The sequence below is a fragment of the Pseudoalteromonas sp. NSLLW218 genome, assembly GCF_015864775.1.
Taxonomy (GTDB): domain Bacteria; phylum Pseudomonadota; class Gammaproteobacteria; order Enterobacterales; family Alteromonadaceae; genus Pseudoalteromonas.
Window position 1 is genome coordinate 1 of the sequence record NZ_JADYWO010000012.1, and the last position, 57,671, is coordinate 57,671.

A 57,671-nucleotide genomic window follows, 5' to 3' on the forward strand; every position below is an offset into this window, starting at 1 on the left:
AAGTGGTGTGAGCCATTAAGCTAACTTGTACTAATTACCCGTGAGGCTTAACCATACAACGCCAAACGCGTTTTATGTGATAGTGAAACAAGCGAAGAAGTTAATATAACTAAAGTAGATATTACTTAAGAAAGACTTAAAAAATATTATCAGATATTTTCCAAATTCAGTTAGTACGTAGAAATACGTATTAACGCCCAAATTTGCTTGGTGACAATAGCGTTTTGGACCCACCTGATTCCATGCCGAACTCAGTAGTGAAACGAAACAGCGCCGATGATAGTGTAGCATTTGCTATGTGAAAGTAGGACATTACCAGGCTTCAAATTAAAGAAACCCGTTACAGAAATGTGACGGGTTTTTTGCTGTCTGGGATTTAGTAAATAGCCAAGAGCCCATGCCGAACTCAGTAGTGAAACCAAAGCTTCTACCGATGATAGTGTAGCATTTCACTGTGGCTCTCCACCGCTGTGGGCACTACGACATTCTACTGCGTAGCGCACCGACTTCAAATTGTAGAAAGCCCGATTCGAAAGAGTCGGGCTTTTTTACGTCTGAAGAAAAGTAAAATACGCACAATTAATAGACACTGACATCAACACTCATCACGTGGGTCGGGCGAGCTTAGCGACTCCCGACGCGAAAATCACATCGAGAATATCTACAGTGTTCTTATTTCACGAGCTGGATTACCCGCTACTACGGTATTAGGCATTACGTTTTTAGTTACAACAGCACCCGCACCCACAATACTATTTTCACCAATACTCACACCCGCTAAAATAATTACACCTGCGCCAACCCATACGTTGTTGCCTATTGTAATAGGAGCAGCAAAGTTTTCTTTATTGAGTCGCTCTAAAGGGTTAACAGCATGGGATACAGTCAATAGCTGAACATTAGGGCCAATTAAGCAGTCATCACCAACTGTTATTGAAGCTTCACTAATTGGGGAATCTAAAATAGTACAGTTAATATTGATGAAGGTACGATCGCCAATAGTTATTTGATTTCCATAGTCGCAATGAAAACCCGACTCTATAATTACCTCTTCACCGCATTGTGCGAACAGCTCTTTTATGCGCTTTAAATTACCTTTGCTTGGGCTTTTATTGAATAATCGGCATATCTCGCCTGTTTGTTTTCTTTGCATTAAATAGGGCTTAGTCACGCTATTAAATAATTTCATTGAGTTTGTTATTCGTTTATGTGCATACATTATTAAGTATTATCTCATGCTTATATATTTTACTGAAAAGTTGTTATTACCTTTTTGTATGAGCTAAAAAAGTTTTAAACAAATTTAGACTTTTATTATATTCCTTTTTAAAAAAACTTTAATAATGTAAAATCTATGTTACAAGGAGTGAGTAATGAAATTAAATAAACTAACTAAACTAACTAAATTATTATGTTTAACAATCATTTTAGCCGGTTGTGGGGGAGGGGGTGATGAAGCCAGTCAATCAGTTAATAATGAATCTGGTTCTTTTGGAAAAACTGAATTTGTTAAGCCTGACTATCAAAATACGCCAACCTATGACGGTGAATTATCTTTATTCGAAATAACAGCAAGTAATGTAACTCAACTAACTACTCAGTACTCATATTTACTAGATAGTCTAAATTCCATAGTATTTGGTGAGGATTATCAAAATCTATTTCTCCACGACCCAGTGCTAAATAACCAATCTGATAATTTCGGTTGTGTTACAGGCTCTGCTGACATGAAAGAGGAAGAGGCTAATCAGCACTATATAATTACTTATAACAATTGCTCTGCTGCTGGGTGGGTTTTTAATGGGCAGTCTGATATTTATATCGAAAACTCTAACGCTGAATTTGTTTTTGAGTATGGGGTGGTACCTAGTTTAAAAATTAGTAACGAAGTGCTTGGGGTTACCTATTTTACAGAAGGTTTTGCTATTGCTAATAGTCAGGGAGTAAATAGTGATAGTAGCGCTACTGTGAATATTCAATTTAAAGGTGCTGATGAAAATTCGCTTGATATCCTATTCTCTAATGTAAGGCTTGATGCTGTTTTAGATGCAACTAATGTTGGGTATGGTATTGGTTTTAATGGGGAAATTTATTTTAGTGATTTAGGAAAACTAACAATAAAAACTGATGAGTTTTATCCAACCAATGATATATCTCTGCCCTCAATAATAGGAGCAAAGTACACCCTATTATCACAAAATACTGCTAGTGTAGATCTTAAAGCTAATGGTATTTCGACCATACATCTATCTAATGAATTTTTACCACTACAGTTTTATTTAACTGACTTAGATAAAGTTTATAACAATACTGCCAACTCTGCTCCTATAGCAAGTATTTCAGGCTCAAACAAAGCTCTACGACACTCTACCCTTACTCTTGATGCAACTCAGTCCAAGGACCCTGATTTTGAACCATTAGGTTACGAATGGAAATTAATAACTTTTCCGCAGAATGCTAATTGGCAACTTGGCACCGGTAGCAAAATTGACTTTATTGGAGACCTACCAGGCCTTTATCGCATTTCGTTAACAGTTGTAGACCCAAGTGGTGCAGAAAATACTGTGGAGCATGAGTTTAAATTAGAAAAACTGCCAGCAATTGTTTCTGATATTACTGCTTATGATGAAATAGAATTAGGTGAGCACTATACAGCCATTTTTAATTTATCTAATGATGAGTTCGATGGTCCTTTTGAGTACAAAATAGCATATGGGCCTAGTAATATCTCGATTTCAGAACAAGGAGAGATTAATTGGTTAAGCAACGCGCCTGACTTTGGTAGTAATTTAAACGTAAATTTTGCTGTTGATATCTCAAACTCTGACTCTCAAACAAGGATTAAGCATCAAATAAACCTTAAATCACTCGGTGGCGTTGGTAATCTCTCAGTTGGTCATGTGCACAACTCAACATCGGGTGTAGCTTCAATTAAGCTTTCGAACAATAAAAGGGGTGTGTTACGCGGTAATGATGATTATATCTTAAGTCTCAGTGAGACAGGGTTGCTAGAATACAATAACTGGATACCTCCCTTACCTTTAAATGTTGAGCATGTAGGTGCATTACTTAATCAGTCAGAGACGCAACTAAGTTGGCTCAGTATTACTTACAACCAAGAGGCAGCTAAACATCAAATATTTTTAAGTAATGAGGGCTCAAGTAGTTTGCTGATAGATGATGTTTCGGCTGAGAATTATAACTCTATGGTATTTGATTACAACGGCGATGGTATTGAAGATATTCTCCTTTCGGCGGGTCATTCGTATGATAGTTATCTTATTAATGGAAATGATCTTTCTATCACTAAGCTTATTGTTGCGCCGGATCTTTCACTTAATCATTCAAATAGCTTGATTCAAGTTTGTGATTTGAATAATGACGGCTTTAAAGAGTTAATTGATAGGGGAAGTATATTTGATGTCAAACAGAACAAATACCTGATAGAGCCCTACTCTGAATATAAATTTAAGGCATTTACCAGTGGTGATAATTGTCGTGTAACTAGGTATAAAGCCTCCGATCACTATAGTGAACTAATATGGTGGGAAGATGGTGAACTGCAGGTTAGTAGTGAAAAGTTTGAGACTAATTTCCATGATGGAATTTCGATTGGCCTTGATGTAGATAGTCCTTATAGTCATGTTTACTTTTCTAATTCAAAAGAGCTTCATTACTTTGATCAGCAGTGGCAATTGTTCTCTGTATCTATTGCTGAAAACCCCTTTGGGAGAGTAATAGGAGCTGTTGATTTTGATAATGATGGAATACAGTCATTATTAGTAAGCAAAACAGATAGTTTAGAAGGAAGTTATTTATACGAAGAATATACGATGCAAAGCTTTAGCTATGAGAATGGGCGATGGCAGCTTGAGTATTCATCAGTGCCTCAAGGCCAACTTCCTAATCTTCATATTGTTGGTGCTGTAGATGATACGGTTAGCATTTCAGATTTTGGCCGTTCGGCTAAGGTAACGCACAATAATGCACCTGTTACTTTCACTGGAGAGATGCTGTTAACGCAAGATAATGAAAATCAAATTGAGTATTCATTAACTCAAATTAACAACGAGACATTTATTGTTAAACGCAATATAGGTTCAACCAGTGTAATTTGGCAAACTAGCGTTTCAGAAGTGACTTTTTCTAATTCGTATGATTTTGCTTTTACAGAGTCCGAAACACGCTTGAGCTTTAAAAGTGGTACTAGATATTACACAATTGCTAAACAAACAGGTGAAGTCGTATCAAGAGCCTACTTTCCTTACTTGCCGTCTGAAGAGTTATCGAAAATAATAATAGGTTATTACGATTTAGGTATAGCTTTTTACGAAAATCCAAGCTTATCGCCCATTTCAATTGACAGTAACAATTGGCCTGTACCTTTAGATTTTTTGCAAGAAACAACAAGCCATGTAGCGCATGTACACGCTATTCAGCTAGATTCAGATCCTCAGCTAGAGCTAATAATTGATTATCGTACTTTTGGTAGTTTCGACGAAGAAGGTGGTTTAATAGTATTAGATACGAAAACGAAAGCATTAGAAATTTTGGACGAACAACTAACTAAGGGCTTTACTATTTACCACAAAGAGAAAATCCTCGATGAAACTATAGGTGGCGTTTATGGCCGAAACTATCTGGCGCATTACTCTATAGAAAAAACAATTAGCCTAGTGGATAAGTTATCAAATCAAGTTATTTGGGAGAGTCCACAAATCTTGAATAATTACCACGATGTATTAATTCAAAAAGATGAGCGTGATTCTTGGAGTTTATATATTTTAGGTAGTGAGTTTTTAACATATCCTTATTTGAACTAAAAAATAATAGCGTGCTCAGTAATCTAGTTTTAGCTCACTGAGCACGCTAGAATGTTTCACCACATCAACATGGTGTTAAATTAAAAAGCGCACATTGCGCTTTTTTTACTCATTCACTTGCCATTTAGGTTGTTTCGTTTAAAATCGCATAACTTTCGAAACGAAACTTAATTCACGAGCTTTATGACTAAACGAAACACACAACAGCGTCGTCACAATATACTGGTTCAGGTTAATGAACTAGGTGAAGTAGTTGTTGAAAAGCTAGCTGAGCAGTTTCAAACATCAGAAGTAACCATTCGAAAAGATTTAACCTCGCTTGAAAAAAGTGGCTTATTACTTCGCCGCTACGGTGGTGCTATTGCACTACCTAAAGAAATTGTTAGCGATGAAGTAGATTCAAAGCGCAAAGTAGCAATAGCAAAAGCGGCAGCCTCACTTATAAACGATCATAATCGCATTATTATTGATAGCGGACGCACTACAGCAGCGATGATCCCTGAACTTGCCAATAAACGTGGGCTCGTTGTTATGACCAATGCGATTAAAGTCGCTAGTCGTTTATTAGCACTCGAGAACGAGCCAACACTTTTGATGACCGGTGGAACCTGGGATCCGCATTCTGAGTCGTTTCAGGGGCAAGTTGCCGAAAATGTATTATGCTCTTACGACTTCGATCAGCTCTTTATTGGTGCTGATGGTATAGATGTAAAACGTGGCACAACAACCTTTAATGAGTTAGTTGGTTTGAGCCAAGTAATGGCAGAAGCGGCTCGTGAAGTAATTGTAATGGTTGAATCAGATAAGATTGGCCGAAAAATACCAAATTTAGAATTACCGTGGAAAATAGTAACCACATTAATAACCGACAATGGCTTAGCAGACGATAAACGCAAAGCAATTGAGGCGTGTGGTGTAAAACTAATTTGCGCAGAGATTATACAGTAGCTACTGAGTAGCAAGTATTTAAAAAATTAATGGAGACACTATGTGTGGAATAGTTGGGGCAGTTGCAGAACGTCCAGTAAACAAAATTTTAGTTGAAGGCCTTAAGCGTCTTGAATACCGTGGTTACGACTCAGCAGGCGTAGCATTGCTTGATGGCAACACACTTAATACTGTTAAAGCAGTAGGTAAAGTGGTTAACGTAGAAGCTGCGCTAGAAAAAGCCGGCGTTAGTGGTCATACAGGCATTGCACACACACGCTGGGCAACACACGGTAGCGTTACAGAAGCAAATGCTCACCCACATGTATCAAACAACCAGTTAGCACTTGTGCACAACGGTATTATTGAAAACCACGCAAGCTTACGCGCATCGCTTAAAGAAGAGGGCTACGAGTTCCTATCTGAAACGGATACCGAAGTAATGGTGCACTTAATTCATAAGCTTCGTAAGCAACACGCAACGTTACTTGCAGCAGTACAAGCAGCTGTTAAGCAGTTTGAAGGTGCGTTTGGTACTGTTGTATTTGATAAAGACAACGACAACGAAATCATTGTAGCGCGCTCAGGTAGCCCTCTTGTTATTGGTTTAGGCCTTGGCGAAAACTTTATTGCGTCTGATCAGTTAGCACTACTACCTGTTACTCGTAGCTTCATCTTTTTAGAAGAAGGCGACGTAGCGCGTATTACACGTGACACAGTAGAAATTTTTGATGCAGACGGCAACGCAGTTGAGCGTGAAGTGATTGAATCAAACATTACGCAAGATGCATCAGGTAAAGGCGATTACCGTCACTACATGCTAAAAGAAATTTACGAGCAACCACTTGCAGTACGTAATACGCTTGAAGGGCGTTTAAACGACGACCGCGTAGCAATTGATGCCTTTGGCGACAGCGCTCAGCAAATATTTAAAGATGTAAAACACGTGCAAATTATTGCCTGTGGTACGTCTTACCATTCAGGTATGGTTGCACGTTACTGGCTTGAGCAATTTGCGGGTGTTAGCTGTAATGTAGAAATAGCTTCTGAATTTAGATACCGTCAGTCGTTTGTACATGAAAATAGCCTACTTGTTACTATTTCTCAATCGGGTGAAACTGCCGATACGCTAGCTGCGTTACGCCTAGCTAAAGAGCAAGGTTACATGGCTTCAATGACTATTTGTAACGTACCTGGTTCATCGCTTGTACGCGAATCAGACCTTGCCTTTATGACTAAAGCGGGCGCTGAAATTGGCGTAGCATCTACTAAAGCATTTACTACGCAGCTAGTTGGTTTGTTAATGCTTACTGCATCTATCGCACAAGAAAAAGGCCTTGATCAAAGTGCCATTGTAAATGCAATTAAAGTACTTCCAGCTAAGTTAGAAGAAACATTGCTACTAGCTGATGGTATTGCAGATCTTGCAGAAGAGTTTGCCGACAAGCATCACTCACTGTTTTTAGGTCGTGGTTCGCAATACCCAATTGCAATGGAAGGTGCGCTTAAACTTAAAGAGATTTCGTACATCCACGCAGAGGCTTACGCAGCGGGCGAGCTTAAGCATGGCCCACTAGCGCTTATTGATGCTGACATGCCAATTATTGTTGTCGCACCTAATAACGAATTGCTAGAAAAGCTTAAATCAAACGTAGAAGAAGTACGCGCACGTGGCGGCATTATTTACGTATTCGCAGATAAAGATTCACACTTTGAGTCAGACGACACAATGCGTGTTATTAACGTAAACCACACTGACGACATTATTGCGCCAATTGTTTACACACTGCCATTGCAGCTACTGTCATACTACGTAGCGGTAATTAAAGGCACTGACGTTGACCAACCACGTAACCTAGCTAAATCGGTTACTGTTGAGTAACAAAGAGTTAGTGCTATAAAGTACTCTGGAAGCCGGCATTATTGTCGGCTTCTGGGTTTACAGTATGCCTTGCGATAACAGAAAGAGCGGTTAATATTATTTGAGCTAAAAATTTATTGATATATGGAGTAAATATGACCAAGGAAGTTATCAATGTTGATGGAGTTGAGCGTGAGCTCAGTGATAAGGAGAAAGGACTTCTAAAAATTAAAGGGATAAATAAGGCTGATGTTTTCTTTTATAAAAATACTCTGGGATCAGTCGAAATCACAGCCACTATTGATGAACTTGTAATATGTGAAAGTGAAATTGATGGTGTAGGAATAGAGGGTGCAGATATTAAGTGCCTTCGTATTGAACAAAATTCGAAGATTAAGAGGTTGATTCTGAATAAATCGAGAATAGAAAACCTTGAGATCGCGGACTCTTCAATCGAGTTAATTGAAATTCACAATAATGATTTTTGCCCAATAAAGCTCCTTAAAATCACTAACAGTAACTGTGGAAACTTCAAATCTATATGTACATCAATAAATAGTCACTTTTCAAAGTTTTGGCATAAAAGTGGAGCCATAAGCTGCGACTTGGAAATAGAGCAGGGCCTAATTGTTGATTCAGGTTTTAAATTTGAGAGTCGCAATAGTAAAAATATCTCATTAAAAGATAGTATTGATGGTCGGCTCGATATTAGCTTTGACTCTGCGAACAACTTAGAGTTAAGCAGCCTTTTCTTAACCAATGAAATATCACTAACGGCAAGGCAAGGTTTAAAGCAATTGTCTGTCAGTAGCTTCAGCTGTGGTAGTGGTAAACTTTCTTTTCATGGTTTCAGCGCCTTAGGTGGCAGTCAAACATCTGTGCTTTTCCAATCTATTTCTTTTGGGAATTCCGACTTCAAAGATTGCGACTTTCGTTCATTTAGATGTTTTGAAATCGATAAAGTACAATTTCAAAATACTAGCTCGATAGGTACCAAGTGGCCTTTGAATCCAGTTTATAAATCAGGCAATAGTCTATTAGAAAGCTATTATTACAAAGTTTACAAAATGTTGGTCGATGATGGTGATTTAGAGCATGGACTGCAGTTTAGAAGAAGATATCTTAACACTAAGGTATCTTTGCTTGAGAGCGAAGAGAATGAATCTAAATTAGTTGCTTGGGCTGATCGAAAATCGTTGCAACTAGGTGAGTTTACATCGGAGCATGGTACAAATTGGCTAAGAGCCTTGGTCATTTTGTTATGCTTAAATCTTATACTAACACCTATATTTATAAATTTCTTCAACATGTTTGAGATCTCACTTTTTAACTGTTCATTCACTAATGGGTTTGATTGTTCTTTTTCTACTGAAAGGTTTTCTTGGTTCGGACTCGAAATAATAGAGAATAATCGAATGGTATTTTCCCTACGCGATGCACTTCTATCTATGAATCCTGCTCACAGGCTTAGCTCACTTAGCTTTGATGGAAACACTTGGTTTGTGCTCTATAATTCAATAAACCGAGTAATAAATGGGTACTTGTATTTTCAGATTTTAAAGTCATTTAGAAAGTACATAACATGATCTTGTCGTGAATAAATACTGAAGCATCTTTCAATAAGCCTCTATAATTCTTCACTTTGTTATTCAATACTATTATTTCGTTGATGAAAAAGTACCTTCTATGTTGCGCCGTACTATGTCAGTTAAACGAAACCCAAATTCAAATCTTAAAGATGATGATACGTTGGTTCGCCATATTTATGATGATCATTGTATTAGTGTTGGGCATAAGATTTATATGGACGTATTATGGGCAATGTTTGATTCTATTTTGGAAGAAGATAGGCTCCGATTTGGCAATCAACATCAAGAATTTGTTGACGACGCTCGAAATGAGTCAAAGTTGGGATTAATTGAGCTAGAAAGTAATGAGAGGTTTCGTGAGCGTTTTAACGCCTTTGTTACACCACTGGTATACAGCTAAAACCCCCATGACTTTGATACTTGTAGTGCCTCATTTAAAGTGATTTCAGAGCTATTTATTAGATAGTTTATGCTTTCATTATTTAAGTACTTTAAATAAATGGGTTATTCTAAACACGGCAATAAAAACGCGGGATAAACCCGCGCCTACAGATAACACAAACTCGCTCGTAACTTGTAGCTTGTGTTACCTAAACTACATTTAAATCACTAATCTCTACTTAATAAGCGCTAAATACGCTAAAATTACAGGCTACTTTTTTAGCAATGAGCCCACAATTTTTATGACCTCAGCAACAAGCCCTAGCACGTTTACCGAACTTGGCCTTATTCCAGAGCTATTAGCTCGTTTAACCGATTTGGAATATACCCAGCCTACGCCAATTCAAGCTAAGGCTATACCTTGTGTGCTTGCGGGCAGTGATTTAATTGCGGGGGCAAATACTGGCTCAGGTAAAACAGCTACATTTGCTTTGCCTATGCTACAAAAGCTATTTTTAGAGCTGGGCTCTAAAAAAACAGCGAGCAAAGGTAACTTTGTAACGGGGCTTATTTTGGTACCTACCCGTGAGCTTGCTACGCAAGTGGCCGATAGTGTTAAATCGTACTCTGCAAACTTTAATGGCGCGATTAAAACAGTAGCTGTGTTTGGTGGTGTATCGGTTAATACACAAATGCAGGCTCTTCGTGGCGGTGCTGATATTATAGTGGCAACGCCTGGACGTTTACTTGATTTAATCTCAAGCAATGCTATTAAGCTCGATAAACTAAATACACTTGTGCTTGATGAAGCCGACCGCATGCTAAGCCTTGGTTTTACTGAAGAGCTTGCTGAGCTTTTAGCGTTAATGCCTGCTAAAAAACAAACCATGTTGTTTTCAGCAACTTTCCCTGAGCAAGTTAAGCTATTAACGCAAGAGCTTTTAAACGACCCAGTTGAAATACAAGTACAAAACAAAGATGAAAGCACCTTAGTACAGCGTGTTTTTACCGTAAACAAAGGTGAAAAAACCACAGTTTTAGCACATTTAATTAAAACGCATAAATGGCGCCAAGCGCTGATTTTTGTGAACGCGAAAAAAGACTGTGAGCATTTAGCTAGTAAACTTGAAAAGCGCGGCGTTAATGCACAAGTTTTCCATGGCGATAAAGGCCAAAGTGAGCGTACTCGCGTAATAGAAAAATTTAAAGCGGGCGAAATCGAAGTACTTATCGCAACCGATATTGCTGCACGTGGTTTAGATATTGAGAAGCTGCCAGTGGTAATAAACTTTAACCTACCACGCAGCCCTTCTGATTATATGCACCGTATTGGCCGAAGCGGCCGTGCTGGTGAAGTTGGTTTAGCGTTATCGTTAATTGATTATGAAGATTTACATCACTTTAAAATTATCGAGAAGAAAAACAAACTACGCTTAGAGCGTGAAGAGGTTACAGGCTTTGCTGTAAACCAAGCTAACCTTGATGCTGCACAGGCCCTTAAAAATGAAAAGCCAATGGCAAAACCAGAAGGTACAGGCAAGAAAAAGAAAAAAAATAAAGCCGATGATATAGATGATGTATGGAGTGGCTGGCGCCGTAAGTAACAATAGAGCTAAATAAATAACTGTAAAAAAACCCGTAATTAGTAAACCTAATTACGGGTTTTTTGCTTTGTGGGTTTAACTTAAAGTGCTAGTTTTAAATTAATGGTCGTGATCGTCTTCCTCTTGCGCAATACCAAGCCAAGTAATTGCACTAGGAGCAAAAGTAAGCTCAACCTCACTTTCAATTTCTAAGTCTTCAAGGTGTACTTGCACAACGTGCTGAGCAATAGGGTCGGCTACATAAGCAAACTGACCATTTTGCGCCACTGTCATGCTAAAGCTCATGCCCTCTGGCATAGTTGATACATCTTGCTCGGTAATATCAACTTGGCCTTCAAGCTCCCAGTGCATTTCGTCATCATGGTCGTGTGCGCTAAATACATTTAAAAAGCCTAAGCTGTCTAATATTAAAAAGTGCTCGCCATGGGCAGAAAAAGAGTACGACACAGCACTTGCGCCATCGGCTAGTTGCCATTCTAGTTCTTCCATTTGCGCTGTTGCCGGGTTAATAGTTACAATTACGGCTTCGCCGCCACCATGGCCAGACGCTACGCCAATAAAGGTCTCGCTATCTTCGTGGCCATAAATACTACCAATACGTAAATCGCCAACAGCTGCAATATTCGCTATTTTTTCAGCTTCATATTCATCATCTTGCTGGTGGGCTAATAACACACCATCGCTACAGCCAAATACTACATAATCGTGGTTTTGTGCTGCACCGTGTAAATCAGGGCACGTAACTTCTAAGGTTTGTTCAAGCTCGTATTCACCATCATGAAAATGATAAACACCTACTTGGTCTGGCAGTACTTTAGCAACCGATGTGCTTTCGCTGTCATCACGGCGAAGTGTTGATAATAAATGCTCTCCTCGTGGCTCTGCTACACCGTGCATATTAATATCGTAGCTAATACTCGGTAGCGTTGCTGTTGCGCTTGTTATGTCGTTATCTGTTAATACTTCAACAGAGGCAACCGTGCCTGAGTCTGCATCACCATCATAAAAAACAGCTAATTGGCCGTCATGTTTTACAAGGTGAGTAGGGCGGCTGCCACTTGTTAGCTCATAACTGCTAGCTGCTGGGCTTTGCCCATAGTCGTGTAAATGCTCGCCATGGTCTTCACGCCATAAACCACCATCAATAAAGCCTAGGTAATCTTGTGCGCGGCTTGCAATAACGGCATAACGAAAATCAGGTGATGACGACAGCGTGTTTGAATCATTCGTCAGGGTAAATGTTTCAAGTAAAGCGTTGTCATCTAGGTCATAAAAGCTGGCTTCGTTGCTATCGCCTGCAAGCACAGCTAATCTGCCTAATGAATCAATTGTGTAGCCATCATCATGGTCGTGATCATCATCGTCATGATCGTGCTCGTCTTCTACAACAATAGGATCTTTTTCTACAATATTGGTCTCTGCATCGCCACAGGCTGTAATAAATGTAGTGCTAATAGCCAGTGCAATAAGCTTTAATTTGTATAGTTTTTTCATGTTTATTTCCTTTAATTATAATTTTTTAATGCTTAAAAATAACCGCGAATGCCTAGCGCAAAGCTACGCCCTGGACGTGGTGCTATATCTTTTACAAATGAGCTGTGCACGCGTGCTTCTGTATCTGTTAAGTTGGTTCCTCGTAGGTACACAGACATATCTTGGTTTAATACTGAAAGGTCGTAAGAGATGCTTGCATCAACCAATGTGTAACCGTCTGTTGCTGTTTCTTGTGGGGCTGTGCGGTCTTGCTTTTGATAGCGAGTAACGTGAATATGCGCACTTAGTTTATCTGTTTGGTAGCTTAGTTCGCTGCCAAAACGAAGCGGTGGAGTACGGGGTAAATCGCCGCCGTCTTTTAGGCGTGTACGAACGTAATCTGAGAATAAATCTACTTTAAATTCATCTGTTAACTGCCACGCAATTTGCGCTTCAAAACCATGTAAAATTACATCGTCTGTTTTAAATAAATAAACAGGTAGCTCTGATGAATGATCGTGTTCGTCAGCGCCTTCTTCTTCATCGCCATGGTTGTGGCCACTTTCTGCGTATAAACCGGTATCTATTTGGTAATAATAATTATCTACTTGGTTGTAAAAGGCATTTAAAATAAAGCCAACATCGCCTTGAGTTTTACGCAGGGTTAAATCGATATTATTGGCTGTTTCTAGGTCTATTGCTTGATCAGATAAACCTAAATGGCCGTCTTCATCTAAATCAAATAGTGCGCCTACTTCGTAAGTGCCGGTACCAATGTGCGGCCCAAACGATAACAACTCAGAAGCAGAAGGCGCGCGTTCAGAGCGCGATACCGACAGCCCTAAATTATAGTTAGGTGTAAAATCCCACACTACGCCTGCAGATAAACTGATTGGTGTAAATTCATGCTCTACGTCAAATACACGAGTGGTTTCTGCGCTTTCTTCGTGGTCGTGATCATGCTCGTCGGCTTCTTCTGTTTCATCGTGTGCGTGAGCGTCAATATTTGGCAGTAATACGTCACCTGCTTCAATTGTTACACGCTCTATACGCCCACCTAACTGCACTAAAAAATCACCAAAGTGCCTTTCTTCCATTAGCGCTACAGCAAAGCTTTCGGTTTCTGATGGAGGAGTAAAGGCCTCTTCACCTTGTGCTTCAACATTGCTTTGTTTGTAATGAAAGCTAATGCCGCCATTCCACTCGCTAAATTGGTTATGTAGTAGGTCTACGCGTAATTCGTTTGTTTCGTTTTTAAATGTGGTGCCTACAGCGCCACCTTCAATTTCAGCGTGTTCGTAGTCAGTATGGCCAACGCGTAGGTTTACTTTGTTTAGCCATTTATTATCTAGGTTGTACTCACCTAATAATTGCACTTTTGTTTGCTCTAAATCAGCAAATACGCTTTCTTCTTCGTCGCTATGTTCTTCCTCTTCTTCATCGCTGTGCGTATGCCCCGGAATACCGTATTGACGATTAAATTGCTCTACTGCTAAGCCAATAAAGCCGTTATCCATTAAATAGCTAGCGCCAACAGTAAAACCGTCAGACTCTTCATTACTGTTTTCAACTTTGTAATCGCCACGATGCTCTTCGCCGTCGCTATCTATATCAGCAGCTACAGGTACCTCGTAGTCGTCGGCTTCACGCCAAAACGCATCGGCATAAAAAGCCACCGAGTCTGTACCTGTGGTGGCATTAAAAGAGGCCACTTTTTGGTTATCAACCGAGTTATGTTCTACGTTCCACTCGCCGCGTGTTGTGCTGTCGGTTGGTACGCGGTTATCTACTACATTTACTACGCCACCAATGGCGCCACTGCCATAAAACAGTGTTGCAGGGCCGCGTAATACTTCAATTTGTTGTGCGGTAGACGCCTCTGATGCAACAGAGTGATCGGGGCCAACGCGAGACACATCACTTACATCAAGGCCATTTTGAGTAATAAGTACACGAGGGCCGCTTAAACCACGAATAATAGGTGTGCTGGCTACCTTCCCGTGAAAGTTAGTATTAACGCCTGGGAGTTTTTCAAGGCTGTCGCCAAGGGTTGCAGCTTGTTGTCGTCTTAGTTGTTCGCCAGATAAAACACTAACAGGCGACGCAGATTCCATTGCCGACATATGAATAGGGGTTGCTTCAATATCAATAACTTCAATAGGCGAGCGCTTTAAATTAAAAGTAACCGATTGGTTATCATCATTCGTTATTGTTATATCGCGATGAAGGTGAGCATAACCAGGGGCTACAACATGTAGCTCTTTTAAGCCATTGTTTAGCTCTGCTATTACAAATTTACCGTTTTCATCGGTGGTTACTTTAAGGTCTGAGCCTTCAACTTCTACTGTTGCATTGGTAACTACTTTACCTTTGTTGTTTAAAACAACGCCCTCTATTGTGGATGCAAGCACACTTGCAGGTAATAAAGCTGCTATGAGAACAGCTAATTGTGATCTACGTTTCATTTGACTACCTTGGTGGATGTTATATTATATCAATTATGCGAGAAATGTTATAATGTATCAACAGTAATTAACTATTGTTACTTAAATGCCTTTTAAAACGTAAAGCCGTTGTTTAAAAAATTGATGAGTAGAGGAAGTAATGAAGTCGAGTCAAAGTGTTATGGATCGTATGGCGATTGGGTTATCGTTAATGTGTACAGTACATTGTTTTGCAACCCCGGTTATTTTAGCGCTATTGCCAAGCTTTGCTGTACTGCAAATAGATAGTGAGCAATTTCATTTATGGATTCTTGCGGCGGTACTGCCAACAAGTTTATTGGCATTAAGCTTAGGCTGTAAAAAGCATAAGCGTTTACGTTATATGGCCTGCGGCGTTATTGGGTTAGCCTTTATGATATGTGCGGTATTGCTAGGACATGAGGTCGCCGAAAAAGCGTTTACTTTAATTGGGTCGGCCTTTATTGCTGTAGCTCATTGGTTTAATTACCAACAATGCCTTAAACAAAATGACGATAACTGCCCGTGTTCAAGCGCTGAAACTGATCAGGCAGCTTAGCGTTATCAGTGCTACAAACAGCTAACATGTAGCACTGCCTTTCAATATTTAACTTTTTTTTTAATAGCCTAAAGCTAAAAGTGAGTTAAAGTAGTCATTCAATATCGATTATTACGCTTGGCTTAGGTTAATTAATATAAATGAATACTGCTTTAAAATACTTGCTGTTACTCTGCGCTTTAATGTGTTTTAAATTAAGCGCAAATACCCCGTACCAAATCCCTAGAAGTAGTGTTATTGAGTTAACTGAGCCTGCTACTAAACGGGTATATCCTGTTTTTATTCAGCTCCCTAAGTCATATAAAAAGCATCCTGAAAAAATATATCCGGTTATTTATTTAACCGATGCACCGTATACGTTTCCTATTGTGGCGGGTGCTACACGGTTTCCTATGAATAGCGGCAATATGCAGGAGGCTATTATTGTGGCCATTAGCTACGAAAAAGGATCTAGAGGGTCTAATAGTCGAATTAGAGACTACACCCCAAATAAGGCTCAAAGCTGGAAAAAGCAAACCGGTAACGCTCAAAATCATGCGCTGTTTTTAAAAAATACTGTGCTGCCATTTATACAAAGTAACTACCGAGCAAGTAGCACACAAAAAACCTATATAGGTAATTCTTTAGGCGGGTTATTTGGTGCCACTATTTTATTTACGATGCCCGATTTATTTAACAATTATATTATTGGCAGCCCATCGGTTTGGTTTAACAGCAATGCAGTATTAGCGCTACAAGCACATAAGCCTAAAGTGCCTACAAAGGTTTATATATCGGTAGGGGCAAAGGAAACGCCAAGCTTTGGTGAAGGGCAAAATATGGTGGAAGGGGCAAAGCAATTAACGCAAAAAATTAATGCACTTAGCAGTGACAATATTGAACTAAAAAGCGTTGTTATTGAAGGGGCGAGCCATGCAACCGCTTTTCCTACTACAGCTATACAAGGGCTTGATTGGGTGTTGGGAATGACACCAATCGACTTAAATATTTAATCATTCTAGCGTGCTAAATAGAGCGCTAACAGCGTTATAAATTTCTCATGTAGAACAGCTACATGTCGATATTTATGCCTTGTTATCACGCTATTTATCTGTCCTATAAATGCCTAATAACTTAACACGATTGGTGTAGCCAATAAGCCCTAAAAGGCATTAAAAGCTTAGGCGCTTTCAAGTTCCTTTTTCCAGTTTACCAGCACTTCAATAAACTCAGGGCCTATACCACAGCAGCCACCAATAATGCTTGCGCCCTGGCTGTGCCATTTTTTAGCAAAGTCTAGATATTCTGAAGGTGAAATATCGCGATACGCTTGTGAGCCTTCGTTGGCTTTGTAATCGCGTGCTATAGGTGTAAAGCCATTAGCAAACGCCCCTAAAACAACACTTTTATTTTGCTTGGCTAATACTGCGTTGGTATCGCTAAAGGCTTGCTCTATAGCTTCAGGTATTGAACAGTTAAAGAAAATACCAGCAACATTTTGTTGAAGCAAAGCCGTTACTGCGTCACTTACCAGCTCACCAGAGCGAAGTGTCGCTTGCTCGCTTATCGCATCAGTTAAAGTAAATGCGTAATAACATGGCTTGTTTGAGCCTTTAAGGACGCTTGCCATAACGTGCGCTTCTTCAATACTCGATATAGTTTCGCCAATCCATAAATCTACGTGTTCGTCTTGCGCCTTGTATAGCGTATCTAAAATAGTAAATGCGCGTTCGCTTTCAAATAGTTCAGGGCGGTAAGAGCCAAATGCTGGTGGTAATGAACCTGCTACTAATACATTTTGTTTAGCATTTTGAGCTACTTCTTTTGCAATAACGGCAGCTTGCTGTGCAAGGGCTGCGCCTTGAGCTTGATATAGCTCTTCACCTAAATGAAAGGGCACACAGGCGTAGCTGTTAGCTGTAATTATTTCAGCACCGGCATCTATAAAACCTTGGTGTGCTTGGGTTACAAAATGCGGGGCTTCTATTAGTGCTTGTGCGCTCCAAAGTGGCTGTGAGAACGGTGCGCCAATGCGCTTAAGTTCACGTCCCATGCCGCCATCTAAAATAGTTACTTTATTCATTGTGGGTTTCTGTATATCTAAACTATATGGCGCTATTCAAACATACTTTTTAAATAATTATAATGAAACTTCATCAGGTTGAGCATGAATAAAGCTAAACCTATTAAATGAGTTATAAAAATGCACAAAAAAAGCGACTACCTAATAAGGTGTCGCTTTTTAGTAAGTATGATTAGCTTACTTATAAAAGGCTTCAACAGTGCCTTTTCTTGTAAGTAAAAGAGGTTGTCCGCGACGATCAAGCCCTTTTGGAGATGCAAACTTTATCCAACCTTCACTGATGCAGTATTCTTCAACATCAAAACGCTCTTTGCCGTTGAACGTGATACCAATATCGTGTTCAAAAACTTCTTCCACATGATGTGGGCTACGTGGGTTGATAGAAAGGCGATCTGGTAAAGCAGGTTTTGCGGTAGTGTCGTTCATGGTCATATTCTATATTGAATGAAGTATGCGCTATTGTAGGCAATACAACGCTTTCGCTCAAGAGAGATAGTAGTAAATGTGTTTAAAAATGTACTAATTAATGAGTTGTGTATACAAATGAGATTGCGCTTGGAAAATACTTACAGAGGAGGTTTTGAAGATATTCGACTAAATAATTATGAAGGTAAATATATTAATGGGTTATCTCTAACCCATTCAATTGTTTAGCAATTAGATGCTAACAATGTTCTCGGCTTGTGGGCCTTTTTGACCTTGAGTAACAGTAAACTGTACACGTTGGCCTTCAGCTAAAGTTTTGAAACCGTCGCCAGAGATTGCGCTGAAATGTGCAAAAACATCTGCGCCAGATTCTTGCTCGATAAAACCAAAACCTTTTGCTTCGTTAAACCATTTTACTGAACCAGTAGTTGTATTAGACATAATATGTATCCTAAAAAATTAATATAAGTGTGCCTGAAAAGAGGCGATTGAGCCGGAAAAAATAGTTAACTTGAGGATATCGCGTGGGATTATTACTAAAACAACTCGGTACTAACAAATAAAACAAAACTTCTTTCAAACTAGTATTCAAAATGGGTTATTGCTAACCCATTTTAACGAAAGCAATTAGATGCTAACGATGTTTTCAGCTTGTGGACCTTTTTGACCTTGTGTAACAGTAAACTGTACACGTTGGCCTTCAGCTAGAGTTTTAAAACCGTCGCCAGAGATTGCGCTGAAATGTGCAAAAACATCTGCGCCAGATTCTTGCTCGATAAAACCAAAACCTTTTGCTTCGTTAAACCATTTTACTGAACCAGTAGTTGTATTAGACATAATATGTATCCTAAAAAATTAATATAAGTGTGCCTGAAAAGAGGCGATTGAGCCGGAAAAAATAGTTAACTTGAGGATATCGCGTGGGATTATTACTAAAACAACGGGGTACTAACAAATAAAACAAAACTTCTTTCAAACTAGTATTCAAAATGGGTTATTGCTAACCCATTTTAACGAAAGCAATTAGATGCTAACGATGTTTTCAGCTTGTGGACCTTTTTGACCTTGTGTAACAGTAAACTGTACACGTTGGCCTTCAGCTAGAGTTTTGAAACCGTCGCCAGAGATTGCGCTGAAATGTGCGAAAACATCAGGACCAGATTCTTGCTCGATGAAACCAAAACCTTTTGCTTCGTTGAAAAATTTAACTGTACCAGTTGTAGTTGTAGACATAATAGTATCCTAAGGATTAATAAAAGTGCGCCTTAAATTAGGCAATTTAACAGGAAGAAAACATACATTTAACTGAGGATAACGCGAAGGATTATTACTAAAACAACGTGGTACTTACAAATAAATAGGGTTTTCTGTCAACCCGATGGCAAGCAGGATAACAGTAAATTAAGTTATATACCAAGCCCTATTGTAAATTTATTTTAGAGTAAGTGCTTTATTTGTTTGTTTGTTTTTTAACTAATTAGTTATGATTGAGATGATCTTTTTTACTTCTTAATTAAAGGTAAATCTATTTTAATCAACGCTTTATGCTTGTTTTTGTACGCGGTTTTAGAGTAAGTAAAATACAGGTTTTAATTGCTTAAAACATGACCTAATTACCTACTAAATATTTTAATATATATCTGAAATAATCTGATTCATTAGCTCCAAATTACAAATCCAAGTATTAATAATGCAATCCAAAGTGTTTCAGCAACAATTAAAACAATAGGTTTCATGCCTACTTCGGTAAGTTTTCCTAAATTAGTTTTCATACCTATGGCTGAAATAGCCGAAATTAAAAAGAACTGTGAAAGTTCGTTAGCGGTTTCAAGCACTATTGTAGGAAGAGAAAAGCAGCTATTTATTATCATGAGTATGACAAAGCCAATTAAAAAACCAGGTACTTTAGGTAACTCTCCGTGTTTTTCTTTATTTGAGCGGTTAATAACAACCATCATAATAAGCACAACGGGTAGTAGCATAGCAACACGCACAAGCTTAGTTAGGGTTGCTATATCGCCTGTCTCAGGCGATACCGAATAACCAGCACCCACTACCTGCGCTACATCGTGTATTGTGCCGCCTAAAAATACGCCTGCATTATGCGCGTCAAATTCAAGGTAATTAACCACAATAGGGTAGAGGATCATAGCTAGAGTCGACATGGCTGTTACGCCAATAACGGTTAATAAGGTGTCGCGTTCTTTATGTTCGCTGTTTGGCATAATAGACGAGATAGCCAGCGCAGCAGACGCTCCACAAATAGCAACCGAACCACCTGTAAGTGCACCAAAGCGCTTTTGCAAGCCAAATGCGCGTGCTAGTACTACGCCTAAAATAATAGTAGTAAATATAGCGCCCGCTAGCATAAGTGCGGTTTGCCAACCCAGTGTTACTAAATCTCCCAGTGCTATGCGTGTGCCTAGCAGTACTATACCGACGCGCAAAACCGTGGTGCCAGTAAAGTCGATACCTTTGGCGCAAGGGCTATCGCTTTGATACAAAAATGAGACTGCCATACCCAGTAACAAAGCAAACAGCATGGCTGGCGCGCCGTAATGCTCACTCAAAAATAAAGCGGCAAGGCCAGTCATTGCAGCAATGCTGGCGCCTTGCCATAAAGGTGATATTTTACTGCTTAATTTACCACTTAAGCGCTGCATTACGCTTTTGCTGCGGTAAGTGCTACTAACACTTGGCGTTTACGTTCACCTGTAAAAGGTCTACGACCATGCATAGCCATTTCGTTATCAACTAAAGCAACGTCACCGTCTTGCCATGCAAGATCAAAGGTAAATACTTTAGAAAGCTCAACAATTTTATCAAGCCCTGCTTTAGGAATGGCACTACCATCACCAAAGGTAATGGCAATTGATGGGTTATCGCGTACACCTTTCCAGCCCATGTAAGCGGCAATCAGTTGGTTATAAAAAACCTGTACATTGTTTTCAAGAGTTACTACAGCAGGTAGTACCGGTGTAACGGCTTTTAGTGAGCCGTCTTCAAGCCATTCCCACTCGTAACCAAGTTCGGTTAATTTATTATGTGCTTCGTCTTTGGTTTCTACACTTAGCGTACTTTTCCAGCTGCGACCTTGGCCTGATGTTGCATCGTCAGCGGCTGGCATATAGGTGGTATATTTTAGGCCTTTGTGTTCAAAATCATGGGCAAGTTTACTGTCGTATTCTTTTAATGCGCTAAATAACTTATCTGATCGGCAAAGAGGTGTTGCACCACCTTCTTCTGCGGCCGATTTACAAAAGAAGAATAACTTACTTGGCGAAATAGGCGTTTGCGCCATTTCGTGATGTAAGTATATTTCTACATCTTTTGGCGCTTCGTTGGCTGTAAATACACGCTCGGTAAAATTAATACGTACCGCGTTAGACAGTGACTCTTTATAAGTAAAATTGTCGTAATCAAACCCTGCTGAAAAAGTATCAAAGGTTTCGGCGCTATTTACAGGGAAGCCACGAAACAGTACAGCACCTGAGCTGCGAAGCTTTGTAGCCAATTCACTTTTATTCGCGCGAATGAAAGCTACCGCTTCTTCAACGGTGCTGGCGTTATTGTTATTAACCACAATGCACGGAAAAACCGAATCATCGAATGTTAATTGAGTTGGCACTGAGGCGTAGTTAATTTCGGTAGCTGACATTGTATGTTCCTAATCGTAAATTGGGTGAAAACGGTTAAAGGCAGCTTCACAAAAGTGCCCAGGGTCGTTAAATCGGCGATTACTGTTAAGCGCAGAAATTTGCGCCATTTCTTGCTCTGTTAATTCAAAATCAAACAGTGCGAGGTTTTCTTTCATGCGTTCAAGTTTTGAAGTTTTTGGAATAATGGCTGTGCCGCGTTGCACGCCCCAGCGAAGAACTACTTGTGCTGGCGTTTTGCCATGATTGTGTGCAGCCGCTTTAACAACGCTTTGCTCAAGAACTGATTCAGTTTTATCAGCCATTTCTAGCTCAAGGTATGAAAGCGCACCCAGTGGTGAAAACGCAGTAACCGGAATATCGTACTGCTTAGCTAATCTTACTAATCGCTCTTGCGTTAAATAAGGGTGCGACTCAATTTGCAACATAGCGGGTTTGATATTTGCGTAGGTCATTAAATCGTGAAGCAGCGCGCTTGAGTAATTACATACTCCAATGCGTTTAGCTTTGTTGTTATGTACTTGCTCTTCCATTGCTTGCCACGTTAAATATAGCGGCACTTTTGCCAGCTCCATTTGTGGATTTTGCGCGTCTGGGTCAACAAACCACTCTGGTGGATAGCGGGTTTCTATTGGCACAAATGTTTGCGCAATCGGAAAATGAATTAGGTATAAGTCTAGGTAATCTAGCTTTAAATCACTCAGTGTTTTATCAATCGCGAGGCCAACATGCTCTGGTGCATGAAAGGTATTCCACAGTTTTGATGTTACCCATAATTCTTCGCGAGTACATAAACCATCGTTTATTGCTTGGGCTATGCCATCGCCTACTTGTTCTTCGTTACCGTAGTCTGATGCGCAATCAAGATGGCGGTAACCTGCCTTAATGGCTTGGTATACCGTTTGCGCACAATCTTCTTGTGCTACTTTCCATAAACCGAACCCTACTGGAGGGATATTATTTAATGAACTCATTGGGAATTCCTGTTAAAAATGCATAATGACTTAGGTCTTGTATAAGACATAAGTTATTATACGAATCAAACAGTGTCAATACTGTGTTAACAGCAAAGTAGTAAATGGGTGGGTTAAAAAACCTACAGGCAGCAAAAAGGCAGCGTTTGCTGCCTTTAAAAAATATTTAATTATTATGCGCTAAAGTGAGTTTTAGCACTAAACACGCTTTTAATTAATCAAGTTCAATTTGATAGTGGTAATGATCGCTACGGCATTTGCTTTGGCGGTATTCAATTAGCTTACCTTCGATTGATTCGGTAATTCGTGATACCAACAGCAGTGGGTCGCCAGCTTTAATAGCAAGCATTTTGGCATCATCAGCTGTAGCAAGTACAGCTTTAATACTGTCTTGGGTTTTGTGTACAGTTTGGTTAAATTTGGTTTGATAGTAATGGTACAATGTATGCGGAATATCACTACTTTGATGTATATCAGGAAAGTAGCTTTGCGGTAGGTATATAGTTTCGCTCATGCAAAATTCGTTATCAAGAATACGTCTACGAACAAGCTTGGTAACTTTGTCTTTTTTATTGAGTTGTAACGCTTCTGTTACTTCAATTGGCGCTGCACAAAGCTCAACCGATAGCAGTTCAGCCTTTGGCAAATCAGCGCCTTTACCGTCGGCTTGTAACGGAAAAAACCTAAATAAGGCATCTTGCGCGGTATGCTCTGATACAAACGTACCAACGCCTTGGCGACGAGTCACTATTTTATTGTCGGTTAATAAATTAAGTGCTTTACGAACCGTACCTTGGCTTACGTTAAATTCTTCAGCAAGGCGAAATTCGCTTGGTAGTGCTTCGCCAGGTACCCAGCGTCTTTCAACAATGAGCTGTTTAATATAATCAGCCACTTGTAAGTAAAGCGGTTGAAAAGCCAAGCTTGGGCCACTTAATTTGTGATCAAACATAGAATTACTCATTATTATTTACCATTAAATTTAATCCACCTGTAGTTATATCATAGGTGAAACCTTTTACGCATATTTGCGCTAGCTCAATTAAACGTGAACTACTGCTGTAATGTTTTATAGGCGCAAAATATACATTATGCCTAAAAACAAATCGTTACACTACAATAGCTCACCCTTAGGAAATTAAAAGTGCTCAGTATTTCTTTTGAACTCATTTTGCTTATGGCGTTGTGCCTAAGCCTTGCCACTGTAATGCAAACTCTTAGCGGGTTTGGCTTTGGGTTGCTGGTGGTTGCAAGCTTTACGTTGCTTGATGTATTGCCACTTACGGCAACTACATTTTTAGTGAGTTTGCTAGGGTTAGTTAATTCAACAACCGTGGTCGTTAAAAACCGCAGTTCGGTAAAAGTACCCGAGCTAAAACTTATGTTGTATACCGGTATACCGTTAATGCTGATAGGTTTTGTGCTGCTTGAGTTTATGTCGTCGCATTTAACGCACTATTTAAACTTTATTTTAGGTGTAAGTATTCTGCTGTGCTGCGCTTTAATGCTGATTGGCCGCGATCGTGCTAATAAACAAAGCCGCCCTCGTTCGTTTTTAATAGCTGGAGGGGTGAGTGGATTACTTGGTGGGTTGTTTTCAACCTCAGGGCCGCCGCTTGTGTTTCAGTGTTATAAGCAAAATTGGTCTATTGAAGCTATTCGCAGTACGTTATTAGCGGTATTTACTATTGGCGGGCTAGTACGTGTAGGTATCGCCTTATTTGGTACTTTGCCGGGGCTCGACATTATGTTTTTAATTGCAGCGGCTATTCCCTTAGTGTTGTTAGTTACGCATTTTGCTCGTAAATTAACGCCTTACGTTGACGCTAAATGGATACGCATTATAGCTATTACGTTACTAGGACTGAGCGGCGTATCGCTGGTGGCTACATCGGCACCTGGCATTTTTTAAAAATTGCGATGTAAATAATTCATCTTGAGTTTATTTACGTTGACATGGGGATTACAATTATTTAACTTGTGTCTTATACAAGACTAATAATTGGTTAAGGAACTCCCATGAATGCATTTGAATTACGTGAGCCAGACTGGAACGCAATAGAACCAGCACGCTTAACCGCACAGCCAAAGTTACAAGGTAATGTGTTGGTTTTGCCCACTCAGTTTGGTGATATTAGCGTAACGATAAGCCAGTTTGGTTTACGTTTAAATGCAGGCACCACGCATGACGAGCAGTTTAAAATATTAACCACAACCCCATCAGAATACCCCCTCACACTTAGCAAAAACAATAATGATTACAGTGTAAGTGGTGGCGAATACCGGCTAGAATTTTACTGCGACCCTTTTCATTTCAAACTTTATAAAAACGATGAGCTAGTACAGCAATCAGCAACCGATGGCCACTTTGTACGCCAGCATCGTTTACCGCCACTGGCTAAAACTGATAACGGCTGGATATTAAGCTTAGAGCTTAACTACGATGAGGCCGTGTATGGTCTTGGCGAAAAATGGGGAAAGCTTGATAAACGCGGCCAACTTATTCGTTCATACAACCACGATGCGCTAGGCGTTAACGCCGAAAAGTCTTATAAAAACACACCGTATGCATGGAGCCCAGAAGGCTGGAACTTATTTGTACATACACCTGCACCGGTAACTCATGGCGTAGGTTACGCACTGTGGTCGCAACGCGCATATGTATGTTTAGTTGAAGATGACGCGCTAGATGTATTTTTATATCAAGAACAAACACCTGCTCAAAGCATTAACCGTTACTGTGAGCTAACAGGTTTTGCACCGGTGCCACCGCAGTGGAGCTTTGGTGTTATTTTATCAAAAGCGTATTACAAAGATGCTGACGAATTACTCAGTGTTGCCCGCGAAGTGCGTGCTAAAAATATGCCGTGCGACGTAATTACTCTTGATGGCCGCGCATGGCAAGACACCGACACCCGCTTTGCATTTGAATGGGACCCAACACGTTACGCCGACCCAAAACCAGTGCTTGATGAACTAAAAGCCATGGATTTTAAAATTTGCGTATGGGAATACCCGATGATCTCGGTAAATAATCCATTATTTGCTAAAGCGGCCGAAAATGGCTGGCTTATAAAAGATAAACGCACCGGTAAAGCGTATCAATACGAGTGGGATTTAAGCCCATTTGGCGAAGTACTTACACCACTACCAGAGTCGGGTATTTTAGATTTTACGCACCCCGACGCTTACGAATATTGGCTCGAATCGCACAAGCCATTGTTTGAGCTGGGCGTAGATATGATAAAAGCAGACTTTGGCGAACAGCTAGAAGACGAAAACATGGTATCGCACAGTGGCGACAGCGGCATAAGATTACACAACGTTTACAGCATGTTGTATAACCGCTGCGTTTACGAAGCAGCCGAAAAATACTGTAAAACAGGGCCATTTTTGTTTAGCCGTTCAGCATGGACTGGCAGCCAACGTTTTCCTGCACAGTGGGGCGGCGACCCGCAGGCCGATTGGCAAGGTTTAGCAGCGAGTATTCGCGGCAGCTTAGCGTGGGGCATGTCGGGCGGGCCATTTTTTGCAACCGACATTGGTGGTTTTTACAAAGACACCCGCGACGCAGAACTTTACGTGCGCTGGGCACAAGCCTCGGTATTTAGCGCACATATGCGCTTACATGGTATTGGTCCTCGCGAACCTTGGTCTTACACAGAGCAAGCAAGTGATGCGGTATTTGCAGCGCTTAAATTACGCTATCAGTTAATTCCTTACTTACAAGTGTGTGCAGAGCAAGCGCAACAAACGGGGCTGCCAATTCAGCGTGCAATGGTTTTAGCATTTCCTGATGATGTGCTAGCGCATAGTTTTGATCAGCAATTTATGTGCGGTGAAAAGTTGTTAGTAGTGCCGTGTGTCGTACCAAACGGTAAAGTGAAGTTTTATTTACCACAAGGTAATTGGATTCGCTTTCCTGATAAACAATCTTACGAAGGTGGTAAGTACTACGAACACACACTCGCACTTGAAGAAATGGCAGTATTTGTACGCGAAGGCGACAGCCTAATGCTTGGCCCAGAGGTTCAACACACAGAACAAGACATGAGCCAATTAACAGCATGGCCTAAATAAATCTCGGCTTAATAAAAAACACACACTACACACATACAACACACAATAATAAAGATATTAGCTTACTTTTTACCGAGTAAAGTAAGCTAAAAGGGGCGCAAGATGGAAGGTATGAACATTACCATGACACTGCTATCGTGCTTGGCGTTTATGGCGCTGGTGGGATATATCTCGTACCAAAAAACCAAAGGGGAAGTTAACACCCAAGATGGCTACTTTTTAGCGGGTCGTGGGTTAACGGGTACGTTTATAGCAGGGTCGATGATCCTCACAAATTTATCAGCAGAGCAACTAATTGGCCTTAATGGCTCAGCCTATGGTTACAACCTAAGCTCAATGGCTTGGGAAGTAACCGCAGGAGTATCAACCATCATTATGGCGTTGATCTTTTTGCCTCGTTATTTAGCGGGTGCGTTTTCTACTTTGCCTGAATTTTTACGAGATCGTTTTGACGATACCGTACGCCGCATGACGGTGATCTTATTTATGGTAGGGTATTGTTTTATAACGATCCCTTCGGTTTTGTACTCAGGATCAATAGCTGTACTTAGGCTGTTTGATGTTCCTACCTTATTAAATATGAGTTACGAAGCAAGCCTGATTGTGACCATTATTACAGTGGGCTCAGTTGGCGCTATATACGCTGTTTTTGGCGGTTTAAAGGCGGTTGCGGTATCAGATACCATTAACGGTGTTGGGTTATTAATTATTGGTATTCTAGTGCCCACACTAGGTTTGATAGCACTAGGCGACGGTAGTTTTTCAGAAGGGTTAAGCACCCTTGTAAACACCGATACAGAAAAACTCAACGCTATTGGTAGCGAAGATGATCCCGTGCCATTTGGCACTATTTTTACAGGTATGATCCTCGCTAATTTGTTTTATTGGGGTACTAATCAGTACGTGATCCAGCGTACGCTGGGCGCTAAAAACTTAGTAGAAGGGCAAAAAGGCGTATTGTTTTCAGGGTACTTTAAAGTGTTAGTACCGTTTATGATGATGATCCCAGGCGTTATTGCTTACCATCTTTATAAACACGAAAGCCTACCCACTATCGATTTAGCTTACCCACATTTAGTGAAAGAAGTGCTTCCACAGTATTTATCTGGGTTCTTTTTGGCCGTATTGCTAGGTGCTGTATTTAGCTCATTTAATTCACTGCTCAATAGCGCGGCAACCTTATTTTGCTTAGACGTTTATAAGCCAATGAAAAAAAATAAGGTAACAGACAGCCAACTTATAAAAGTAGCCAAAATTACTAGTATTGTTATTGCCATATTGTCGTTTATAACTGCGCCATTATTGATGTTCGCACCTGAAGGTTTATGGCACATAATTCGTGTGTTTACAGGCTTTTACAACATTCCGGTCATCACAATTGTTTTGGTAGGTTTGTTTACTCGAAAAGTGCCTGCACTGGGCGCTAAAGTCGCGATTATATTCCATATTATTGCCTACACCTTGCTTAAATTTGTGTGGGATGTAGACATAAACTTTATTCATATTTACGCCATTTTGTTCTTAATTGAATTGGCGATAATGCTGGGTATTGGTTACTACAAACCACTTAAAACACCATGGCAATTTACACGCAAAGCTGAGGTAGACCTTAATCCTTGGAAATACGCATTACCTTGCGCAATTGTATTAGTAAGCTTGATTGTTAGCTTATATATATTATTTTCGCCACTCGGATTGGTTGGTGGAACCAGTGTGTACTTTGTACCAAGTTTAGCTGCTGTATGGTCTACAGCCTTAGTGCTTAGCTGGTGGAGTGTACGTCGTTGGCAGGTTCGTTACGAAAATAGCTTAGCGCGTATTGGTGCTAAAAACGCCGCATAACCTGCGGCTATATCCTGTATTCCAAACTTAAATCACATTTAATTCACATAATGTTTGCATTAGTAAGATAGTTTGTTTAAATTTAAAGCTCTTATATAAGATATAAGAGCTTTAAGGAAAGTACCACACACTGACACCGCTTTATTAGCAACACACACAATTGCTAGCGCGGTACCACACAGCACACACGCACAATATGGAGAATGACATGAGAGCTAAAAAGTCCGTCTTAAGCTTGGCAGTCACGTTAGCAATGACAACCGGTTTAGCGCTTAGCGCGCAGGTACATGCGCAGCAAGAGCAAACCGAACAAGAACAACAAAAAACAGAAACAGCTAAAAACGATACGTTTGAAAAAATAGTCGTTACTTCACAAAAAAGAACGCAAAGTTTAAACGAAGTACCTGTTGCGGTATCGGTACTTAATAGCGATCAAATTAATTCATCTTTTGCTAATAACATGGAAGGCTTACAGTCACTTGTCCCTTCAGTTAGCTTTAGAAAAGGCACCACAACCCGTAACTCAGCGCTAACAGTGCGCGGTATTGGTACTATTTCATTTAGTATTGCTGCCGAGCCAAGTGTAGCAACTGTTGTTGATGGCGTGGTGCTTGGCCGCTCGGGTCAAGCATTTGCCGATTTATACGACGTAGACCGCATTGAAGTATTACGCGGGCCACAAGGTACATTGTTTGGTAAAAACGCCTCAGCAGGTGTGGTAAACATAACAACAAAAGATCCCTCGTACGACACAACAGGCAGCGTAGAAACCTCGTTTTATCAAGATAACGAATACCGTTTTAAAGGCGTTATAAGCGGCGGTTTAACCGACGACCTAGCGGCAAGCCTAACGGTATTTAAAGGTAAATTTGACGGTTACATTGATAACGTTTACAACAACGAAAAAGTAAACGGTTACGACCGTGAAGGTGCACGTGCTGTATTTAAATACGAGCCAGAGGATGACTTAAGCGTAAAATTTATTGCTGAATTTTATAACGCTGACGATGATTGTTGTGCCGACTTAGAAGCACTACCAAGTGGCCGTAATCCAGATTCAAAATCAGTACCAAATAGTAACGGTATTGTTGATGGCGTAGCCGATATTGATTTAGACCAACGCAGCGTTGATCACGATTACGAGTCGCGCACAATTGACGAACATAGCGCGTTTTCAGTACAAGTTGATAAAACAATTGGTGACTATACATATACTTCAATTACTGCACAGCGTTCGTGGGATAACACAGAGTACCGTGAAGGCGACTTTACCTCTATTGCTGGCGACAGCAGCGAGCCGGTATTTGGCGCGCCGTTTCAGTTACATGATATTGGTGCACAGCAATGGGATCAGTTTTCGCAAGAATTTAGAGTTACATCAAACCTAGCTGGGCCATTTAACTATGTTGCTGGCTTATTTTATTGGAACATGGATTCACAACGTAACTTTACTCGTGATGCTAGTTGTCAAAATAATGGTGGTCAACTTGATAGCGCAATGGCTTTTTACGCGCAAAATAACTTATCGGGCGCTGAACTTGATGCAGCACTTAATGACCTAGATGGTTATACACAAGGTCTAGGTGTTAGCTGCAATGCAAACGATATTGTATCGGCCACTGCTTTTATGAGCACAGAATTTAACAACTGGGCCGCTTTTGCCGACGGTACTTACGATTTATCTGAAGATTTACGCGTATTATTTGGTATTCGTTACACCGACGATGAAGTGTCGTACACGCATCGCCGTGTAAGTAATGATGTGTATGGCCGCACCGGTGTAGGCGTGCGCCCAGCAACACTAAATACAGATGATGAAGGCAAAGCCGAAGAAACCAACGTATCGGGTCGTTTAGGTATGCAATACGATTTAGGCGATGGTCAAATGGTATACGGTACTTACTCGCAAGGTTACAAAGGCCCTGGTTTTAATATTTATTATAACTTTAACCCAGACACCGATAGTCGCGAAATAGCACCTGAAGAGTCTGACGCTTATGAAATAGGCTACAAATACGCAAGCCGCGAATTTGTATTTAACATGGCGCTTTTCAGAACCGAAATTGAAGGCTTTCAAGCTAACAACTTTGACTGTTCAGACGGCACTTGTATTACGCGCTTAACCAATGCGGGTGATGTAAGTACGCAAGGTGTTGAAGTTGACTTTATGTGGGCTGCAACAGAGTCGCTAACGCTTACCGGTGGTGTTGCTTACATTAAAGCTGAAATTGACGAGTTTAATTGTCCGGCAGAGGTAGCCGCAGGTTCATGTACTGACCGTTCAGGTTTAGATGTACCATTTTCGCCAGATTTAAAATACTCACTAACGGCTGACTACTTTATTGAAACCGACCATGGCTTTAACGTACATATAAATGGCTCTTATATTTACACCGACGAGCAATACTCAGACCTACCAGACAACGTAGGCGAATTTAACCCAGCCGCTTTGTTACCAGATTACGGTATTTTAAATGCAAGTGTGGGTTTATCGTTTAAAGATGACGCGTTTAGAGTGTCGCTTATTGCTAAAAACTTAACCGACGAAAGCTACGCAACTACCTACAGTGGCGATAACTTCCGTTACCAAATACCACGTGATGCTGAGCGCTACTTTGGAGTATCGTTTAAAGCACGTTTTTAATATTTAAATAATTCTCTTAATAATTTCCCTACAAGCGCAACGTTTTACACGTTGCGCTTTTTTTGTGACTTATCTTTGTAATAGTTTAGTCATTTTACTTTCATTAAAATTACCTTTATCAGTCACATCTGTTTTCTATAGTGCAGCGGTTGATCTTTTTTGTGTTTACACATTTCAAAAAAATAACCACTAAACAATGGGAATTACGGATGAAAATTAAAAAAGTCGCTGCGGCAATCGCGCTAACGTTTACGTTTAGCGCAGTGAGCCATGCTGATGTACTACCGCAAAGCCAAACAGACAGCAGCTGGTATAGCGCTGCGCAAACTAAACTAACAACAAAAACAGCACAAGCGCAGGCTACACAAGCCACTAAAGCTAAAAACGTCATTTTATTTGTGGGCGATGGCATGGGTATATCTACTCTTACTGCCGCGCGTATTTTGCAAGGGCAGCGTAATAACCAATCTGGCGAAGAAGGTTATTTAAGCTTTGAAGAGTTCCCATACTCTGCACAAGTTAAAACGTATAACGTAGATGCTCAAACGCCCGATTCAGCAGGCACGATGACGGCTATTATTTCGGGTGTAAAAACCGATGTGGGCGTTATTGGTGTAGATGAAGATATTGAACGCGGCGTGTGTTCAACAGTAGCAGGTAATGAGCTAATTACCGCGACCGAATTAGCTGAAATTAAAGGGCTATCTACCGGTATTATTTCTACAGCACGTATTACTCACGCAACCCCAGCTGCAACGTATGCTAAATCGGCTGACCGTAACTGGGAAGACGTATCAGATATGCCAGAAGATGCCGTAACGGGTGGCTGTGAAGACATTGCATCGCAACTGGTTAACTTTGAAAAAAACCTAGAAGCACGATTTGTAGGTACCGACGTAGACGGTCTGGATTTTGTAATGGGTGGCGGTCGTCGTCACTTTTTACCAAAAGACGAAACAGCTAACTCAACAGATGCAGTAAGCGCTATAGAAGGCGACCGTACTGACGAGCGCAACTTAGTAACTGAGTGGCAAGCACAATACCCAGATGCTACGTACGTGATGGATCAAACAGGCTTTGATTCAATTGCAGATGACGCAACTAAAGTATTTGGTTTATTTAACGAATCCCACATGCAATACGAAGCTGACCGCGCAAACGATGTAGCGGGCGAGCCTTCGCTTACCGATATGACTACTAAAGCAATTGAAGTGCTTGGTAAAAACGATAACGGATTTTTCTTAACGGTTGAGTCGGGTCGAATTGACCACGCGCACCATGCGGGTAATGCATACAACGCGCTTAACGACACCATTGAGTTTGCTAAAGCCGTGCAAGCAGCGGTAGATAACACCAATCCAGAAGAAACCCTTATTTTAGTAACCGCCGATCACAGCCATGTATTTACTATTGCAGGCTACCCTAAGCGTGGCAATCCAATTTTAGGTCAAGTAGTTGCAGTAGGCGAAACTACACCAAGCCTAGCTGCCGACGATATGCCGTACACCACAGTAGGTTACGCAAATGGTTTAGGTTTTAGAAACTTGGGCAGTGAGACTGATGCGGATGCAAGTTACACAAGTGCTGCTGTTGCAGGGCGTGTTGAGCTAAATGGCGTTGATACAACAACCCCAGGTTTTCACCAAGAAGCAACTATACCAATGGGCTCAGAAACACACGCGGGTGAAGATATTTCACTGCATGCAAAAGGTCCAGGTGCTCAGTTAGCACAAGGCGTAATTGAACAAAACGTAGTGTTTCATCTAATTAATCAAGCTCTTGAACTAACTCAGCAATAATGGCGGCTAACATGAACAAATTAACAGTACTTTCTTTAGCAGTAATGGTCGCGCTAGCAGGTTGCTCGAGTGACGATAACAAAAATGAAAATAATATTATCGCAGTAGATAACGCTATTGCAGTGGGTTCTGAGCAGTGCATTAATGGCGGTGTAGAGACTCAAGTAGGCGCAGATACCAATAATAACGACGTGCTAGACAGCGACGAAGTTAACTCAACTAATTTAGTGTGTAATGCACCTGCAACGTCGCTCACAAACGAGCAATTAGCCTCGCTTACTAGTAATGCATGGTTTAGTGAAGCACAAACAAAATTAGGTGCTGCACAAACAGCCAGTAGCAACATTGTTACTGAATCAGGCAAAGCTAAAAACGTTATTTTATTTGTGGGCGATGGTATGGGTATTTCTACCATAACCGCAGCACGTATTTTAGCGGGTCAGTTAGAGGGCGAAATGGGTGAAGAGCACCAGTTAAGCTTTGAAACTATGCCTTTTTCGGGCTTTGTAAAAACATACAACGTAGATGCGCAAACGCCAGATTCGGCAGGCACTATGACCGCAATGGCATCGGGTGTTAAAACCGACGCGGGCGTTTTAGGTATAGATGAAGCGGTTGAACGTGGTAATTGTGCATCAGGCAAAGGGCACGAACTAGTTACCTCATTAGAGCTTGCTGAAATTGCAGGTAAAGCAACAGGGATTATTTCTACAGCGCGTATTACTCACGCAACCCCAGCTGCAACGTATGCTAAATCGGCAGAGCGTAACTGGGAAGATATCTCCGATATGCCAGAAAGTGCCGCAACGTGTGAAGATATTGCATCGCAACTGGTTAACTTTGAAGCCAACCTAGAAGCACGCTTTAGTGGTGTTGATGTAGACGGTATTGACGTAGTAATGGGCGGCGGTCGTCGTCACTTTTTACCAAAAGATGCCACGTTTAACTCAGCCGATGCAGTAAGTGCTGTTGAAGGGGATAGAACTGATAACCGCGACTTAACTGCAGAGTGGAAAACGCAATATCCAAATGGCACGTACGTAATGGATCAAACCGGTTTTGATGCAATAAGTGACGACGCCACTAAAGTGTTTGGCTTATTTAACGAGTCCCACATGCAATACGAAGCTGACCGTGCAAACGATGTTGCAGGCGAACCTTCGCTTTCACAAATGACCGAAAAAGCAATAAACGTACTTGATAACAACGAGCAGGGTTTTTTCTTAACGGTTGAGTCGGGTCGAATTGACCACGCGCATCATGCGGGTAACGCTTATAACGCGTTAAACGACACTATTGAGCTTGCTAAAGCCGTTAAAGTGGCGATGGAAAACACCAACCCAGAAGAAACATTAATAGTTGTAACTGCCGATCACAGCCATGTATTTACCATTGCCGGTTACCCTAAACGCGGTAACCCAATTTTAGGTAAAGTGGTTGCCGTGGGCGAAACTGAGCCAAGCCTCGCCGCCGACGATATGCCTTATACAACTGTTGGCTACACTAATGGTTTAGGTTACAGAGATTTAGGCGATGAAACCAATGCCGATGCATCTTACTTAGCCGCACCGGTAACAGGGCGTGTTGACTTAAGCGATGTTGATACAACAACACCGGGGTTTCACCAAGAGTCGTTAGTACCACTTGGCTCAGAAACACATGCCGGTGAAGATGTTGGCGTTTATGCAATGGGACCAGGTGCACACTTGGTAACAGGCACAAACGAGCAAAGCTTTTTATTCCATGTAATGGACTTTGCAGCTGACTTTGTAAAAACAGCAGACGAAAAACTAGCGCAATAAATACCGGCTAGTTATAAATTTAGTTAAATATATCTAAATAAAAAACCCCGCATACTGTGCGGGGTTTTTGTCATTAAACTGACATTTATAATCGTTATGTTATTGCCATAAACTTGAAATATAAATAAGAGATAGCTAAATGAAAAAAGCGTTATTAATAATTGCCACGCTTGTAAGTACAAGTAGCTTTGCCTCGCAATGTGATATTGATGCCAAGCATTTAAAAGCGGATTATAAAATTACCAACAGCCATAAAGCGCAGCAAAGTAGCGAGTCACTTACCCTTTGGCGAAACAACCAGCAAGTCGCGCATCAAAGTGAAGTAATAACCGAGCTTTGGCAGCACTTAGCTAATAATCAAATACGACCAATACGTTACTTTAATGCCCAGCAACGCGGTATTGAGTACCAACCATCTGAGGTACGCGGCGTACAAAATTGGAGTGCTAAAAACCAGCTGGTGGATAACCACCTAATCGAAAAAATGACCCTAGTAAGCACACAAGGCACAGGCTGTGATGAAGTAAAAAATTATACACTGAGCGAAAATGGCAACGACTTTAACCTCGCCTTTATTACGCATTCAAAATTAGTTAAAACATTTACTATTAGTAATAAAAAAAACCAAACCAGTACATTGCTAAGCCTTAATAATGTAAGCACTGAGATGCCATTAATTACTGCTCAATTTGCACAGTGGGATCGCTTTCAAACCACCGATTACGCCGACATTGGCGATAACGAAGGCGACCCATTTTTGGCTAAAATGATAAACCTTGGTTTTATAGAACACAGCGCAACAGGTTTTTACAACCAGCAGGGCGAGGCTATTCAAGGCGGACATCACCACTAGGTTTTTAAATATTGTAGTTCATAGTTTGTTTGCTTTTTTGAGTGACGTTTACACTTCAATGGATTGGCGTCTATGGGCTACAACAAGTATTCTCACAGCAGACTTATTTAAGTCACACCTTTTTTGAGCAATCCTATCGAGTAACATTCTCTATTTTCTGAAAATAACCGAGCTGTCGAAAACTATTTATAGTTGGTAATAATTTATGCTATTTGATATTAATAGAGGTTCGCACAATAGGGACGTTTTGACGTGGAAATAGGAAAAATGTCCTTTGATAAAGTTATTATATTCAATCAACACTAATATCATCAATACTGGAAGATTATGGAAGTCGACTCAATAGAAAAGCTTAAAGCTACTAGAAATTTATTAAAAGGGAGCATTAAGGCGATAAAAATTCGTGAATTCGAAGGAAGAACTTTTGGGTCCGAGTCCGAATATGATGCAAGAAGCATTGTGGCTGGAGTAGATTCAATAATAACTGATATTGGAGGGTTGATAAGAGCTCCAAGGCGTTTCCTTCAATCGTCAAATTATAATGAGAGGGTTGCATTCACTAAACAATTAACAAATTTAAATGATTATCTTGAAGACGAAGATTTAGAGTCCGCATGTAATTATGTTGAGGAACTGAAGCCAATTCTTCGTAGTTACGCTATTCGCTATACTGATGAACGGCTTGATGAATTTATAGAACGTACAAATGAGCTACAGAAGAAAGTCCAAGCGTTGTCTGAGCTATTGAGCGAGTCTAAAGAATTTCACGCAGAGATATTAGACATAAACAGCGCAGCTCAAACATTAAAGAAAGAAATCGAGAATCAGAGCGAAGCGTTCTTAGAGCGGCAAACGGTATTAGATAATCTTATTGAAGAGTCAGAAGAAACACGAAATTCTATAATAAATAATTTTGAAACAGATAAGACCAATAGCTCAGATTTAGAAGAGCTTTTAACTGAAGCACGAACCCATTCAGAAATAATTGATAACTTTATTAAGAAAATCGCTGCTAGAGAGAATCAGATTGAAAATCAAAATTCAAAATCTACAGAATTTGAAAATACTTTAGCTACCTTCACTACTCTGCAGAAAACTCACCTTAATGAAGCTAAAAATCTTATAAAAACAGCCAAGCAAGCTTTAGAATATAAAACTGCTGAAGGGCTAAGTGCAGCTTTCATGGCTCAACATACCGCCGCAAGAAACCCTTGGGTTATGGGAGCTTGGGTAGCTGGGGCTATGATATTCTTACTTCTTTCTGTTGTTCTAGGTGTTTGGCTTACCATTGATCATGATATTTCAACGAGTTTAATTATAGGTCGTATTTCACTTCTTCCAATCTTAATCGGTGGTTCTATATTTTGTGCAAGCCAATATATTAAACAGAAAAATATCGCTGAAGATTATGCTTATAAAACGGTGCTAACTAAATCTTTAGTCGGATTTTCTGAGCAGCTGTCATCAGAGGAAGCTAAGGGTGAGGAACACACCCTTTATATAAAATCTGTACTTTCACAATTACTTGTTGACCCTCAGAGAAAACAAAATAACGATGTGCTAAGAAAAAAAGAAACAGATAAACCGGTAGATATAAAAGGAGCCCTAGATAGCTTAAAAGAGCTGCCATCTATTATCGAAAAGCTATCAAAAGCAGCTGAAGGGAAATAGTTCTGGCATTTCAGTCATCGGATGTTGCTAAGCTTTCAAAATTATTCTTTATGGTCAGTAAATACCTGAAAGACTAAATTATTACTCTTAGCACAGCACCTCCCTCTAAAGGCCTGACACTACTCTAAATGAGCATCATCAGGCTTTTTAGGTTTACTCGCTACTTCCGTTAAGCCGTCTTCGCAATCGCCGCTGTCGCAGGTATTTAAATCGCTTTGTGCTTGCTTATCTTGTTGCAGCACTTGTTTTAAGTCTTCCATGCGTTGGCGCACGGCTACGCCGTAGCTGGCGTCGTCTCCCCATAACGCAGCAAGTTGCAGTACTGCAGCGCGGTCGTGGTCTCTAAATAGTTTACCAGCACGTTCTGCATCTTGCTTAGTGTTACCTAGTAACTCGAGTGCTTCTACGGCAAGGTTAATGGCCGAGTCGACTGTTTCTCGGTTAAACGCATCTACTTTTAAATTAAGTAACTGATACGCATGGCGGCGGTCGATTGCGCGAGCAACTATTTTAAGCTGCGGGTAGTTTTTATGCGCGAGCTTAATTATCTCAATGGTTTTATCGGGGTTATCAATTGCAATTACCAGCATTTGCGCGGTGTGCGCGCCTGCGGCTTCAAGGAGTTCTTGGCGTGCGGCATCGCCATAAAATACGGTATTGCCAAAACGGCGTAGTAATTCTATTTGGCTAGGGCTGTGATCAAGTACGGTTATTTCGTAGCCTTGCGCGTGCAGTAAACGCCCCATAATTTGGCCAAAACGTCCGTAGCCCGCAATAATTACGTGCTTAGCGGTGCTAATTTGCTCTGGCTTATCAAACTCAGGCAGAGCACTGCTGCTGCGTTTTTGTATTTGCTCATAAACCATAAGTAATAACGGCGCTATTAGCATTGATACCGCCACAACTAAGGTAACAAGGCTGGTTTGCTCGGGCGTTAAAATACTTAAGGTGGTGGTTACGCTTAACAGTACAAAGGCAAACTCACCCCCTTGGGCAAGCGCTAAGGCAAATAATAATTGCTGTTTACTGTTAATTTTAAAGGTAACGGCAAGGGCAAATAAAATGCAGGCTTTAACCACAATGAGTAAAACCACTAAGCCTATAACAGTACTAAACTCGTTAAATAGCAGTTCAAAGTTAATTGATGCGCCAACAGTTATAAAAAACAATCCTAAAAGTAAGCCTTTAAAGGGTTCTATATCGGCTTCTAGTTCGTGTCTAAACTCACTCTCGGCAAGTACCACACCCGCTAAAAAAGTACCCAAAGCAGGTGATAAACCAATGCTTTGCATAACCAGCGCAATAGCGACCACTAAAAACAGTGCAAAAATAGTAAATATTTCACGCATGTGTGTTTGGGCAATGTATCTAAATAACGGCGCCGATACATATTTACCGCCGGCAATAATAGCGGCAATAACCGCAACCGATACACATACTTGTTGCCATACAGGCCAGCTTGCAATAATCGAGTCGCTGATTTCTTTTGTGCTAGTTTGCGGGGCAAATGCAAGCAGTGGCAATAGGGCTAAAATAGGAATAATTGCGATGTCTTGAAACAGCAATACCGAAAACGCGTTTTGTCCGGCTTCTTGCTTTAGCCAGCCTTTTTCTTCAAGGCTTTGCAGCACAATAGCGGTAGAGGAGAGCGCGAGCATTAAACCAATGGCGAGTGCGGTTTGCCAATGCATGGCAAAAAACCAATAACAAAACGCAAAAATAGCCGCTGCCGATAGCACGACCTGTAAGCCGCCAAGCCCTAAAATAGAGTGGCGCAATGTCCATAAACGCGAAGGTTGTAGCTCAAGGCCCACTAAAAACAGCATCATTACTACGCCAAATTCGGCGAAGTGCATTACATCGGTTTGATCGCCCACAACACCCAGCGCATAAGGGCCAATGAGTATGCCGGCAATTAAATAACCTAACACTGAGCCCAGTCCGACTCGTTTTGCAATAGGGACAGCTACAATGGCTGCTGCTAAGTAAATTAAAGCAATTTCTAACACGCGTTTATCCTAATAACATCAAGGCTTTTAGAATGGCTTAGCTGCTTATAAAATACAATGGATTATATGGCTCAAAGTTGCTTATTTATCAGTAGTTATAACACTAATGGTTATAACTACTGGGCTAAGAATAGCACTTTATGTTGAAGGGCTTATTTGGGGGGCTAAATATTACAAATACTTATAATTGCTGAGCTTGGTTGGCCTGAATCAGAATGGTAAATAGTAATGTTTGAGCTTATTGTATTTTCGACGTTTGTTTCAATTACTGTTACTTCAAATTCGGCAGATGCAGGTAGGTCGATATCTAATTCGCTATCGAGGTAAGTACTTCCGCTTTTTTGCAAAGTAAGTGGTTTGGTTTGATCAAAGCTAAATTGAAAGCTATCTGACACTAAAAGTGTATCTACCATGTTAAAACGTAAATTAACGGTGTCGGGGCCTGAAAACTCAGCACACACAAATACCGAAACCTCAACAGCTTGTAAAACGGGCATGCTATTTTGGCCTATATCCACAGTAAAGTTGCTTTGCGTAATTGCTACAGAGTTATATACCCCGGTTGCGAGTCTTTCGTCTGCGGTGGTAATGGTGATTTTTTCACCTTGTGCTAAATTAACCTCTTCATCAAAAAAGCCGTTTGTGTTGGTAGTGTACTGCAGTCCATTAATAGTTAGCTGTGCATTACTTATAGCCGCTTTTTGCACATTAGTGAGTTGCCCTTTAATGCGACCGGTAAGTTGTGCAGAGTTGGTTACTGTAATTGAAAATTGCACACTTTTTGAAAATCCATCAGCATCAGTTGCGACAACGGTTAACGTGTAACTACCTGTCATATCGGCGATAAATTCGGTAATACTTTGGTTTGTATTGCTTAAACTGGTGCTCGAGCCAGAAGGCGCTGATAGTGTCCAGGCGTAATCGAGAGTGGTTCCCTCAGGGTCGTAACTTTGGCTTACATCAAATTTAACTGCATTGCCCACTACTTCGTAGCGTGACTGCTCCCCCGTGAAGCTAATTACTGGCAGTGCATTTTGTATTACATCAATTGTTAGGGTTTTTGTGTCGGAGTACTGCACGCCATCGTTAGTGCGTAACGAAATAACAACTTGCCCCTCGACTGATGCGCTAAACGTTGGTTTTGATATTGTATTACTGCTAAGCGTTGCTTGGCCTTGCGACGAAATGATTTCCCATTGGTAGCTTAGTGGTTGGCCTTCTGGATCGTAACTATTGGAAGCATCAAGTAAAACTTGTTCATCAACCGTTATAGAGGTTTCATAAGTTACCAAAGTGATAGGCTTTTTATTGCTACTGGCATGCAGTGCTGAGGTTGCTTGGTTTGAGCTTAATTGCCCATCAGATACAGTAAGTACTACAACGTAGTCGCCTTCTTTATCGGCAACAATAGAGGGTGTTGCTGATGTGCTGTTAGTCAGTTGTGATGCACTATTTACAGGCTTAGCTTGTAACTGCCAGTTATAGCTCAGTGTATCTCCGTCGGGGTCGCTACATTGTTGGCACTGCAAAGTGGTAGATTCGTTTAACGTAATATCACGTTCGGATTCAAGTGTTGCAACTGGGGCTTTATTACTTGTAGTAACAGTTAAAGTAACGGATGCGGTATCGCTTTCGTTTTGTTGGTCGGTAACAGTGAGTAAAAGCGAGTAATCTCCAGCTGTTGACGCTGAAAACCCAGCGGTATGATTTTGCATGTTTGAAAGAGCCGGCGTGCTGCCCTCGGGTTTTGATGTAATTGCCCAAGCATAACTAAGCGTATCGTTTTTATCGGGATCAGTACTTTGGTTACCATAAAGCGTAACAACTTCATTTGGAGCAACTGTTTTATTTTCTACGTTTATAATCGCTTGTGGCGATGAGTTAGAATTAAGCGATTCACTTTTGATGAGCACGACAGTGCTTGCTGTATCACCTTGTGAATCAGTAATGGTAAGCTCAACTTTAAACTCGCCTATTTCGTCGGCAACAAACTGGCTTTTAACTTGAGTCGCATTTTCAAGCGTTGTATTACTTGCTACGGGCTTGGTAATAAATTGCCATTTGTATTGATTAATGGCGCCGCTGGTTGTGCTACTTTGCGCGGCATTTAAAAGCACAACATCACCTTGCTTAACGGTTTGTGTGCTACCTGCGTTAGCTATTAGTTGGGTATTTGCAGTAACGGTGAATTGTTTTTGTGCCGGTGTGCTGGAAAGCTTACCGTCACTCACGGTTAATACTAATTGGTATTCCTGTGCTTCAGATACTGAAAACTCAACGGTACTTTCATTATTAACCGTAATCGGTATTTCTACTTGTTCGTTTTTGCTGGTTAATTGCCATTGATAGGTGAGTGCATCGCCATCGAGGTCGCTACTTTGTGCTGCGCTAAAAACGAGGGTGGTATTTACTTTAAACCCCGATTGCTCGGTAGTAATAACCGCAATAGGTTTTGTGTTAGTGCTGACCGGTTTAGCTACTGTTTTAGAGTCTGATCCTCCAGAGCCACATGCTACGAGGGTGAATAAAGCAGTAATTAAAATTAATAACTTCCATTTCATAATATCAATATCCTTTTAAAAAGTTGAATATTAATATGTACCCAAATTAGCTATTAAGCAAAAAAATAAATCAAATAAGTACTTTTGTATTGTTTTGGGAAATAGTTAACGCGAAACAGTGCTACTTTTGAATCATTTATACTTTGAGAGGAGTGTTTTATGCCCTGATTGATAGGGCATAAAGTACATTAAAGGGCAGTTGAATAACGGTTAAATAGAGTTAGTCAGCTACTTTTACTGAACCGCTAATATTATCGATACTTACATCGCCCGAGCCCGACTCAGTAATAGTCAGCCCCTTTGCATGGTTAACGCGAATATTACCCGAACCGTCTTCAATTGTTACGTTTGAGCCAATATGCTCAATAAGCAGGTCGCCAGAGTTATCATCAACATTAACTGCACCGCTTATATGGCTTATTACTATATCACCCGATCCATCTTCAACGTTTAGTGAACCGCTTATGTTGCTTACGTGCATTTCGCCCGAACCATCGTCAATAGTTGCATTGCCGCTTACGTTATTTACATGAATGTTGCCAGAGCCGTCGGTTAATTCTAAATTACCCGCGATATTTTCAAAGTTTACTTCACCTGATCCATCGTCAACAGTTAGGTTTTTAGCACCGCTTATCGTTAAATCTCCTGAGCCGTCTTTTACATCAATATTGCTTTGCATAGCATTTATTAAAATGTCGCCTGAGCCATCATCAATATCTAAATTTAGATTACTTGGCACAGTAACAACTAAATCAATATGTGGAGATTGACCATTGTAAAAGCTAATACCATTACGGCTTTTATTTTGGGCAACAAGCTTTGCCTGTTTACCGTCTTGCTCTAGCGTTAGCTCGTATTCGTCTTCAATATCGGCTGTGTAAATGGTGGCATCAACACTAATGCTGGTGGCTGTTTTTGAGCCTTTTATTTCAAGGCTACCCGCACCGCTTAATACGTTTAAATATTCAAGATTATTGCTTGGCAGTGATAGCTGTTGAGTTTGCTTTACTGAGGCAACGCTTGGCGATATATGAAATACACAGCCACTTAATAATAAAATGCCGCCAATAAGCGAAAGTGGTTTTGTAATGCTAGATACAGTTGATGAGCTCATGTTTAGTCCTTTGTGTTTGTTATTTATGCTTGTTTTGTATAAGCATAGTAGAGCAAAAACGAGACCAACTGTAAGTTGTTGATTTTATTGATTTGATGGGTGTGTTTAAAAAGCCGGTTTACTAATGATTGGTTAAAAACACTAAAAGTTAGCAAAAAGGATGCACATGGCATCCTTTTTAAGTGTTTGCTTTTAGGTTATTTATTAAAAGCTGTAAGTAATGTTACCGTATAGGAAACGCCCGTCTAATCCGTACGGTGCATATGGCGTGTACGGGAATATTTGGCCAAAGTCAGAGTAACCAATGTTATCCACGGTTGCTTGTGGGTACTGATCGAATAAGTTGTTTGCACCAACGGCAAACTTCCAATATTCGTCTGGACGGTATGCCACTTCTAGGTCGGTGATCCACTTAGGGTCTAGGTATTCATCGCGGTCAGCTGTAGTTGAAATATCAGCGACTTCACCATAACGTGTGGCACGCAGGGTAGTTTGCCATTCGTTAAAGTTCCACACTGCTGATAGGTTCCATTTGCTATCTGGCGTGCCTTCTTCAAAGCGACCTACTTCACGACGTGCAAACACTACGTAGTCGTCACCTAGTGAGTTTAGCTCGCTTGGGTTGTCGTTTACGTGCGTTACTTCGGTGTCGTTAAAGTTAGCTGCTACGTTTAAACGTAAATCACCTAAGTTGTCTAAATCTAGGTTATAAGTGGCAACTATATCTACACCTTGCGTGCGTGAGTCGATAGCGTTGGTAAAGTAACGTACGCTTTCGGTATTTAGCTCACCTGCATTTTGTAGTATTTCTACTACGGCATCGCCCTCTAAGTTTTCAGACAATACAATACGGTCATCAATATCAATACGGTATGCATCAACCGTTAAGCTAAAGCTGCCTTGCGTGTACATAAAGCCCGCTGTAACGTTTACTGACTCCTCAGCATCTAACGGCTGAGCACCAAGTGCTTGCGCTGCGGCTGAATCGGTCGGGAATAAACCCACTTCAAATGGTTGGTTGTTTTCAAGTACTGTTGATATTTGGCGGTACGAGCTTTGCGCTAAAGATGGTGCACGGAAACCTGTGCTAATTGCTCCGCGCAGTGATAGGTTTTCAGTAATGCTGTAACGCGAGGCAAGTTTAGAGGTAAACGTGTCACCAAAGTCGCTGTAATCTTCATAACGACCCGCTAAAACTACGTTCCATTTTTCTGTTAAGTAGGTATCAAACTCAACAAATAAAGCGATGTTATGACGGCTTTCGTCAGTCGCACTTTCTGGTCCAAAGCCAGCAAGTACTTGGGCGCCACCGGCTGCAATTGGGTTACCGTCGCTATCAAGGGCTGTGATGTAAGACGCTTCTTCGCCTTCTTCAATTTTGTAGCTTTCGTGGCGGTATTCAGTACCTACGGTAAAAAATACGTCATCAGGTAAACCTAAATCAAGTGTGGTATTGGCTGTTGCGTTTACTAAAAACTGATCGTAAACCAATGCACCGTTGTCAAATTCGGTTGGGCTGTCGGCACCTAGTGATGTGTTAATACTATTTACAACACCGAAACCAAAGTCGTTGCGGCCGTAGTTGGTACTTACATCCCATGTCCAGTCGTTAGTTTCGCCTTGTAAGCCCAGTGCAAATGAGTAGTCTTGTACGTCTGTTTCAATTTGCGGCAAAAAGCCATCTGGGTACACTTCTAAAACGTTACGGCTGTCTTTTGCTCGGCGGTAAAAACCACCTGAATTACCTTCACGCTTTGAGTAGCTACCAAATGAATAAAGGTTTAAGCCGTTATCTAAATCGTAACCCATGTTGTAAAACAACGCGTAATCTTCAAGGTCGGCTTTACCAAAACGGTGGTTGTAACGATCGATAGTAAATTCGCGTGGGTCTAGGCTGCCATCATCAAGGCGGCTGTATTGTTCGCGAGGGTCAAAGCCAGAGCGCTGCGTTGAGTCGTTATCACGGTATTCAATTGATACGTTTACAAAGCCGTTATCAGATAACGCAAAACCAGAGTTTGCGCTAACAGTGCGTGTTGCACCGTCGTTTACTTCTCTGTCGCTACCGGTATTAAAGGCTAAGTCGCCGTTTGCATCTGCATAGGTGCTTTCTAACTGAGATACACCAGCCATTTGAGTATCGTATTTACCGTACGTTACGCTTACGCTACCGCCTTCTGAGGCATCTTTAAGTACAATGTTAATTACCCCAGCAATTGCATCAGAACCGTACTGTGCGGCTGCGCCGTCACGTAGCACTTCAACACGTTTAATTGCAGAGGTTGGAATCATGTTCAAATCAACAGCTGTAGAGCCTCGACCAACAACACCCGCTAAGTTTAATAGTGCACCTGCATGGCGGCGCTTACCGTTTATAAGTACTAATGTGTGATCGGGTGCTAAACCACGTAAAACTGCTGGTTTTGCATGGTCAGTACCATCGCCCATAGTGGCGCTTGGGTAGTTAAAGCTAGGTACTTGGTTTGCTAGTATTTGGCTTATTTCTAGCTGACCCGTACTTTGCATATCACCGCTGGTAATAATGTCTACGGGTACCGTACTTTCGGCAATACTTCGTAAGCTTCTGCGAGTACCGGTAACCGAAATTACTTCGATATTCTTTTCTGCTTGATTATCTTGCTCTGCGGCAACGGCCATAGAGTAAGGTGTGCTAAGTGCAGTGGTAACGGCCAAGCTAAGTGCTAGTTTATTTGCAGATAAACGCTTAAAAGTCATTAATTGTTCCCCAAGAGCTGCTAGTCGAAAAGGAGCGCATCATATAGAAGCGACTACCCTAGTGCAAAGATAAAAACTATCTAAGATATTCTAAGTTGTTAACATATAAGGTCACTGTTTACGCGCGATATAAGCGTTTGGATCGTTGTAGTTGCAATCTTGTGTCGAATGGTTGCGAATTCAAGGGAATTTTAGATAAAAGTTAGTAAGACGTAAAAAGGCCAAGCAAATGCTTGGCCTTTCAATTTTTTAAATTTAGTAATTTAAATTATTCAGGGGCAACTTCAAGCGTTGTAAATAATGCATAACGTCCTGCATCTACGCCTTCTTCATTTACGGTAACCTTGTTAGAGGTTTCTATTAGGTATAGGCCTGGTTCTTTCCATGTAATTGTAAACATACCTTCTTTATCGGTCGTTACTTTTACTTCGCCACGGTTGTTACGGTAGCGTGTGTCGCCTTTTAAAATGCTTACTTCAATGCCTTCACCAGCAGATTTACCATCTTGTAGTAATTGAAAACGTGCTTGTTCACCTACAAATAAATCGTTTGGATGCGTTGGGCCACTAAGCTCTAAGCCTAAACCTAACTGTGCTGGCTTTGTGGTGCCATTTCGGCTTACAAATGTATCTACTGTTGAAACAACCTTTGTTGTAGTTACATCTTTAGCGTTACTAGGTAACTTAGCGTCTGTTTTTTTACCAAATACACGCTTACGCTTACCTTCTTCATTTTTGTAGAAGGTCATGTACATTGGCTTTTGGGTCATTGCAATGTGGTAAGTGCCTTGCTCTGTTAAGCTTACCGCAGCTGAGCTTTTACGTTTTAAGTAATAAGCACGGATCGTTTCAGATACTGGCTCACCATTAGGCGCAAGTGCCATTAATAACGTATCGTCGTACTCTGCGCCTTTTTCTTTAGGTTTAAAGGCTTTGTCTGGTGCAAAAATTTCGTTTGAAATACTGGCGTCAATCATTACGTAATGCGCTTTATCGCCTGATAAAGATGTATGCGAAGGTAGTAACCAACGTCCGTGTGCACTTGCTGAAGTTGACACTAAAGCAGATAAGCTCAATGCGCCGATTAATGCCGTTTTTAATAAATTAATTTTCATTGTATTTCCTTAAATTCAAATGATTAAGTAGCAGCTACTTAGTGCTTACAGTGACGAAACTTGTAGAAAATTCTTTTTTACCATCGATGATAATTTTACCTGGCTTTGTTAAATCGAGCTCTAGGCGTGTGTAATCTCTGCCGCCTTCTTCGCGTACAACTTCAATATTTAATAAGTATTTACCTGGTTTTACTGGGTTACCGTCTAAATCATTACCTTGCCAATTTATGGTGTAAGTACCCGCGCGCTTTGTTGCGCCGCTAATGCCGTCAAAGTTGGCATCGCTTTTACCGGCTTTACGCCACCATTGGCGTAAGTCTTTAAACCATTCTGCTTTTTGCACCCAAAGTGCAAGCGTAGTTACGTGTTTGCGCTCTGGTGTTTCAAGCCAAACTGCAACGTACGGACGGTGGTACGGTTGTATTTCTAAGTCGGGAAGCGTTAATTCAACCTCTAGCTGTGGTGTTTGCGCATGCGCTGATGTTTGAAAAAACGCAGCGATGAGCAGTAATGCGGCGCTTATAAATAATTTAAATTTAACCATTAAGACACTCCTTTTATTTGTGGAACCCAACATAAATAAATAACCAGTGGAGTTGCGACTCCCAGTACGGTTATCCATATTCCTGCTAAGCGTTTTTTTCTATTTTGAAACAAAATAATCATGCCGGTGATGGCAAATAAAATCATTAGTACGGCAGATATATCGATTACCCAGCTCCATACTTCACCGGTGTAGCGACCTTTATGTAAGTCGCCAATAAGGCTTAAAAAGCCGCCTGTTTGGTAATCTAGGTTTAACTCGCCGGTTGTAAAGTCGAGCTCTGCGTAGGCAAACCCTGCAGGCAATGGGTAGTCGAGCATGACGAGCGCGTCTTCTTTTTCCCACTCAATGCTTTTTACTTTTGTAAGTGCATATTGCTCGGCTAAGTAAGCTTCTATTTCTGGATAAAGCGTTGGTAGCGTATTTAGCTGTTCATTTGCTTTAGTAACTAGCTCTGCTGGAATTGTTGCAGTTACTTGGCCGTTATTTTTATCGTTTTTAAGCCAGTCAACATGGTTAAGCACAATGCCGCTAACGCAAAATAAAATAAGCAAAAAAAACAAAGCTGTAGAAATATAAATATGTAGAGCACGGCTTGTACTATACAAAGCCCGCTTATTAATAAACGACATAAAAACAGTTAATAAATTAAATTTACAACATGATAATGATTTGCATTAGCTATTACAAATTTACTTACTTATCTTTACATAAAAACTTTAAAACAAAGGTGTATGCAGGTAAAAATGAACATTTAATGCTTAGGAGGGCAGGAAGGTCTTAAAATAAGATAAATCATTACCGATACTTCTACTACTGCAACGAGGCAAATAACCCAGATAGGAGCGGCTGAGTACAGTAAAAATATAAAGCCAATTAACATGCCAATGGCGGCGTAGCATTTGGCTTTAACAGGCACTACTTTATAAGCTTGCCATTGCTTTAGAGTTACACCGTAACGAGGGTGGTTTAACAGCCATTGTTCAAGCGCGGGTGATGAGCGAGTAAAGCAGGTGAGCGCTAAAATAAAAAATATAGTGGTAGGCATGACCGGTAACACAATGCCAATAATACCCAAGGCTACAAGTATTAAGCCAAGCGCTTTAAACCATAAGTTTTTATAACAAATAAACACCGCTTTTATATTCACTTAGGCTCTTTTTAGGCGTGTTATGGTATCTCTAATTGTAGGCTAAATAGCTATTAATTCGAAGCTTAAAATCAATAAAAAAGGGCAAACTAAGTTTGCCCTTTTAAAAAATAAATGCGGTTAACAGTTTAGAAGTAGTAACCTACGTTAATGTTAAAGCGACGCTCTGTATCGCCTTCACCAATAATTGAACCGCCAATAAATGGCTGGTTACGTGCTTGAATAAAGTCAAAGTACGTAAATAATGGGCCTGCTGATACGCTCATACCGGTTACGTTCATCCATGTGTCTGCACTGTCGTCAGATTTATCGTAAATGATGCCGTAATCGTTGTAAAACTGCACGCCTGTTATTGGGCCTAAATCAACCGATAGGTCATAAGCTACGTTAAAGTTAGTCATAGTCGCTTCGCTTGATACGGTATCGTAGTAGTCAAATGCACCTACAACAAAGCGGTTGCTGTTGTCGTCTAGGTCGTAGTCGTACTCACCGTGCTGAAATTGAATATTCCAGTTATTAATTTGGCTGTTTACGTGGAACGCCCATGCGCCATAGTTACCTGCACTATCGTTACCATCATGTAGGCCACCACTTAATAGTGATACACCCACATCTGTTTTAGCGTTTTCGCTATGCTCAATTTGATACACTGTGCGGGCTGCAAACGTGTTGTATTCACCAAGGCGAGAACCTGGGGCATCATATGTGCCTTCGGTGGTTGCACGGCTACCAACAATATCGAAAGAGTAACGTTCGTTAACTTCAGAGCTGCCATCAACGCCGCCTACTTCATCATTTTTGAAAAAGCCTAGGTCTAGCTTCCAGTTGTCTTTTAGTTTACGGTTTACTGTTACACCCAAATCAAAGTCGTCTTCTAGGCCAACATAGTAGTTAGTACTAAAAAAGTAGCTGTGTGAGTTGTAAGGACCATTACCAAACGGTACTGGAGCAATACCTGCTTGTGCTTCCCAGCCATCAGTGAATTCGTAGCCTAAGTAGGCGTACTTAACCACGGTCATGTAGTCGTAAAAGCGAAAATCACCATTTACAGAAATATCGTTTATTTCGCCAGATAAGTTAATACGAAATACTTCAAAGTCTAAATCGCCGCTACGATCTTGAGTGTCTTCATCGTATGAATTAGTGCTGTAGTTAAAACGCACTGCTCCACCTACTTTAATGCCTTCATCTTTTTTCTCAGGCTCTGCTGCGGCAACTTCAACCACTTTTTGATCAGATTTTTTACTGATGTTTGCAACTTGTTGTTCGTGTTGCTTGTTAATTTGTTGCTGTTTTGTTTTTTCATCAGCTAGCTTATTCTCAAGCAACTGCATTTGTTGCTTAAGCTGTTTAAGTTGGCTTTGTAGTGTGTCTAGATCATCAGACGCATAAGAAGTGCTTGTAACACCACCTAAAACTAGTGCTAGTGTTAATTTTGAGAGTTTAGTCATAATAGCCGCTCTGCTTGTGATTAAAAAATAAAAAATTCAAGACGTCAAAAGACGCCTTACGTTTAGAGTAAGTACAAAACTATGTATTTTTTTTATTGTTTATTCTTTAGGAGCTTGAGTAAGTGCACCAACTTCTAGAAGGGGCGATGCATCTAATTTATCTGCATCCATCATCGCGGCTACACGCTGCATTGATGAGAGTAAAAGGCTCTGTTCCCACTCAGCAAGCGCAGAAAACTTTTCAATAAAGTGTTCTTGCAATGGCTGAGGTGCTTTATCAAGTAACTCTTTTCCTTTCTCGGTGAGGTATAAGCTCACTCTGCGTTTATCCATTTGACTGCGTACGCGTGTTACTAAGTTTCTGCTTTCTATTCTGTCGAGAATATTGGTGACCGTTGCTGGGCTTAAATTTACGTTTTGAGCAATACGGCTCGCCGTTATTCCATCGGTTTTTCTAACTTCTTGCATTATAAGCAATTGTGGGCCTGTTAAACCCGAAGTTTTATTTAGCTGCTTAGAATGTAAGTCAATCGCGCGGATCACTTTACGTAAAGAAACCAATAACTCGTCATATTTTTGCATTTGCTTATCTCGTCGATGGGGCGGTAGTTTGCCGTAATCGCGAAATGTTACACATCAAATAAATTGAATTCAAACAATATATTGCACATTAGGCCGCTTTTATTGGTTTTTAATAGTTAGAGCAGTAACTAATGTAAAACTATATTGTTTAAATTATAGTAAATTTTCTTAGCATCTTGTGTGCATTAAGTTGCGCACAGTACGTATGTTGTGAATAATTGGCAAGTCTTATTGTATAGACTTTAGTATTATTCATTTACAGCTGTTAGTACAAAGTAATTGTTTGTGAGTTTACTGTATATGTATTAATCGGCAATGAACAAATTCAGCAATCAATATTTAATATCAATAGCGTATACTTTAAGCATGCATTATTGTTTCTGTACAAATATTAAAAATCTTTAGTATCAGTATTATAGGGGAAGGTATGAAATTATCGCCATCAGTTAGCATTGAGCAAAGCGAAACCGGTCTTGAGTTTATTAAAATAGCTAGTGCAAAGTGCGACGCAAAAATATTTTTGCAAGGTGGGCAAATTACCGAGTATATCCCTAAAAATAACAAGCCACTTATATGGGTATCACAAGACGAAACCTATCAGGAAGGGGCAAGTATTCGAGGTGGTATTCCTATTTGTTGGCCGTGGTTTGGCACACACGCTAATGATGGGTGGCCTGCCCATGGTTTTGCGCGCACAAGCGTGTGGCAAGCTGATGAAGTACACGAATCTGATGAGCAAATTACAGTTAGTTTAAAGCTACCCATGAAGCTTGTTAATACGACGTATTGGCCACATCAGTCAGCATTAAAAGTTGAGTTTGTATTAAGCGATAAATTACAGATTCGCTTAACTACGACTAACTTAGGGAGTACGCCGTTTAGCTTTACTCAAGCGCTGCATACCTATTTTCCTACATCAGACATTACAAATACACATGTTGATGGTTTGCAAGGCGCGCAATATATTGAGTTTAGTGAAGGGCCATTTGTACAAAATGATGTTGTAAGTTTTGAGCGCGAAACCGACATGGTTTATACACAAGCAAATACAATTCAAACTATTAATACGCCAGAGGGTGTTATTAATGTGAGCCGCGAAAATTCAAGTTCGTGTGTACTGTGGAACCCATGGATAGAAAAATCAAAACGCTTATCTAACTTTGCTGACGATGAGTATAAAACGATGCTCTGCTTAGAGGCTGCTAACGTATTGACAGATAAAGTAACGCTTGAGCCAAAACAAAGCCACACCTTAATAACCACCATTAGTTGGTAATTAATTAAAAGCAGTAATAGGGATAAATAGTGTTTAACAATCAACAAATAATGGATTTACCAAAGCATAGTGATATTAGCTTTAAGCCATTGGCTGATAAAGCCTTACTACATGCACAGCTTAGCTCGCTTCTGTTTTATATACCGCTAATTGGTGCGCTGATTGCGGTTTGTTATTTTAATGAAGCCTTTGCTAATAATGCACAAACGTATTTGCTAATTGGTATGCCTATTTTAGTGGCCGTATCTATGCTGTACAACATGATAAGTGTGAGGTTGCGAGGTTTCGCAGTGCGAAATCATGACATTGCTTTTAAAAAAGGTGTTATTTGGCAACAAGTGACAGTATTACCTTTAGCACGTGTACAGCATATGGAAATACACCAAGGACCAATAGAGCGAAAACTCAGCCTTGCGAGCATTAAATTATTTAGCGCTGGCGGTGTAAGTGCCGATTTACAAATTAGTGGATTAACCCATGATGATTGTAAAAATATGCGCCAATTTGTACAAAACTACCGCCAAGACGACACAACACCTCAGGCAACTTTAGTCGATGAGTAATACAACTACCGAAGATCAAGTCAGTCCTATTTACTGGCAAAAAGTATCGCCTTGGGCGCTTTTATATTTTGTTGTGCACTTTAGTGTGCGCTTTGTAAAAGATGGCCTTTTAAACTTACTACCTATGTTTGTAGTGTTTGTTACTCAAGTGGAAAATAAGTTGTTTTGGGCGCAGGTGGCAGGCGGTATTGCACTAGTTTTATTATTTGTTTACTCATTTTTATATTATTTAAATTTTAAGTTTTGTATTAGTAGCGACAACGAAATATTGCTTAACAAAGGTGTATTTAAAAAAGAGCGACTTACGCTGAAATTTGGCCGTGTGCAAAACGTTAATATTGCCGAGCCATTTTATTTTACCCCTGTAAACTTAGTTAATTGTATTTTTGATGCTGCTGGCAGTGTGTCACAAGAAGTTGTTTTACCAGGCGTCACCAAAGATTACGCACAGCAAATGCGTAAACAAATATTTGATTTTAAAGCGCAGCAACAAGAAGAAATACAAAATACTGAACAAAGCGAAACAGACACTATCGAAAACAAGCTAAGCATTAGCAATAAAGAAATAGCTAAATTTGGTTTAATGTCGAATATGGCTATTTTAGCAATCGCTGCTCTTGCCCCTTTTATAAACCTGATTGTTGATTTTTTAGAGAAGCAAATTATTACCAAAGTAGAAGGCTTTTATCAGCAAGAGCTGGGTATGCTGGCCAGTGCTGCTACCTTTGCAATGATCACCTTAATTATTTTGTTAGTTTTGGCTGCTGTGATGCTATCGGTGACTATGTCGCTTATTCGTTTTTACAACTTTGAGCTTTATTTTAAAGGTCAAAAGTTTAAACGTATTGCTGGCTTGTTAGAGCGCCATCAGCTTTCGATGAGCATGGATAAAGTGCAATCTATTGTTATTAAGCAAAATCTAATGGGGCGATTATTAAAGCGATTTACCGTTGAGTGTTTACAAGCAAGTAGCGGCGGAATAGCAGCCGGTGCTGCGGCTAAAAAAAATAAACAAACCTTAGTATTACCTGTATTAAATAGCGAACAAGTTGATAGTGTATGCCAATGGATTTACCCTTGGTTTAATAGTAAAAAACTCGCTTTTAAGCGCGCAGAGCGAGCGCTTTTGTATAAAAATTTAGGCTTTTATTCACTGTTACCCAGTGCATTAGTGTTTGGCTTTTGTTTTATTGCTGATATTAATACTTTGATAAGCCTTGGTGTTTTGGTCGTATTTTCTGGCTTGGTAACTTTATCGTATCAGCGTTATGGTTATTACATGCATGAGGATAATGGCCGATTTTACATGGTTGTACGCAAAGGTATGATTGGGGTTCATTACCGTGTTTTTGAGCTTTATAAAGCGCAAAGTGCACGCAGTATAAGTACCTACTTAATGAGAAAATCAGGCTTAAAAAGCCTGTATATACAACTTGCTTCAGGCTTTGCATTTATGCCCTACATAAAGCAGCAAGATGCTGACTTTATTATTGATTTTACAATCAAACAGATTGAGTCAAATACCCGCAGCTGGATGTAAACTCCCCTAATAAAACATGTGTAAATACACATTTGCACATGCTTTATTACACTTTCTTACTGCCCATGAAAGACATTTAATAATACCCTAGATGGTATTAAGGAATTCTTTTAGGGACGCTCATGAAAAAAACACTCATCGCATCAGCTTTATTACTAGCAGCACCAAGCTTTGCAGCCGATTGGCAAACTATTCATACTGAACATTTCAACATTCACTACAGTGTTGAGCATGCTGATTTTGCTAAATCAACTGCAGCAGAGCTTGAAATAGTTCGCACCAAAGTGTTTGAGCAGCAAAACCGAGCACTTGATAAAACAGTTGATGTAGTGGTGTTTGATCCCCTAAATGCAGCAAATGGCTTTGCGCTACCTACCTCAAGTAACCCTGTGATGGCACTTTTTACTACGCCACCACAATCTGACACAGTTATATCAAACAGCTCTGGCTGGCAGCAGTTACTTGTACTGCATGAATATATTCACTTAGTGCATTTAGCACAGCCTACACGCAATGACTGGCAGCAAAAAGTACGTGGCATATGGGATCTATACGACTTAACTTACAGTGATACACCGCGCTGGGTAGCCGAAGGTTATGCCACATTGATTGAGTCTAAAATGACGGGCCGTGGGCGTTTATTTGATAACTACTCAGAGTCAATACTGCGAGAATTTGCTCAGCAAGGTGCTTTGCCAACCTATGGGCAATTAAATGGCGAGCAGGGCTTTATGGGCGGCTCAATGGCTTACTTAATGGGTAGCCGCTTTTTAAATTGGCTAGAGCAAAACTATTCAGAGCAAACACTCGATAGTGTTTGGACGCGAATACAAGGCGTAAAAACGCGTGATTTTGATGAGGCATTTAGCGGTGTGTTTGGGCAAAGTGCAGCCAAGCTATATCGCCGATTTATAGCTGAATATACCTATAAAGCAATGCAAATAGAGCAAGGGGAGCCGTTACTTAATAGTGAACTTTGGCTTGAGCTTAACTTATATGCAAGTAACCCAGCACTTTCAAAAGATGGTAGTAAGATTGCGATTGTTGAGCGAGATATAGAGAGTAATACCAAGCTTATAATTTATAGCACGGATGACAACATTAAAGCGCAAGAAGAGTTTACTAAAGCGCAAAAAGAGCTACTCGAAAACGATGCACAAGATATTCCAGATACAGCGCCCAGTGTGTTTAAGCGCGAACAAAAACAAGTGCTTAATCAAATTAACCGAGCCGGTATTGCAAATCCTCAATGGGTAAATAGCACAACGTTGTATTTCAATGCGTACAGCAATGAAGAGTCGGGTATTTATAACAAAGTGTCTGACATATTTAGCTATAACACTGACACTGGGAATATTACACAGCTTACAGAACTTGCTGGTATACGACGATTTAGCGTAACCAGTAACGGTGAAACCTTGTATGGCGAGCAAATAAGAGATGGTTACTCTGAATTAGTGAGGGTTGATCTTAATACGCAAACCATCACACCATTATTTACAAAAAGCCTTGAGACAACTTACGATTACCCAATTCTCAGTCCTGATGAAACTAAATTGGCTTATTTATCAACGTCATTAAATGAAAATTGGCAATTGTATATACAAGGCATAAACGGCGAGCAACAGCTATCAGTACCTATGCCAAACGTGTATCAATATTTAAGTCAGCCAAGCTTTAGCCATAATGGCGAGTCACTTTACTTTGTTGCAGGTTTAAATAGCGCCACCGATATTTATAACTACAACATAGAGAGTAAAACACTCACCAAGTTAACCCAAGGGCAAGAGGCCGTTGCCCACCCAATTGAAATGGCTGATGGCTCGTTACTCTATTTTTCGATAACCGCAGATGGGCCAAATGTAAAAACACTGCCAAAAGCTATAAAAAGCACTGTAGTTACTGAGTTTGCAGCTAACAAAAAAGCACCGCTGCTAATAGTAAACGACCATACACTTCCAAAAGCTAAAATATATAAGCACGAAACTACAGAGCAAACAAATTACAACGTGCTCGACCAGCACGCTACTTTCGCGATTGGCTCTCAGTATTATTCGGCTTCTACCAGTTTGTTAGATTTAAGCATTAAAAGTAGCGACTTATTAAAGCAGCTCGACTTACAGGCGGGGTATAGCACTGATTTACACGATGGGGCATTGCACGGTGGTTATGTGCAGGCAAAATATAATGCGCTTGATGTAAAACTGAAACTTGCACTGTTTGACTATGATTTAGATACATCGCGCCAGTATGAGCAAAGTCTAAGTGCAGACATGGATGCCCGTGGTGGTTTTGCCGCAATAAGTTACCCCGTTAAATTTGGGCAGTTAAGTTTAACGCCAGAGCTTGCCTACAATTACACTGATTATAGGCAAAGCCATAAAAATTGGACGCGTTTAGGCATTGCTCAAAATTGGCAATATGATCGTCAAGATTTTGCAATAGGGCAAAGTCTTTATGCCAGTTGGTACGATGGCAGTAGTAAGAGCAATAGTTGGCAAGGTTACGATTTAGCCGCCAAACTTTTTGGTAAAGCGTTTGGTATTCCTCTTTATGCAAACTTTGATCAAAAACAACGTGATGACAGGAGCCTTGCATTAGGTGGCTTTAGCTCAAATCTTATTAATCAGCAGCAAAATAGTGAATATGTACTTTCATCTGAGCTGCCTTTTTACAGTGCAACTGCAAAGCGCTATCAAGGCTACGGTGGCGGCTTTAGCTTTAAAGAAGGCATGCCGTGGCTTTATTATAAGCAACATCAACTCGACGACACCGTATACGCACAAAGCTACGGCTTAAAATACCAAGGTGATTTTAGTTTTGGAATGGGGCCTGCAGGCGTAAATGATTTAACATTTAATATGGGACTGTCGCGAGTAGAAGGCGACAGTTTTGAAGATGAAATGCGTGCTTGGCTGAGCTTTTATTATTCGTTATAAATATTAATTGGCTAAGTTACTTATCCATTTGCAAGGATAGTAACTTAGCTTGATATACATCGAGTTTTTGATTATCACGTTCTAGTTCAATTGCTTTCTCAAGTAAGGTTTGTGTTTGTTTAATATTACCTTGTTGATAGCGAACTTTTGCGAGTTCCAAGTATAGCTCAGCAATGTAAGGCGCTTTAGTAATCGCTTGCTCAAGGTGTGCTTTAGCCTGATGAGCGTGGCCAGCTTGTAAGTTGTTTTTAGCGATCACTAGTAATTCGTATGGGTCTTTTTCTTTATTAACTAATTGTGAGGTGAGCTCTTTAACAAGCTCTTTGTCGCCTAACTTTTTAGCTAAAAGCTGATAGTTGCTGATTAAATTAATGCTTATTTCGTTATTACTAAGTGCTGTTTGATAGATGTTTTTAGCGCTTTGTAAATCACCAGCTCGGCGATGTAAAATGCCAGCTATGTTAAATAGTTCTGCATCATTTGGTGTAAATTTATTCGCTTGTAAAATAAGAGAGTAGGCAATATCAAGCTGTTTGTCTGCTAGTGCTATGGCAGCTAAATTACTATAAAACTTAGAAACTAAATCGTTATAGTCTGCGCTGCT

43 protein-coding genes and 1 rRNA gene (1 of these 44 running past the window's edge) are annotated in these 57,671 nt (G+C 40.5%); 21 read left to right on the forward strand and 23 right to left on the reverse strand.

All coding sequences use genetic code 11. The annotated features are described in order from the left end of the window. Positions 1 to 206: 206 nt before the first annotated feature. A 5S ribosomal RNA gene (rrf, locus tag I6E80_RS16825) occupies positions 207 to 321 on the forward strand. 340 nt (positions 322 to 661) lie between these two features. Here the strand turns inward: rrf and I6E80_RS16830 are convergent. Continuing rightward, on the reverse strand, positions 662 to 1,189 hold the full coding sequence (locus tag I6E80_RS16830; protein ID WP_197186031.1) for a sugar O-acetyltransferase: 528 nt from the start codon (positions 1,187 to 1,189) through the stop codon (positions 662 to 664). A 184-nt stretch (positions 1,190 to 1,373) separates the two neighbouring features. Here I6E80_RS16830 and I6E80_RS16835 point away from each other — a divergent pair, with 184 nt between their 5' ends. From I6E80_RS16835 to I6E80_RS16860, 6 genes are all read left to right on the forward strand, one after another. After that, positions 1,374 to 4,823 (forward strand): VCBS repeat-containing protein, encoded by a 3,450-nt coding sequence (locus I6E80_RS16835; RefSeq protein WP_197186032.1) that lies wholly within the window; start codon positions 1,374 to 1,376, stop codon positions 4,821 to 4,823. Between the two features lie 183 nt (positions 4,824 to 5,006). Further along, a complete protein-coding gene (locus tag I6E80_RS16840; RefSeq protein WP_024597897.1) occupies positions 5,007 to 5,771 on the forward strand; it encodes a DeoR/GlpR family DNA-binding transcription regulator in 765 nt (254 codons plus the stop codon). A 40-nt stretch (positions 5,772 to 5,811) separates the two neighbouring features. Then, positions 5,812 to 7,632, forward strand: coding sequence for a glutamine--fructose-6-phosphate transaminase (isomerizing) (gene glmS, locus I6E80_RS16845; RefSeq protein WP_197186033.1), 1,821 nt, complete (start codon positions 5,812 to 5,814; stop codon positions 7,630 to 7,632). 134 nt (positions 7,633 to 7,766) lie between these two features. Beyond that, on the forward strand, positions 7,767 to 9,197 hold the full coding sequence (locus tag I6E80_RS16850) for a hypothetical protein (RefSeq protein ID WP_197186034.1): 1,431 nt from the start codon (positions 7,767 to 7,769) through the stop codon (positions 9,195 to 9,197). A 115-nt stretch (positions 9,198 to 9,312) separates the two neighbouring features. Then, positions 9,313 to 9,600 carry a hypothetical protein gene (locus I6E80_RS16855; protein WP_197186035.1) on the forward strand — a complete coding sequence of 96 codons (288 nt, stop codon included), beginning with the start codon at positions 9,313 to 9,315 and terminating at the stop codon, positions 9,598 to 9,600. Between the two features lie 283 nt (positions 9,601 to 9,883). Further along, positions 9,884 to 11,185, forward strand: a complete 1,302-nt coding sequence (locus I6E80_RS16860; RefSeq protein WP_197186036.1) for a DEAD/DEAH box helicase — start codon at positions 9,884 to 9,886, stop codon at positions 11,183 to 11,185. Positions 11,186 to 11,284: 99 nt separating this feature from the next. Here the strand turns inward: I6E80_RS16860 and I6E80_RS16865 are convergent, their stop codons facing one another. Both I6E80_RS16865 and I6E80_RS16870 read right to left on the reverse strand, forming a co-directional pair. Beyond that, positions 11,285 to 12,679 carry a 5-methyltetrahydrofolate--homocysteine methyltransferase gene (locus I6E80_RS16865; protein ID WP_197186037.1) on the reverse strand — a complete coding sequence of 465 codons (1,395 nt, stop codon included), beginning with the start codon at positions 12,677 to 12,679 and terminating at the stop codon, positions 11,285 to 11,287. Between the two features lie 32 nt (positions 12,680 to 12,711). Beyond that, positions 12,712 to 15,123, reverse strand: coding sequence for a TonB-dependent receptor (locus I6E80_RS16870; RefSeq protein WP_197186038.1), 2,412 nt, complete (start codon positions 15,121 to 15,123; stop codon positions 12,712 to 12,714). Between the two features lie 139 nt (positions 15,124 to 15,262). On the opposite strand from I6E80_RS16870, the gene I6E80_RS16875 reads away from it, so the two are divergent. Then, on the forward strand, positions 15,263 to 15,679 hold the full coding sequence (locus I6E80_RS16875; protein ID WP_076925521.1) for a MerC domain-containing protein: 417 nt from the start codon (positions 15,263 to 15,265) through the stop codon (positions 15,677 to 15,679). 140 nt (positions 15,680 to 15,819) lie between these two features. Next, positions 15,820 to 16,671 carry an alpha/beta hydrolase gene (locus I6E80_RS16880; protein WP_197186039.1) on the forward strand — a complete coding sequence of 284 codons (852 nt, stop codon included), beginning with the start codon at positions 15,820 to 15,822 and terminating at the stop codon, positions 16,669 to 16,671. A gap of 167 nt (positions 16,672 to 16,838) precedes the next feature. Here the strand turns inward: I6E80_RS16880 and I6E80_RS16885 are convergent, their stop codons facing one another. The 9 genes from I6E80_RS16885 to I6E80_RS16925 all read right to left on the reverse strand — a co-directional run bounded on the left by I6E80_RS16885 (position 16,839) and on the right by I6E80_RS16925 (position 23,761). Continuing rightward, a complete protein-coding gene (locus I6E80_RS16885) occupies positions 16,839 to 17,741 on the reverse strand; it encodes a homocysteine S-methyltransferase family protein (protein WP_197186040.1) in 903 nt (300 codons plus the stop codon). Positions 17,742 to 17,918: 177 nt separating this feature from the next. After that, a complete protein-coding gene (locus I6E80_RS16890) occupies positions 17,919 to 18,167 on the reverse strand; it encodes a DUF3297 family protein (protein WP_002963088.1) in 249 nt (82 codons plus the stop codon). Positions 18,168 to 18,398: 231 nt separating this feature from the next. Beyond that, positions 18,399 to 18,608: a cold-shock protein gene (locus I6E80_RS16895; protein ID WP_007580429.1), complete on the reverse strand. Its 210-nt coding sequence runs from the start codon at positions 18,606 to 18,608 to the stop codon at positions 18,399 to 18,401. Positions 18,609 to 18,794: 186 nt separating this feature from the next. Next, on the reverse strand, positions 18,795 to 19,004 hold the full coding sequence (locus I6E80_RS16900) for a cold-shock protein (RefSeq protein ID WP_007580429.1): 210 nt from the start codon (positions 19,002 to 19,004) through the stop codon (positions 18,795 to 18,797). A gap of 186 nt (positions 19,005 to 19,190) precedes the next feature. Continuing rightward, the gene (locus I6E80_RS16905) at positions 19,191 to 19,400 is read right to left on the reverse strand and encodes a cold-shock protein (RefSeq protein ID WP_024595869.1); all 210 of its coding nucleotides are present in this window, start codon (positions 19,398 to 19,400) and stop codon (positions 19,191 to 19,193) included. 425 nt (positions 19,401 to 19,825) lie between these two features. Then, complete coding sequence (locus tag I6E80_RS16910) at positions 19,826 to 20,830, reverse strand: YeiH family protein (RefSeq protein ID WP_197186041.1); 1,005 nt, start codon at positions 20,828 to 20,830, stop codon at positions 19,826 to 19,828. Next, positions 20,830 to 21,825 (reverse strand): TauD/TfdA family dioxygenase, encoded by a 996-nt coding sequence (locus I6E80_RS16915; protein ID WP_024600659.1) that lies wholly within the window; start codon positions 21,823 to 21,825, stop codon positions 20,830 to 20,832. The genes I6E80_RS16910 and I6E80_RS16915 overlap by 1 nt, the downstream gene beginning before the upstream one ends. A 9-nt stretch (positions 21,826 to 21,834) precedes the next feature. Continuing rightward, positions 21,835 to 22,797, reverse strand: a complete 963-nt coding sequence (locus I6E80_RS16920; RefSeq protein ID WP_076925524.1) for an aldo/keto reductase — start codon at positions 22,795 to 22,797, stop codon at positions 21,835 to 21,837. Between the two features lie 214 nt (positions 22,798 to 23,011). Next, the gene (locus tag I6E80_RS16925) at positions 23,012 to 23,761 is read right to left on the reverse strand and encodes a GntR family transcriptional regulator (RefSeq protein ID WP_024600661.1); all 750 of its coding nucleotides are present in this window, start codon (positions 23,759 to 23,761) and stop codon (positions 23,012 to 23,014) included. 180 nt (positions 23,762 to 23,941) lie between these two features. Between I6E80_RS16925 and I6E80_RS16930 the strand changes: the two genes are divergently transcribed. The 8 genes from I6E80_RS16930 to I6E80_RS16965 all read left to right on the forward strand — a co-directional run bounded on the left by I6E80_RS16930 (position 23,942) and on the right by I6E80_RS16965 (position 37,488). Continuing rightward, positions 23,942 to 24,709, forward strand: coding sequence for a sulfite exporter TauE/SafE family protein (locus tag I6E80_RS16930; protein ID WP_331459342.1), 768 nt, complete (start codon positions 23,942 to 23,944; stop codon positions 24,707 to 24,709). Positions 24,710 to 24,816: 107 nt separating this feature from the next. Next, complete coding sequence (locus I6E80_RS16935; protein WP_197186042.1) at positions 24,817 to 26,877, forward strand: alpha-xylosidase; 2,061 nt, start codon at positions 24,817 to 24,819, stop codon at positions 26,875 to 26,877. Between the two features lie 102 nt (positions 26,878 to 26,979). Further along, on the forward strand, positions 26,980 to 28,719 hold the full coding sequence (locus I6E80_RS16940; protein ID WP_171972336.1) for a solute:sodium symporter family transporter: 1,740 nt from the start codon (positions 26,980 to 26,982) through the stop codon (positions 28,717 to 28,719). Between the two features lie 208 nt (positions 28,720 to 28,927). Beyond that, positions 28,928 to 31,363 carry a TonB-dependent receptor gene (locus tag I6E80_RS16945; protein ID WP_197186043.1) on the forward strand — a complete coding sequence of 812 codons (2,436 nt, stop codon included), beginning with the start codon at positions 28,928 to 28,930 and terminating at the stop codon, positions 31,361 to 31,363. Between the two features lie 209 nt (positions 31,364 to 31,572). Beyond that, a complete protein-coding gene (locus I6E80_RS16950; protein ID WP_197186044.1) occupies positions 31,573 to 33,162 on the forward strand; it encodes an alkaline phosphatase in 1,590 nt (529 codons plus the stop codon). An 11-nt stretch (positions 33,163 to 33,173) separates the two neighbouring features. Beyond that, on the forward strand, positions 33,174 to 34,964 hold the full coding sequence (locus tag I6E80_RS16955) for an alkaline phosphatase (protein WP_024598772.1): 1,791 nt from the start codon (positions 33,174 to 33,176) through the stop codon (positions 34,962 to 34,964). 139 nt (positions 34,965 to 35,103) lie between these two features. Next, positions 35,104 to 35,817: a hypothetical protein gene (locus I6E80_RS16960; protein WP_197186045.1), complete on the forward strand. Its 714-nt coding sequence runs from the start codon at positions 35,104 to 35,106 to the stop codon at positions 35,815 to 35,817. 327 nt (positions 35,818 to 36,144) lie between these two features. Then, entirely contained in the window at positions 36,145 to 37,488 is a 1,344-nt protein-coding gene (locus I6E80_RS16965; protein WP_197186046.1) for a hypothetical protein, read from the forward strand. Positions 37,489 to 37,607: 119 nt separating this feature from the next. On the opposite strand, the gene I6E80_RS16970 is transcribed toward I6E80_RS16965, so the two are convergent. The 10 genes from I6E80_RS16970 to I6E80_RS17015 all read right to left on the reverse strand — a co-directional run bounded on the left by I6E80_RS16970 (position 37,608) and on the right by I6E80_RS17015 (position 50,749). Further along, a complete protein-coding gene (locus I6E80_RS16970) occupies positions 37,608 to 39,497 on the reverse strand; it encodes a monovalent cation:proton antiporter-2 (CPA2) family protein (protein WP_010554522.1) in 1,890 nt (629 codons plus the stop codon). Between the two features lie 164 nt (positions 39,498 to 39,661). Then, positions 39,662 to 42,058: a PKD domain-containing protein gene (locus tag I6E80_RS16975; protein ID WP_197186047.1), complete on the reverse strand. Its 2,397-nt coding sequence runs from the start codon at positions 42,056 to 42,058 to the stop codon at positions 39,662 to 39,664. A 220-nt stretch (positions 42,059 to 42,278) separates the two neighbouring features. Next, entirely contained in the window at positions 42,279 to 43,172 is an 894-nt protein-coding gene (locus tag I6E80_RS16980; RefSeq protein WP_197186048.1) for a hypothetical protein, read from the reverse strand. A gap of 204 nt (positions 43,173 to 43,376) precedes the next feature. Continuing rightward, a complete protein-coding gene (locus I6E80_RS16985) occupies positions 43,377 to 45,908 on the reverse strand; it encodes a TonB-dependent siderophore receptor (RefSeq protein WP_197186049.1) in 2,532 nt (843 codons plus the stop codon). Positions 45,909 to 46,176: 268 nt separating this feature from the next. Next, complete coding sequence (locus tag I6E80_RS16990) at positions 46,177 to 47,022, reverse strand: DUF4198 domain-containing protein (RefSeq protein WP_170072720.1); 846 nt, start codon at positions 47,020 to 47,022, stop codon at positions 46,177 to 46,179. Positions 47,023 to 47,056: 34 nt separating this feature from the next. After that, positions 47,057 to 47,566 carry a DUF2271 domain-containing protein gene (locus I6E80_RS16995; RefSeq protein WP_024598779.1) on the reverse strand — a complete coding sequence of 170 codons (510 nt, stop codon included), beginning with the start codon at positions 47,564 to 47,566 and terminating at the stop codon, positions 47,057 to 47,059. Continuing rightward, on the reverse strand, positions 47,566 to 48,198 hold the full coding sequence (locus tag I6E80_RS17000) for a PepSY-associated TM helix domain-containing protein (protein ID WP_076925535.1): 633 nt from the start codon (positions 48,196 to 48,198) through the stop codon (positions 47,566 to 47,568). Before I6E80_RS17000 ends, I6E80_RS16995 begins: the two co-directional genes overlap by 1 nt. Before the next feature lie 122 nt (positions 48,199 to 48,320). Beyond that, positions 48,321 to 48,716 carry a YbaN family protein gene (locus tag I6E80_RS17005; protein WP_024598781.1) on the reverse strand — a complete coding sequence of 132 codons (396 nt, stop codon included), beginning with the start codon at positions 48,714 to 48,716 and terminating at the stop codon, positions 48,321 to 48,323. Between the two features lie 128 nt (positions 48,717 to 48,844). Further along, the gene (locus I6E80_RS17010) at positions 48,845 to 50,167 is read right to left on the reverse strand and encodes a carbohydrate porin (RefSeq protein WP_197186050.1); all 1,323 of its coding nucleotides are present in this window, start codon (positions 50,165 to 50,167) and stop codon (positions 48,845 to 48,847) included. 99 nt (positions 50,168 to 50,266) lie between these two features. After that, on the reverse strand, positions 50,267 to 50,749 hold the full coding sequence (locus I6E80_RS17015; protein ID WP_024598783.1) for a MarR family winged helix-turn-helix transcriptional regulator: 483 nt from the start codon (positions 50,747 to 50,749) through the stop codon (positions 50,267 to 50,269). Positions 50,750 to 51,176: 427 nt separating this feature from the next. Between I6E80_RS17015 and I6E80_RS17020 the strand changes: the two genes are divergently transcribed. From I6E80_RS17020 to I6E80_RS17035, 4 genes are all read left to right on the forward strand, one after another. Continuing rightward, complete coding sequence (locus I6E80_RS17020; RefSeq protein WP_197186051.1) at positions 51,177 to 52,025, forward strand: D-hexose-6-phosphate mutarotase; 849 nt, start codon at positions 51,177 to 51,179, stop codon at positions 52,023 to 52,025. 29 nt (positions 52,026 to 52,054) lie between these two features. Next, positions 52,055 to 52,588 carry a PH domain-containing protein gene (locus I6E80_RS17025; protein WP_024598785.1) on the forward strand — a complete coding sequence of 178 codons (534 nt, stop codon included), beginning with the start codon at positions 52,055 to 52,057 and terminating at the stop codon, positions 52,586 to 52,588. Beyond that, on the forward strand, positions 52,581 to 54,128 hold the full coding sequence (locus I6E80_RS17030; RefSeq protein WP_197186052.1) for a PH domain-containing protein: 1,548 nt from the start codon (positions 52,581 to 52,583) through the stop codon (positions 54,126 to 54,128). The genes I6E80_RS17025 and I6E80_RS17030 overlap by 8 nt, the downstream gene beginning before the upstream one ends. A 122-nt stretch (positions 54,129 to 54,250) precedes the next feature. After that, a complete protein-coding gene (locus tag I6E80_RS17035; RefSeq protein WP_197186053.1) occupies positions 54,251 to 57,067 on the forward strand; it encodes a hypothetical protein in 2,817 nt (938 codons plus the stop codon). Positions 57,068 to 57,083: 16 nt separating this feature from the next. On the opposite strand, the gene I6E80_RS17040 is transcribed toward I6E80_RS17035, so the two are convergent. Continuing rightward, positions 57,084 to 57,671 carry the 3' portion of a lipopolysaccharide assembly protein LapB gene (locus tag I6E80_RS17040; RefSeq protein WP_197186054.1) on the reverse strand. Its footprint extends 573 nt past the window's final position, so the window shows 588 of its 1,161 coding nt (coding positions 574-1,161); its start codon lies beyond the right edge, outside the window — the gene reads right to left on this strand; it ends in the stop codon at positions 57,084 to 57,086.

What these genes read in the sequence shown, in the direction of transcription:
- I6E80_RS16955 (WP_024598772.1), top strand. Translation starts at nt 33,174, where the DNA reads ATGAACAAATTAACAGTACTTTCTTTAGCAGTAATGGTCGCGCTAGCA.
- I6E80_RS16880 (WP_197186039.1), top strand. Translation starts at nt 15,820, where the DNA reads ATGAATACTGCTTTAAAATACTTGCTGTTACTCTGCGCTTTAATGTGT.
- I6E80_RS17030 (WP_197186052.1), top strand. Translation starts at nt 52,581, where the DNA reads ATGAGTAATACAACTACCGAAGATCAAGTCAGTCCTATTTACTGGCAA.
- I6E80_RS16915 (WP_024600659.1), bottom strand. Translation starts at nt 21,825, where the DNA reads ATGTCAGCTACCGAAATTAACTACGCCTCAGTGCCAACTCAATTAACA.
- I6E80_RS16900 (WP_007580429.1), bottom strand. Translation starts at nt 19,004, where the DNA reads ATGTCTAATACAACTACTGGTTCAGTAAAATGGTTTAACGAAGCAAAA.
- I6E80_RS16945 (WP_197186043.1), top strand. Translation starts at nt 28,928, where the DNA reads ATGAGAGCTAAAAAGTCCGTCTTAAGCTTGGCAGTCACGTTAGCAATG.
- I6E80_RS16975 (WP_197186047.1), bottom strand. Translation starts at nt 42,058, where the DNA reads ATGAAATGGAAGTTATTAATTTTAATTACTGCTTTATTCACCCTCGTA.
- I6E80_RS16860 (WP_197186036.1), top strand. Translation starts at nt 9,884, where the DNA reads ATGACCTCAGCAACAAGCCCTAGCACGTTTACCGAACTTGGCCTTATT.
- glmS (WP_197186033.1), top strand. Translation starts at nt 5,812, where the DNA reads ATGTGTGGAATAGTTGGGGCAGTTGCAGAACGTCCAGTAAACAAAATT.
- I6E80_RS16835 (WP_197186032.1), top strand. Translation starts at nt 1,374, where the DNA reads ATGAAATTAAATAAACTAACTAAACTAACTAAATTATTATGTTTAACA.
- I6E80_RS16990 (WP_170072720.1), bottom strand. Translation starts at nt 47,022, where the DNA reads ATGAAAATTAATTTATTAAAAACGGCATTAATCGGCGCATTGAGCTTA.
- I6E80_RS16995 (WP_024598779.1), bottom strand. Translation starts at nt 47,566, where the DNA reads ATGGTTAAATTTAAATTATTTATAAGCGCCGCATTACTGCTCATCGCT.
- I6E80_RS17000 (WP_076925535.1), bottom strand. Translation starts at nt 48,198, where the DNA reads ATGTCGTTTATTAATAAGCGGGCTTTGTATAGTACAAGCCGTGCTCTA.
- I6E80_RS16935 (WP_197186042.1), top strand. Translation starts at nt 24,817, where the DNA reads ATGAATGCATTTGAATTACGTGAGCCAGACTGGAACGCAATAGAACCA.
- I6E80_RS16910 (WP_197186041.1), bottom strand. Translation starts at nt 20,830, where the DNA reads ATGCAGCGCTTAAGTGGTAAATTAAGCAGTAAAATATCACCTTTATGG.
- I6E80_RS16920 (WP_076925524.1), bottom strand. Translation starts at nt 22,797, where the DNA reads ATGAGTTCATTAAATAATATCCCTCCAGTAGGGTTCGGTTTATGGAAA.
- I6E80_RS17035 (WP_197186053.1), top strand. Translation starts at nt 54,251, where the DNA reads ATGAAAAAAACACTCATCGCATCAGCTTTATTACTAGCAGCACCAAGC.
- I6E80_RS16870 (WP_197186038.1), bottom strand. Translation starts at nt 15,123, where the DNA reads ATGAAACGTAGATCACAATTAGCTGTTCTCATAGCAGCTTTATTACCT.
- I6E80_RS16840 (WP_024597897.1), top strand. Translation starts at nt 5,007, where the DNA reads ATGACTAAACGAAACACACAACAGCGTCGTCACAATATACTGGTTCAG.
- I6E80_RS16850 (WP_197186034.1), top strand. Translation starts at nt 7,767, where the DNA reads ATGACCAAGGAAGTTATCAATGTTGATGGAGTTGAGCGTGAGCTCAGT.
- I6E80_RS16960 (WP_197186045.1), top strand. Translation starts at nt 35,104, where the DNA reads ATGAAAAAAGCGTTATTAATAATTGCCACGCTTGTAAGTACAAGTAGC.
- I6E80_RS16965 (WP_197186046.1), top strand. Translation starts at nt 36,145, where the DNA reads ATGGAAGTCGACTCAATAGAAAAGCTTAAAGCTACTAGAAATTTATTA.
- I6E80_RS16875 (WP_076925521.1), top strand. Translation starts at nt 15,263, where the DNA reads ATGAAGTCGAGTCAAAGTGTTATGGATCGTATGGCGATTGGGTTATCG.
- I6E80_RS16980 (WP_197186048.1), bottom strand. Translation starts at nt 43,172, where the DNA reads ATGAGCTCATCAACTGTATCTAGCATTACAAAACCACTTTCGCTTATT.
- I6E80_RS17020 (WP_197186051.1), top strand. Translation starts at nt 51,177, where the DNA reads ATGAAATTATCGCCATCAGTTAGCATTGAGCAAAGCGAAACCGGTCTT.
- I6E80_RS17015 (WP_024598783.1), bottom strand. Translation starts at nt 50,749, where the DNA reads ATGCAAAAATATGACGAGTTATTGGTTTCTTTACGTAAAGTGATCCGC.
- I6E80_RS16985 (WP_197186049.1), bottom strand. Translation starts at nt 45,908, where the DNA reads ATGACTTTTAAGCGTTTATCTGCAAATAAACTAGCACTTAGCTTGGCC.
- I6E80_RS17010 (WP_197186050.1), bottom strand. Translation starts at nt 50,167, where the DNA reads ATGACTAAACTCTCAAAATTAACACTAGCACTAGTTTTAGGTGGTGTT.
- I6E80_RS16950 (WP_197186044.1), top strand. Translation starts at nt 31,573, where the DNA reads ATGAAAATTAAAAAAGTCGCTGCGGCAATCGCGCTAACGTTTACGTTT.
- I6E80_RS16830 (WP_197186031.1), bottom strand. Translation starts at nt 1,189, where the DNA reads ATGAAATTATTTAATAGCGTGACTAAGCCCTATTTAATGCAAAGAAAA.
- I6E80_RS16855 (WP_197186035.1), top strand. Translation starts at nt 9,313, where the DNA reads ATGTCAGTTAAACGAAACCCAAATTCAAATCTTAAAGATGATGATACG.
- I6E80_RS16885 (WP_197186040.1), bottom strand. Translation starts at nt 17,741, where the DNA reads ATGAATAAAGTAACTATTTTAGATGGCGGCATGGGACGTGAACTTAAG.
- I6E80_RS16895 (WP_007580429.1), bottom strand. Translation starts at nt 18,608, where the DNA reads ATGTCTAATACAACTACTGGTTCAGTAAAATGGTTTAACGAAGCAAAA.
- I6E80_RS16905 (WP_024595869.1), bottom strand. Translation starts at nt 19,400, where the DNA reads ATGTCTACAACTACAACTGGTACAGTTAAATTTTTCAACGAAGCAAAA.
- I6E80_RS16925 (WP_024600661.1), bottom strand. Translation starts at nt 23,761, where the DNA reads ATGAGTAATTCTATGTTTGATCACAAATTAAGTGGCCCAAGCTTGGCT.
- I6E80_RS16890 (WP_002963088.1), bottom strand. Translation starts at nt 18,167, where the DNA reads ATGAACGACACTACCGCAAAACCTGCTTTACCAGATCGCCTTTCTATC.
- I6E80_RS16865 (WP_197186037.1), bottom strand. Translation starts at nt 12,679, where the DNA reads ATGAAAAAACTATACAAATTAAAGCTTATTGCACTGGCTATTAGCACT.
- I6E80_RS16940 (WP_171972336.1), top strand. Translation starts at nt 26,980, where the DNA reads ATGGAAGGTATGAACATTACCATGACACTGCTATCGTGCTTGGCGTTT.